Annotated in this window: 48 protein-coding genes, 8 pseudogenes and 1 riboswitch (1 of these 57 running past the window's edge); of the genes and pseudogenes, 26 read left to right on the top strand and 30 right to left on the bottom strand. The window is 64.7% G+C overall.

Annotated elements, in window-relative coordinates; genetic code table 11:
- Positions 1–3,903: PAS domain S-box protein (locus G3N94_RS08460; protein ID WP_205791880.1), on the bottom strand; the 3,903-nt coding region annotated here is incomplete at its 3' end.
- 355 nt (positions 3,904–4,258) lie between these two features.
- On the opposite strand from G3N94_RS08460, the gene G3N94_RS08455 reads away from it, so the two are divergent.
- Genes G3N94_RS08455 through glgA form a run of 3 tightly spaced genes read left to right on the top strand, consistent with a single transcriptional unit; the run spans position 4,259 to position 9,359 of the window.
- Positions 4,259–5,902: an alpha-glucosidase gene (locus G3N94_RS08455; protein ID WP_205791878.1), complete on the top strand. Its 1,644-nt coding sequence runs from the start codon at positions 4,259–4,261 to the stop codon at positions 5,900–5,902.
- Entirely contained in the window at positions 5,892–7,853 is a 1,962-nt protein-coding gene (gene glgB, locus G3N94_RS08450; RefSeq protein ID WP_241021691.1) for a 1,4-alpha-glucan branching protein GlgB, read from the top strand. The genes G3N94_RS08455 and glgB overlap by 11 nt, the downstream gene beginning before the upstream one ends.
- Before the next feature lie 9 nt (positions 7,854–7,862).
- Entirely contained in the window at positions 7,863–9,359 is a 1,497-nt protein-coding gene (gene glgA, locus G3N94_RS08445) for a glycogen synthase GlgA (RefSeq protein WP_205791876.1), read from the top strand.
- 107 nt (positions 9,360–9,466) lie between these two features.
- On the opposite strand, the gene G3N94_RS08440 is transcribed toward glgA, so the two are convergent.
- Positions 9,467–9,697: a GDCCVxC domain-containing (seleno)protein gene (locus tag G3N94_RS08440; RefSeq protein ID WP_205791875.1), complete on the bottom strand. Its 231-nt coding sequence runs from the start codon at positions 9,695–9,697 to the stop codon at positions 9,467–9,469.
- A 58-nt stretch (positions 9,698–9,755) separates the two neighbouring features.
- Positions 9,756–10,727 (bottom strand): LysR family transcriptional regulator, encoded by a 972-nt coding sequence (locus tag G3N94_RS08435; RefSeq protein ID WP_205791874.1) that lies wholly within the window; start codon positions 10,725–10,727, stop codon positions 9,756–9,758.
- Positions 10,728–10,848: 121 nt separating this feature from the next.
- On the opposite strand from G3N94_RS08435, the gene cydC reads away from it, so the two are divergent.
- Complete coding sequence (cydC, locus tag G3N94_RS08430; protein ID WP_205791873.1) at positions 10,849–14,385, top strand: thiol reductant ABC exporter subunit CydC; 3,537 nt, start codon at positions 10,849–10,851, stop codon at positions 14,383–14,385.
- Between the two features lie 39 nt (positions 14,386–14,424).
- Here the strand turns inward: cydC and G3N94_RS08425 are convergent, their stop codons facing one another.
- Genes G3N94_RS08425 through G3N94_RS08410 form a run of 4 tightly spaced genes read right to left on the bottom strand, consistent with a single transcriptional unit; the run spans position 14,425 to position 16,249 of the window.
- The gene (locus G3N94_RS08425; protein ID WP_205791871.1) at positions 14,425–14,646 is read right to left on the bottom strand and encodes a hypothetical protein; all 222 of its coding nucleotides are present in this window, start codon (positions 14,644–14,646) and stop codon (positions 14,425–14,427) included.
- A gap of 49 nt (positions 14,647–14,695) precedes the next feature.
- A complete protein-coding gene (locus G3N94_RS08420; RefSeq protein WP_205791869.1) occupies positions 14,696–15,508 on the bottom strand; it encodes a fused MFS/spermidine synthase in 813 nt (270 codons plus the stop codon).
- A 5-nt stretch (positions 15,509–15,513) separates the two neighbouring features.
- Positions 15,514–15,765: an HPr family phosphocarrier protein gene (locus G3N94_RS08415; RefSeq protein WP_346778668.1), complete on the bottom strand. Its 252-nt coding sequence runs from the start codon at positions 15,763–15,765 to the stop codon at positions 15,514–15,516.
- Between the two features lie 37 nt (positions 15,766–15,802).
- Complete coding sequence (locus tag G3N94_RS08410) at positions 15,803–16,249, bottom strand: hypothetical protein (protein WP_241021701.1); 447 nt, start codon at positions 16,247–16,249, stop codon at positions 15,803–15,805.
- Positions 16,250–16,482: 233 nt separating this feature from the next.
- Between G3N94_RS08410 and G3N94_RS08405 the strand changes: the two genes are divergently transcribed.
- Both G3N94_RS08405 and G3N94_RS08400 read left to right on the top strand, forming a co-directional pair.
- Positions 16,483–16,827, top strand: coding sequence for a zinc ribbon domain-containing protein YjdM (locus G3N94_RS08405; RefSeq protein ID WP_205791866.1), 345 nt, complete (start codon positions 16,483–16,485; stop codon positions 16,825–16,827).
- Positions 16,828–16,916: 89 nt separating this feature from the next.
- Positions 16,917–17,753 (top strand): spermidine synthase, encoded by an 837-nt coding sequence (locus tag G3N94_RS08400; RefSeq protein ID WP_205791865.1) that lies wholly within the window; start codon positions 16,917–16,919, stop codon positions 17,751–17,753.
- Positions 17,754–17,789: 36 nt separating this feature from the next.
- Here the strand turns inward: G3N94_RS08400 and G3N94_RS08395 are convergent, their stop codons facing one another.
- Entirely contained in the window at positions 17,790–17,975 is a 186-nt protein-coding gene (locus tag G3N94_RS08395; RefSeq protein WP_010097212.1) for a CopG family transcriptional regulator, read from the bottom strand.
- Between the two features lie 217 nt (positions 17,976–18,192).
- A complete protein-coding gene (locus G3N94_RS08390; protein ID WP_205791864.1) occupies positions 18,193–18,987 on the bottom strand; it encodes a YoaK family protein in 795 nt (264 codons plus the stop codon).
- Between the two features lie 249 nt (positions 18,988–19,236).
- Between G3N94_RS08390 and hyfB the strand changes: the two genes are divergently transcribed.
- The 12 genes from hyfB (at position 19,237) to phnE (ending at position 31,286) form a co-directional block, all read left to right on the top strand.
- A complete protein-coding gene (gene hyfB, locus G3N94_RS08385) occupies positions 19,237–21,243 on the top strand; it encodes a hydrogenase 4 subunit B (protein ID WP_205791863.1) in 2,007 nt (668 codons plus the stop codon).
- On the top strand, positions 21,237–22,187 hold the full coding sequence (locus tag G3N94_RS08380) for an NADH-quinone oxidoreductase subunit H (RefSeq protein ID WP_205791861.1): 951 nt from the start codon (positions 21,237–21,239) through the stop codon (positions 22,185–22,187). Before hyfB ends, G3N94_RS08380 begins: the two co-directional genes overlap by 7 nt.
- The gene (locus tag G3N94_RS08375; protein WP_124599528.1) at positions 22,188–22,847 is read left to right on the top strand and encodes a formate hydrogenlyase; all 660 of its coding nucleotides are present in this window, start codon (positions 22,188–22,190) and stop codon (positions 22,845–22,847) included.
- Positions 22,840–24,303 (top strand): hydrogenase 4 subunit F, encoded by a 1,464-nt coding sequence (locus G3N94_RS08370; protein ID WP_205791858.1) that lies wholly within the window; start codon positions 22,840–22,842, stop codon positions 24,301–24,303. Before G3N94_RS08375 ends, G3N94_RS08370 begins: the two co-directional genes overlap by 8 nt.
- A gap of 3 nt (positions 24,304–24,306) precedes the next feature.
- Positions 24,307–25,866 (top strand): NADH-quinone oxidoreductase subunit C, encoded by a 1,560-nt coding sequence (locus tag G3N94_RS08365; RefSeq protein ID WP_205791856.1) that lies wholly within the window; start codon positions 24,307–24,309, stop codon positions 25,864–25,866.
- The gene (locus tag G3N94_RS08360) at positions 25,866–26,375 is read left to right on the top strand and encodes a formate hydrogenlyase (RefSeq protein ID WP_205791854.1); all 510 of its coding nucleotides are present in this window, start codon (positions 25,866–25,868) and stop codon (positions 26,373–26,375) included. The genes G3N94_RS08365 and G3N94_RS08360 overlap by 1 nt, the downstream gene beginning before the upstream one ends.
- 134 nt (positions 26,376–26,509) lie before the next feature.
- Positions 26,510–26,854 carry a hypothetical protein gene (locus G3N94_RS08355; RefSeq protein ID WP_205791899.1) on the top strand — a complete coding sequence of 115 codons (345 nt, stop codon included), beginning with the start codon at positions 26,510–26,512 and terminating at the stop codon, positions 26,852–26,854.
- 3 nt (positions 26,855–26,857) lie between these two features.
- Entirely contained in the window at positions 26,858–27,070 is a 213-nt protein-coding gene (locus G3N94_RS08350; protein ID WP_205791852.1) for a twin transmembrane helix small protein, read from the top strand.
- 903 nt (positions 27,071–27,973) lie between these two features.
- Positions 27,974–28,849 (top strand): putative selenate ABC transporter substrate-binding protein, encoded by an 876-nt coding sequence (locus G3N94_RS08345; protein ID WP_205791850.1) that lies wholly within the window; start codon positions 27,974–27,976, stop codon positions 28,847–28,849.
- Entirely contained in the window at positions 28,846–29,670 is an 825-nt protein-coding gene (locus G3N94_RS08340; RefSeq protein WP_205791848.1) for an ATP-binding cassette domain-containing protein, read from the top strand. Before G3N94_RS08345 ends, G3N94_RS08340 begins: the two co-directional genes overlap by 4 nt.
- Positions 29,667–30,488 carry an ABC transporter permease subunit gene (locus G3N94_RS42295; protein WP_241021690.1) on the top strand — a complete coding sequence of 274 codons (822 nt, stop codon included), beginning with the start codon at positions 29,667–29,669 and terminating at the stop codon, positions 30,486–30,488. The genes G3N94_RS08340 and G3N94_RS42295 overlap by 4 nt, the downstream gene beginning before the upstream one ends.
- Positions 30,489–30,491: 3 nt before the next feature.
- The gene (gene phnE, locus G3N94_RS42290; RefSeq protein WP_241021689.1) at positions 30,492–31,286 is read left to right on the top strand and encodes a phosphonate ABC transporter, permease protein PhnE; all 795 of its coding nucleotides are present in this window, start codon (positions 30,492–30,494) and stop codon (positions 31,284–31,286) included.
- 218 nt (positions 31,287–31,504) lie between these two features.
- Here phnE and G3N94_RS08330 read toward each other — a convergent pair whose 3' ends face one another.
- From G3N94_RS08330 to G3N94_RS08300, 7 genes are all read right to left on the bottom strand, one after another.
- Positions 31,505–32,545, bottom strand: a complete 1,041-nt coding sequence (locus G3N94_RS08330) for a YncE family protein (protein ID WP_205791897.1) — start codon at positions 32,543–32,545, stop codon at positions 31,505–31,507.
- Between the two features lie 59 nt (positions 32,546–32,604).
- Complete coding sequence (locus G3N94_RS08325; protein WP_205791847.1) at positions 32,605–33,873, bottom strand: MFS transporter; 1,269 nt, start codon at positions 33,871–33,873, stop codon at positions 32,605–32,607.
- The gene (locus tag G3N94_RS08320; RefSeq protein ID WP_205791846.1) at positions 33,860–34,288 is read right to left on the bottom strand and encodes a chromate resistance protein ChrB domain-containing protein; all 429 of its coding nucleotides are present in this window, start codon (positions 34,286–34,288) and stop codon (positions 33,860–33,862) included. The genes G3N94_RS08325 and G3N94_RS08320 overlap by 14 nt, the downstream gene beginning before the upstream one ends.
- A gap of 109 nt (positions 34,289–34,397) precedes the next feature.
- Positions 34,398–34,721, bottom strand: coding sequence for a hypothetical protein (locus G3N94_RS08315; RefSeq protein WP_205791845.1), 324 nt, complete (start codon positions 34,719–34,721; stop codon positions 34,398–34,400).
- A gap of 7 nt (positions 34,722–34,728) precedes the next feature.
- Positions 34,729–35,319, bottom strand: coding sequence for a Fe-Mn family superoxide dismutase (locus G3N94_RS08310; RefSeq protein ID WP_205791844.1), 591 nt, complete (start codon positions 35,317–35,319; stop codon positions 34,729–34,731).
- Positions 35,320–35,341: 22 nt separating this feature from the next.
- Complete coding sequence (locus G3N94_RS08305) at positions 35,342–36,520, bottom strand: chromate transporter (protein WP_205791843.1); 1,179 nt, start codon at positions 36,518–36,520, stop codon at positions 35,342–35,344.
- Positions 36,517–37,494 carry a chromate resistance protein ChrB domain-containing protein gene (locus G3N94_RS08300; RefSeq protein WP_205791895.1) on the bottom strand — a complete coding sequence of 326 codons (978 nt, stop codon included), beginning with the start codon at positions 37,492–37,494 and terminating at the stop codon, positions 36,517–36,519. The genes G3N94_RS08305 and G3N94_RS08300 overlap by 4 nt, the downstream gene beginning before the upstream one ends.
- 16 nt (positions 37,495–37,510) lie before the next feature.
- On the opposite strand from G3N94_RS08300, the pseudogene G3N94_RS08295 reads away from it, so the two are divergent.
- Both G3N94_RS08295 and G3N94_RS08290 read left to right on the top strand, forming a co-directional pair.
- A pseudogene (locus G3N94_RS08295) lies at positions 37,511–38,193 on the top strand (EamA family transporter).
- A gap of 186 nt (positions 38,194–38,379) precedes the next feature.
- Positions 38,380–38,622: pseudogene (locus G3N94_RS08290) on the top strand (DUF4158 domain-containing protein); the annotation flags it as partial.
- Positions 38,623–38,838: 216 nt separating this feature from the next.
- Here G3N94_RS08290 and G3N94_RS08285 read toward each other — a convergent pair.
- Both G3N94_RS08285 and G3N94_RS08280 read right to left on the bottom strand, forming a co-directional pair.
- Positions 38,839–39,195 carry a hypothetical protein gene (locus G3N94_RS08285; RefSeq protein ID WP_205791841.1) on the bottom strand — a complete coding sequence of 119 codons (357 nt, stop codon included), beginning with the start codon at positions 39,193–39,195 and terminating at the stop codon, positions 38,839–38,841.
- A gap of 343 nt (positions 39,196–39,538) precedes the next feature.
- Positions 39,539–39,952, bottom strand: coding sequence for a cupredoxin domain-containing protein (locus G3N94_RS08280; RefSeq protein WP_205791893.1), 414 nt, complete (start codon positions 39,950–39,952; stop codon positions 39,539–39,541).
- Between the two features lie 342 nt (positions 39,953–40,294).
- Positions 40,295–40,477, top strand: a riboswitch (yybP-ykoY riboswitch).
- A 49-nt stretch (positions 40,478–40,526) separates the two neighbouring features.
- Between G3N94_RS08280 and G3N94_RS08275 the strand changes: the two genes are divergently transcribed.
- Positions 40,527–41,525, top strand: a complete 999-nt coding sequence (locus tag G3N94_RS08275; protein ID WP_205791840.1) for a sodium:calcium antiporter — start codon at positions 40,527–40,529, stop codon at positions 41,523–41,525.
- Between the two features lie 281 nt (positions 41,526–41,806).
- Here G3N94_RS08275 and G3N94_RS08270 read toward each other — a convergent pair.
- The 4 genes and pseudogenes from G3N94_RS08270 to G3N94_RS08255 form a co-directional block, all read right to left on the bottom strand.
- Positions 41,807–42,474, bottom strand: a pseudogene (locus G3N94_RS08270) (tyrosine-type recombinase/integrase); the annotation flags it as partial.
- A gap of 455 nt (positions 42,475–42,929) precedes the next feature.
- On the bottom strand, positions 42,930–43,208 hold the full coding sequence (locus G3N94_RS08265; protein ID WP_205791839.1) for a DUF4148 domain-containing protein: 279 nt from the start codon (positions 43,206–43,208) through the stop codon (positions 42,930–42,932).
- Between the two features lie 59 nt (positions 43,209–43,267).
- Positions 43,268–43,621: a DUF4148 domain-containing protein gene (locus tag G3N94_RS08260; protein WP_205791838.1), complete on the bottom strand. Its 354-nt coding sequence runs from the start codon at positions 43,619–43,621 to the stop codon at positions 43,268–43,270.
- A 211-nt stretch (positions 43,622–43,832) separates the two neighbouring features.
- On the bottom strand, positions 43,833–44,696 hold the full coding sequence (locus G3N94_RS08255) for a hypothetical protein (protein ID WP_241021688.1): 864 nt from the start codon (positions 44,694–44,696) through the stop codon (positions 43,833–43,835).
- 138 nt (positions 44,697–44,834) lie between these two features.
- Here G3N94_RS08255 and G3N94_RS08250 point away from each other — a divergent pair, with 138 nt between their 5' ends.
- Both G3N94_RS08250 and G3N94_RS08245 read left to right on the top strand, forming a co-directional pair.
- Positions 44,835–45,371, top strand: coding sequence for a sigma-70 family RNA polymerase sigma factor (locus G3N94_RS08250; protein WP_205791837.1), 537 nt, complete (start codon positions 44,835–44,837; stop codon positions 45,369–45,371).
- Positions 45,371–46,156, top strand: coding sequence for an anti-sigma factor (locus G3N94_RS08245; RefSeq protein WP_205791836.1), 786 nt, complete (start codon positions 45,371–45,373; stop codon positions 46,154–46,156). Before G3N94_RS08250 ends, G3N94_RS08245 begins: the two co-directional genes overlap by 1 nt.
- 177 nt (positions 46,157–46,333) lie before the next feature.
- On the opposite strand, the gene G3N94_RS08240 is transcribed toward G3N94_RS08245, so the two are convergent.
- From G3N94_RS08240 to G3N94_RS42285, 3 genes and pseudogenes are all read right to left on the bottom strand, one after another.
- Positions 46,334–46,675 (bottom strand): cupredoxin family copper-binding protein, encoded by a 342-nt coding sequence (locus G3N94_RS08240; protein WP_205791835.1) that lies wholly within the window; start codon positions 46,673–46,675, stop codon positions 46,334–46,336.
- Between the two features lie 17 nt (positions 46,676–46,692).
- Positions 46,693–47,637, bottom strand: a complete 945-nt coding sequence (locus G3N94_RS08235; protein WP_205791833.1) for a metallophosphoesterase — start codon at positions 47,635–47,637, stop codon at positions 46,693–46,695.
- A 283-nt stretch (positions 47,638–47,920) separates the two neighbouring features.
- Positions 47,921–48,241, bottom strand: a pseudogene (locus G3N94_RS42285) (alpha/beta hydrolase); the annotation flags it as partial.
- Between the two features lie 361 nt (positions 48,242–48,602).
- Between G3N94_RS42285 and G3N94_RS08225 the strand changes: the two are divergent.
- The 3 genes and pseudogenes from G3N94_RS08225 to G3N94_RS08215 form a co-directional block, all read left to right on the top strand.
- Entirely contained in the window at positions 48,603–48,875 is a 273-nt protein-coding gene (locus tag G3N94_RS08225; RefSeq protein WP_205791830.1) for a DUF4148 domain-containing protein, read from the top strand.
- A gap of 123 nt (positions 48,876–48,998) precedes the next feature.
- Complete coding sequence (locus G3N94_RS43170; protein ID WP_205791889.1) at positions 48,999–49,166, top strand: DUF4148 domain-containing protein; 168 nt, start codon at positions 48,999–49,001, stop codon at positions 49,164–49,166.
- Between the two features lie 339 nt (positions 49,167–49,505).
- Positions 49,506–50,292: pseudogene (locus G3N94_RS08215) on the top strand (IS5 family transposase); the annotation flags it as partial.
- Positions 50,293–50,350: 58 nt separating this feature from the next.
- Here G3N94_RS08215 and G3N94_RS08210 read toward each other — a convergent pair.
- The 5 genes and pseudogenes from G3N94_RS08210 to G3N94_RS43160 all read right to left on the bottom strand — a co-directional run.
- Complete coding sequence (locus G3N94_RS08210) at positions 50,351–50,890, bottom strand: cytochrome b/b6 domain-containing protein (protein ID WP_277398527.1); 540 nt, start codon at positions 50,888–50,890, stop codon at positions 50,351–50,353.
- 250 nt (positions 50,891–51,140) lie between these two features.
- Positions 51,141–52,838 carry an adenylate/guanylate cyclase domain-containing protein gene (locus G3N94_RS08205; RefSeq protein ID WP_205791828.1) on the bottom strand — a complete coding sequence of 566 codons (1,698 nt, stop codon included), beginning with the start codon at positions 52,836–52,838 and terminating at the stop codon, positions 51,141–51,143.
- 384 nt (positions 52,839–53,222) lie between these two features.
- Positions 53,223–53,354, bottom strand: a pseudogene (locus G3N94_RS08200) (IS3 family transposase); the annotation flags it as partial.
- Positions 53,355–53,409: 55 nt separating this feature from the next.
- Positions 53,410–53,465, bottom strand: a pseudogene (locus G3N94_RS43165) (hypothetical protein); the annotation flags it as partial.
- Positions 53,466–53,468: 3 nt separating this feature from the next.
- Positions 53,469–55,117, bottom strand: a pseudogene (locus tag G3N94_RS43160) (DUF4158 domain-containing protein); its annotated part runs 296 nt beyond the window's last position; the annotation flags it as partial.

Raw genomic sequence — 55,117 nt, 5'->3', positions numbered from 1 at the left:
CACGCGGCCGGCGGCGCGCTCGGCTGCCGCCGGCCGCGCCGCGACCCGCTCGATCTCCCGTACCAGCGCGCCGGTTTCGATCGGCTTCGACACATAGCCGTCCATGCCCGCTGCATAGCACTTCTCGCGATCGCCTTGCATCGCGTGCGCGGTCATCGCGATCACCGGCACATGCGCTTTCGCGGCGCGGCGCTCGCGCTCGCGCAGCTCGCGCGTCGCTTCGAGGCCGTCCATCACCGGCATCTGGATGTCCATCAGCACGACGTCGAACGGCTGCGTGTCGATCCAGTCGAGCGCCTCGACACCGTTCGACGCGAGACGCACGTCGTGACCGAGCTTTTCGAGCAAGCGCAGTGCGAGCCGCTGATTGATCGGATTGTCTTCGACCAGTAGCACCGTGTATCGGCGCGACGGCGACTGCGCGGCATCGTGGTCGCGTCGGTCCGGCGCGATCTCCGGCGCGTGCGGTGCGAAGAACGATTCGCCCAGCAGCTTCACGAGCAGATTGAAGATCTCCGATTGATCGACCGGTTTCGTCATGAAGCCGGCGATGCCGGCCTGCCGGAGCGTCGACGCGTCCAGCCGGCTCGACAGCGAACTGATCACGACCACCATCGTGCCGCGCAATGCCGGATCCGCCGCGATTTCCAGCGCGAGCGAGTAATCGTCGCAATCGGGAAGCTGTCCGTCGACGAGTGCGACGATATAGGGCTCGCGCCGTTTCGCCTGCGCGTACAACGTCTGCATCGCGCTTTGCGTGTCGCTCACGCAGGTCGGCTGTGCGCCGAAATTGCACAGCATGTCGTGCATCAGCCGCAAATTGGTGTGATTGTCGTCGACGACGAGAATCCGTACGCCGTTCAGCGCGCGCGGCAGCGCGGGATGCGGCAGGTCCGGGTAACGGCCCAGCGCGAGCGGCAGCGTGAAGCTGAACACGCTGCCGGCGCCGAGCGCGCTGCGGACGTCCAGCCGTCCACCCAGCATCGCGACCAGGCGCGTCGAGATCGCGAGACCGAGACCGGTTCCGCCGTAGCGGCGCGTGGTCGAGCTGTCGGCCTGAGAGAACGCATCGAAGATCCGTTCGAGATGCTCTGGCGCGATGCCGACGCCGGTGTCGGCGACCGCGAAGCGCAATGACGCGCTGGACGAATCGAGCGTGACGACGTGAATCGACAGCGTGACTTCGCCGGCCGCCGTGAACTTCAGCGCGTTGCCGACGAGATTCGTGAGCACCTGGCGCAAGCGCCCGGCATCGCCGACGAGCGAATCCGGGACGTCGTGCCCGATGTCGCTCAGAATCTCGACCGTCGTCTTGCCGGTCTTGAACGTCGTCGCACGCAGCATTTCCGTGATCATCGTGCGCAGGCTGAAATCCACCGGGTCGAGCAGCATTTTGCCGGCTTCGATCTTCGAGAAATCGAGGATGTCGTTGATGATCGTCAGCAGCGATTGCGCGGACGACAGCACCATGGTCAGATATTCGCGTTGCTCCTCGTTCAGCGGCGTATCGAGGCACAGCCGCGTCATCCCGATGATGCCGTTCATCGGCGTGCGGATTTCGTGGCTCATGTTCGCGAGAAACGCCGATTTCGCCGCGCTCGCCGCATCGGCCTGTTCCTTCGCGCGGCGCAGATCGTGCTCGAGTGCGTATTGCACCGAGATGTCGCGGTTGGTGCCGGCCACGCGCACGGTCGAGCCATGCGCGTCGCGCTCCGCGAGTGCGTTCGCCTGGATGTGGCGGATCTCGCCGTCGGGCCGGACGATCCGGAACGAGCCGAGGCTCGCATCGCGGTTACGCGAAATCGCGTCGAGCGCGCCGAATGTCGCGTCGCGATCGTCCGGATGCAGCAGTCGCTGCCATGCCTGATACGACAGCGTGTCGCCGTCCAGCGCGGCCGGATTGCCGTAGATTTCCACCATCCGCGCGTTCCATCGAACCGTGCCGCTCGCGACCTCCCACGTCCAGATGCCGAGCTCCGCCGCCTCGGCCGCGAGCAGCACCTGATCGCGGGCCGCCGCGACCTCGCGTTCGGCGGCCTTGCGCTTCGCGATGTCGATCGCGATGCCGAGATAGCCGGCCACGTCGCCGCTGTCGTCTCGCATCGCGGTGACAGCGAGCGACACGGGCACGTACGACCCGTCCTTGCGCACGTAGGTCCATTCGCGCGACTCCGCGCCGTCGCGCTCGGGCTTGAGCGTGAAGACGCGAAAGCCGCGCACGCTCTCGCCGCACTCAGCGCTCAGCTCGGCTTCGCGCGCCGCGATCTCGTCGGCGTCGTGCAGCGCCAGCAGCGTCGCCCGGCCGACGACCTCGCTCGCGGCGTAGCCGAGCAGGCGCTCGGCGCCGGGATTGAACAGATCGATCGTGCCGTTGCAGTCGGTCGCGATGACCGAGACTTCGGACGCGGAGCGCAGCACGTTCTCGAACAGCATGTTGAGATCGCGCAATTGCGCGGTGCGTTGCGCGACCTGATCCTCCAGGCTCGTATTGAGCTCGACGATCCGGGCTTCCGCCGCCTTTTGCGACGAGATGTCGCGCATCGTGTTCGACGCACCTGCTACACGTGCGCCCGCGCCGAAGATCGGCGACACGGTCACCGACACGTCGATCCGCGCGCCGTCCTTGCCGCGCCGCGTGGTGGCGAGCGCCGGCACGCGCTGGCCGTTGCCGATCGACGCGAGTATGTCGCGCTGCTCGTCGATCAGCGTGTCCGGCACGATCAGGTCCGCGAGCGGCCGGCCGAGCGCTTCGTCGGCCGTATAACCGAACAGCATCGCGGCACCGTCATTCCAGCTCGTAACGACGCCGTCCAGCGTCTGGCCGACGATCGCGTCCGCCGACCCTTCGACGATCGCGGCCAGTTTCGCGCGAGCGGCGTCGGCTTGCCGGCGGCGGCGCACGCCGATCGCAGCCGCGTGCGCGATGGCGGCCGTCAGCGCGCTGATGACCGTCCCCATCAGCATCACCGTCTCCGGCGACGTTTGATGCAGATTCGCGATGAACTCCGGCGAAGCGGCATAGGTGAAGCGCCATGTGCGCCCGTAGACGACGCGCTCGATTTGCAGCGGGAAATGCCGCGTCGGGTCGCGCGAGTCGGCGTGCAGCGTGTAAAAGGGCAATACGCGATCGGGCACCGTGACATCGTCGAGTTGCAGGTGCAACCCCTTCTGCGCGATGTCGAGCCCGTCGAGCACGCGCTCGACCATCAGCCGCGCATAGGTCCAGCCGTACGCGGCGGCTTCGCGTTCCGTGACGGTCGACGGCAGCGACGCCGTGCGGTAGACAGGCAGCATGAACAGCACGGCCTGGCGCGTATCGCCTGCGCGCTGCGCGAGCTCGACCGGCGCGCTCAGCGTCGCTTTGCCGGTTTGCATCGCGGATTTCGCCGCCTGCCGGCGATCCTCGTCGGACGCGATGTCGCGCCCGATCGCGACGCGATTGTCCTCTTCCGGCTCGATGTACATGACGACGTCGAGATCGCCGTCGTGACGCACAAATTGATGAATCTTGAACTCGGGGCCGATGTCCTCATTCGCGCGCGCGACGAACGCCTGCTCGCTGCCTTTCGGCACGCGGCGGATAAACCCGAAGCCGATCGCGCCGGGGAATTCGGTATGGATATCGCGAGTCAGGCTGTAACGGTGGAAGCGCTCGCGACTGATACCGGTTTCGCCAGCCACGACGATCGCGCCACGCGCACCGCGAAGCCCGTATTCGTAATGGCGGACGCGCTCGACGATCTCGTCGGTCGCATCGTTCGCGGCCTCCGTCAATGCGGTTTGCGCTTCGCGCGCGTTGGCGCGGTGGAGCGCGTAGCTCGCGGCGGCGCTGCTGATCACGCCGATCGCGAGGATCAGCGCGGCCCAGCCGGTCACGCGAGGCAGGTCAGGCGTACGGTCCAATTTGCAACCCCTTTTCGATCGCCGGAGCGGATAGGGAGAGCACTTGCACTGCGTTGTCCGGTTTGGAGGCGATCCGCCGGGAATGCCCGCTGGCCGATATTAAATGGCATTGCGCAACGCGCAGGGAATTGAGCTCGTATCGTAATGGACAATGCAAAACATTTGAATAAGGGTGGGGCAGATCCCGATCAGGAAATTTTGATTTCGGCCGGCTAACCCTATAAAGTAAGTTCGCAATGAAGCGACCCCGATATACGCACATCGCGCATCGCATCCGGAGTCGTCGGAAACGGGCTGATCGATCGTGAACGCAGGCCGGCGCGCTCGTGCCGCCGGCCCAACTGGAGCGCACCAGATGTCCGATACGTGGTGGCGGGGTGGCGTGATCTACCAGATTTATCCGCGCAGCTTCGCGGACGGCAACGGCGATGGCGTCGGCGATTTGCCCGGATTGATCGGCAAGCTCGACTACATCCATGCGCTCGGCGTCGACGCGATCTGGATTTCCCCGTTCTTCAAGTCGCCGATGAAGGACTTCGGCTACGACGTGTCGGACTATCGGGATGTCGATCCGCAGTTCGGCACGCTCGACGATTTCGACCGGTTGATCGCGAAGGCGCACGCGCTCGGCCTGAAGGTCATCGTCGATCAGGTGCTGAGTCACTCGTCGGATCAGCATGCATGGTTCGCCGAAAGCCGCTCCGACCGCGACAACCCGCGCGCGGACTGGTACGTGTGGGCGGACCCGCGCGCCGACGGCACGCCGCCGACGAACTGGCTGTCGGTGTTCGGCGGCCCGGCGTGGCAGTGGGACACGCGGCGGCGCCAGTTCTATCTGCACAACTTTCTCGCGAGCCAGCCGGATCTGAACTTCCATCATCCGGACGTGCAGCGGCAAATGATCGACGAAGTGCGTTTCTGGCTCGAGCGCGGCGTGGACGGCTTGCGTTTCGATGCGTGCAATTTTCATTTCCACGACAAGCGCCTGCGCAACAATCCGCCCGTGGTGGCAGCGCCGCCGTTGCCCACGGCGGTCGACAATCCGTATGCGATGCAGCGGCATCGCTACGACAAGACCCGACCGGAGAACCTCACGTTCCTGAAACGGCTCAGGCGTCATCTCGACGATTACCGTGCGGTCGGTCTCGGCGAGGTCGGCGACGACGACGCGCTCGCCACGATGGCGCGGTACACGGCGGATGGCGACAAATTGCACATGACCTACAGCTTCGATCTGCTGACGCCCGAATTCTCGGCGGCGCACGTGCGCGGCACCGTCGAACGCATGGAGGCCAGGCTGGCCGAGCATGGCGGGAAAGGTTGGGTGTGCTGGTCGGCGAGCAATCACGACGTGCCGCGCGTCGTGTCCCGCTGGGGCGACGGCCGTGACGCCGGACCGGGCTTCGCGAAGCTCGTCCTCGCGCTGATCGCGACGCTGCGCGGCACGCCGTGCGTCTATCAAGGAGAGGAGCTCGGCCTTACCGAAGCCCGGATTCCGTACGAACAGCTGCGCGATCCGGTCGGCATCGAGTTCTGGCCAAGAAACAAAGGGCGCGACGGTTGCCGCACGCCGTTGCCGTGGCGCTCGGCCGAGCCGCATTGCGGCTTTTCGTCGTCCGATACGTGGCTGCCGATTCCTGACGAGCACGCGTCGAAGGCGGTCGACTTGCAGCACGCGGATCCGGCGTCGCCGCTGAATTTTTTCCGGCGCTTCCTCGCATGGCGCCGCCTTCAGCAACCGCTTCGCGACGGCAGTATCCGCTTCCTCGATGCGCCCGAGCCGATCCTCGCGTTCGAGCGCGCAGCCGGTGCCGACCGGCGGCTGCTCGTCTTCAATCTCGGTGGTACCGCGCAGCGCTGGCCGCTGCCGGACGGCCTGAGCGCACGGCCTTGCGACGGACATGGGCTTGCCGGCGCGTCGCTCGCGGGCAGGGGCCTGACGCTCGCGCCCCACACCGCCTGGATCGGTCATGTCACGGATGCGCAAGATGCACGCTGATCGTCTGGCGCGCGGCGACGACGTGCGCGACGAGACGTCCGCTGGCCGTTCCGGGTGTCCGCCGGCGTCGTCGAGCCCGACGATGCTTGGCGAACTCGATGCGTGGCTGCTGGCCGAGGGCACGCATCTTCGTCCTTATGAAAAGCTTGGCGCGCATCCGGTAGCGCAGGACGGGATCGACGGCGTCAGGTTTGCGGTCTGGGCGCCGAACGCACGCGGGGTCTCCGTGGTCGGCGACTTCAACGGCTGGGACGGCCATCGCCACATGATGCAGCGATACCGCAACCGCGGCGTGTGGGAGATCTTCGTGCCGGATGTCGCGAAAGGGGCGCTCTACAAGTTCGAGGTCCAGGCGCGCAATGGCGATCGGCTGCTCAAGGCCGATCCTTACGCATTTCGTGCGGAACTGCGTCCCGGCACCGCGTCGATCGTGCACGGCCTGCCGCCGGTTTGCCGGCCGGATCCGGTGCGCGCGCATGCGAATGCGCCGGGCGCGCCGATGAGCATCTACGAAGTGCATCCGGGCTCGTGGCGGCGCCAGCCGTCGGATGGCGGCGGCTGGCTCACGTATCGGGAACTCGCCACGACGCTGATTCCGTACGTGAAGGAACTCGGCTTCACGCATATCGAATTGTTGCCCATGAGCGAGCATCCGTTCGACGGGTCGTGGGGCTACCAGCCGACTGCGCTCTACGCGCCGACCGCCCGCTTCGGCACGCCGGACGATTTTCGCTATCTGGTCGAAGCGGCGCACGCGCACGGTATCGGCGTGCTGCTGGATTGGGTGCCCGGGCATTTCCCGGACGACCCGCATGGGCTCGCACGGTTCGACGGCACCAGCCTGTACGAGTACGCGGACCGGCGCGAGGGCTTCCATCGGGACTGGAACACGCTGATCTACGACTACGGCCGGCCCGAGGTGGCCAACTACCTGGCCGGCAACGCGCTGTACTGGATCGAGCGGTACGGTGTCGACGGGCTGCGCTTCGATGCGGTCGCATCGATGCTGTACCGCGACTACAGCCGCCCGGCGCACGAATGGATTCCGAATCGCCACGGCGGCCGCGAAAACCTCGAGGCGATCGCGTTCCTGCGGCGCACGAACCGGACGATCCGTGCGGAGCGTCGCGAAGCCGTGACGATCGCCGAGGAATCGACGAGCTTCCCGGGCGTGACGCGCGCCGTCGACGAAGGCGGGCTCGGCTTCCATTACAAATGGAACCTCGGCTGGATGCACGACACACTGCGCTATCTGAGCGAGGATCCGCTGTTTCGCCAGCACCACCACGACAAAATGACGTTCGGCATGCTGTACGCGTTCGACGAACGCTTCGTGCTCGCGCTGTCGCACGACGAAGTCGTGCACGGCAAGGGCTCGTTGCTGTCGCGGATGCCCGGCGACGAATGGCGGCGCTTCGCGAACCTGCGCGCGTATTACGGTTTCATGTGGGGGTATCCCGGCGCGAAGCTGCTGTTCATGGGCAACGAATTCGCGCAGGTGCGCGAATGGAACGCCGATGCGAGCCTCGACTGGGAACGGCTGACGCACCCGCTGCATCGAGGCGTGCAACGGCTCGTGCGCGACCTCAACGACGCGATGCGGTGTCACCCGGCGCTGTATCAGACCGATTTCGAGCCGCGCGGCTTCACGTGGATCGCGGTCGACGATCGCGACCGTTCGGTGTTTTCGTTCGTGCGCACGGCCGACGACGGCCGTTTCGTGCTGGTGGTGTCCAACTTCACGCCGGTGCCGCGCGATGACTTTCGGATCGGGGTGCCATGTGCGGGCCGGTATCGCGAGATCGTCAATACTGACGACCCCGCGTACGGCGGCAGCGGTGTCGCGAACGGCACGCTGCATACGGACCCGATCGCGTCGCACGGGCGGTCCATGTCGTTGGCGCTCGCCGTGCCGCCGCTCGCGACGGTCATGCTGGTGCTCGACTCCTGACAAAGAGGAATGCTCATGCGCGTGCTACACGTTTGCGCCGAAGTCTATCCGTTGCTCAAGACCGGTGGTCTCGCCGACGTTACCGCGGCACTGCCGAGCGCGCTGAACGCGTTGGGATGCGACGCGCGTCTGCTGGTGCCGGGATTCCCGGCGATCCGCGACGGCGTCGCCGACAGCCGCATCGTCGCGAAGCCGGGGCCGCGCTTCGGTGCCGACGCGCTCGCGCTGCATCGCGGCGTGTTGCCGGGCACCGGTGTCGTCGTGTACTTCGTCGATGCGCAGACGCTGTATGACCGGCCCGGCGGCCCGTACAGCGATCCGCACGAGCATCCGTATCTCGACAATCATCGCCGCTTCGCATTGCTGGGATGGCTCGCTGCACGCATCGCGAGCGGGCTGGATCCGAGCTGGCGTCCGGACATCGTGCACAGCCACGACTGGCACGCGGGGCTCGCGCCCGCGTATCTGTGCTCGGGCGAAGCTCAGACAGGGACGCTCGCCGCGCGCAGCGTGTTCACGATTCACAATCTTGCGTATCAAGGCGTGTTCCCCGCACACCTGTTCGACGAAACGGAATTGCCGCGCGCATTTTTCAATATCAACGGCGCCGAGTTCTTCGGCCAGTTTTCGTTCCTCAAGGCCGGACTGTACTACGCCGACAAGATCACGACCGTCAGCCCGACTTACGCGCGCGAGATCCAGGGCGCCGAGCAGGGCTGCGGGCTGGACGGCCTGCTGCATCATCGCGCCGCCGATCTGCACGGGATTCTGAACGGCGTCGACGAGACGATCTGGTCTCCCGCGTTGGATCCGCATCTGGCCGCGCATTACGACGTGGACGCGTTGACCGGAAAGGCCGCGTGCAAGGCGGCGTTGCAGCGGCTCGCCGGGCTGAGCGTGCGTCCGGCGGCGCCGCTGTTCGGCGTGGTCAGCCGGCTCACCGAGCAAAAAGGGTTGCAGCTCGTGCTGCAGGCCCTTCCGGAAATCGTCCGCAGAGGCGGCCAGTTCGTGCTGCTCGGCAGCGGCGACCCGGACCTCGAACGCGCGTTCAAAGCGGCCGCGGCGGCGCAGCCGGATGCGGTCGCGGTCGTGATCGGTTACGACGAAGCGATGTCGCACCGCGTGATCGCCGGCAGCGACGTGATCATGGTGCCGTCGCGCTTCGAACCCTGCGGGCTGACGCAGATGTTCGGCCTGCGCTATGGCACGCTGCCGCTCGTTCGACGGGTAGGCGGGCTGTCCGACACCGTCGTCGATTGTTCGCTCGAAAACCTCGCGGACGGCTCGGCGACGGGGTTCGTGTTCGATGCATTCGACGGCGTGGCGCTCGACGCTGCGCTGCGCCGCGCGTTTGCGCTGTATGAACGCGACGAGGATTGGGCGCGCGTCCAGCAAGGCGCAATGCGCGCGCGCTTCGGCTGGAACGATTCGGCGATGAAGCTGATGTCCGTGTACCGGCAGCTCGTCCCCGCCGATCGGCAGGTCCGCACCAGGCAGGCAGCCTGACAGACCGCGCGAGAGGCCGGCGCGGTGCGCACGATGCATGCCGCGCCGATGCCTTCTTGGATGCCCTTACATAGGATGTAAAACGCACCGAAACCAAGAAGACCCAGTCAACCGCTGTTACCCCCGACCGGCGGCGCATGTCCGGAACGCTGCTTCGACGGACAGCAAACCGAGCCGTACGAACAGAACACGCAGCAATCGCCCGGCCTTGGCCGCAGCAAGGCCTTGCAGCCCTGGCACTCGTAAAAGAACTGGCATGCATCGACCGGCATGGTTTCCTGCCGGCTGAACCCGCAGTGCGGACAGGTCAATACGGATTCAAACTGGAGCTCGGTCATTTCGGTCTCCCGCAGTTACGCATGAACGCCCGCGCCGACGCATTGCCGGGCGACAGGCTCATGCCGCGTCGCCGATCTCGCGGTTCGCGTGTCGCGCAGCATGACGCGTTGCAGGGTCGGACGCATCAGACTCGCCACCTGCCATAGTCTTCGCGGCTTCCTCATGCAGGAACGCAACCAACGGATCGAGCAGCCGATGCCGCCGCGACGGATTGCGGCGCAACACGAAGCGCCAGGACGCGGGACGCGACAGGCCCGGAATCAGCGGAACGAGCCGCCCGCTACGCAACTCGGGCTCGATCAGCGGCGTGCGGCCGAGGGCAATCCCCGCGCCGCCGACCGCGGCGCCGATCACCTGGCTGAAACTGCTGTAGCGGATGATCTTGGTTTCGAAATCGTCCGGCAGCCCGAACTCGGAAGCCCAGTTGCGCCAGTCGATTTCCGGGCTGTTCTCGTGCATCTCCTGCAGCAGCCGGCTGCGGCACACGGCGCCGTACGCGACCGGATGCAGCTCGGGGCTGCATACCGGGAATACGGTTTCCTGCAGCAGCACGTCGTCGTCGGGTTTCAGCTTGCGCGCCGGCACATGGACGATCGCCAGGTCGATGCCGTCGCGCGCGAAATCGGGCTCGTCGTCGAGGACGACGGCGTTCAACGGCGTGGTCGGATGCAGCGCCGAGAATTCGGCGAGGCGGCGGGCGAGCCACATCGACGAAAACGGCGCGTTCGCCGATACCGTGAGCCGCTGTGCGTTGCCGGTGCCGCGGATTTCCGCGCATGCGTCCCCGAGCAGCGACAGCGCGTCGCTGACGGCTGGCAGCAAACGCGCGCCGGCCGACGTCACGCGAATGCCGCCGAGCCCGGTGCTGCGTTCGAGCAGGCGCGCGCCGAGCGTTTCCTCGAGTGCGCGAATCTGGTGACTGACCGCGCTTGTCGACACGTTCAGCTCGGCCGCCGCGCGCGCGAATCCGCCGAGCCGGACAGCCGCTTCGAAAGCGCGCAATGCGCTCAGGGGAGGGAGATGTGACATGCGGGGTATTGTAGGAGACTCAACACCCGTTGAAAAATCATCTTTTGCCGCACGACAACGGCGCGCGTAGCCTCTGATCCGCTATCGACACTATTTAGAACAAGCGAATCGGAGGGCATTCATGTATTTCGACAGGCGGCTATGGGCGATGATGACGGGCCAGCGCGGGCGGCTTTGCGGCGCGGTCGCGCTCGGGTTGCTCGCGATGGGCGTCGGCATCCTGCGTTTCGTGTTCCTCGGCCGGGTGCTGGTGCTCGTATTCGACGGCGCGCCGGCGCGACAGATCGCGGCGGCAGCCGCGGCGACCGCCGTGTGCGTGGTGCTGCGCGCATGGCTCGATCACTGCCGCACCGTGCTGGCACAGCGCACGGCGGGACGCGTGCAGGCCGCACTGCGCGCCCGGCTGTTCGACCGGATCGCGGCGCTCGGCCCCGCGTGGTTCAGCGGCGAGCGCACGGGCGGCGTGATGCTCGCCGTCGTCGACGGCGTCGAGCAACTGCAAACCTTCTTCGGCGTCTACCTGCCGCAGCTCGTGATCGCCGCCTGTGCTCCGGTGATGATCTTCGCGGTGCTCGCGTGGTGGGACGTGCCGACCGCCGCCGTGCTGCTCGGCGCGGCGCTCGTGACGCTCGCGCTGCCGCAGCTGATTCACCGGTCCGATCGGCGCGCGGCGCTCGCGCGTTCGGCCGCGTTCAAGGCGTTCGGCGAAGAGTTCCTCGATGCGGTGCAGGGGCTGCCGACGCTGAAGGCGTTCGGGCAGAGCGCGGCCTTCGGCGAGAAGCTCGCGCACCGGGCCCGCGCGCTGTCCGACAGCACGTTCTGGGTGCTCGCGCTCGGGCTGTTGACACGGCTCTTCACGGACCTCGGCACGGGGCTCGGCGCGGCCGCCGCGATCGCGGTCGGCGCGTGGCGGGTGCGTCATGGTGACATGAGCCTCGAGGCGCTGCTGATCATCCTGATGGCGGGTACCGAGATCTTCCGGCCGCTGCGCGACCTGCGCGCGGTGCTGCACCAGGGGATGATGGGCCAGTCCGCGGCGAGTGCGATCCATGCGCTGCTCGATGCGCACAGCGACGCGCCGGCCGGCGGCGCACCGCGCGTGAGCGGGCTGCGTCCGGACATCGCATTCGAAGGCGTGCGCTTCGCGTATCCCGGACGAGGCGCGGACGCCCACGCGGCGTTGGGTTTCACGATTCGCGACGGTGAGACGGTCGCGGTGGTCGGGCCGAGCGGCGCCGGCAAGTCGACGATCGTCCGCCTGCTGCTGCGGCAGCACGACGTGCAGGCCGGCACGATCCGCATCGGCGGGCACGACGTCCGCACGCTGGATCCCGACCAGGTGCGCGGGATGATCGCGGTCGTCGCGCAGGATGCGACGCTGTTCGACGGCAGCATCGCCGACAACCTGCGGCTCGGCCGCCCCGGCGCGAGCGACGAGGACATGATCGCCGCCGCGCGTGCGGCTAACGCGCACGATTTCATCGTCGCGTTGCCCGACGGCTATGCGACGCACATCGGCGAGCGCGGGCTGATGTTGTCGGGCGGCCAGCGCCAGCGCATCGCGATCGCCCGCGCGCTGCTGCGCAACGCGCCGATTCTCGTGCTCGACGAGGCGCTGTCGTCGGTCGACGCGGAAAACGAGGCGCTGATCCAGCAGGCGCTCGACCGGCTGACGCGCGGCCGTACGACGATGATCCTCGCGCACCGGCTGTCGAGCGTGATCGGCGCGGATCGCATCCTCGTGCTCGACCAGGGGCGCGTGGTCGACGACGGAACGCACGTCGAGCTGATTGCGCGCGACGGGCCGTATCGCCGCCTGATGGGGCCGCAGCTCGACGCGGCCGCCGAGTCCGCGGCCGTCGCGCCGGCCGCCGGCACGGCGATGCGGGCGCCGTCCGGTCCGCAAGTCCGGCCGTTGAGCGACGATGCCGCCGCGATTGGCTGGGCGGAAACGCTGCAGACGCTGCTGCGCTTCGTGCGTCCGTGGAAGGGCAAGATCACGCTGACCGTGCTGTTCGGGATCGGCAGGGTGCTCGGCTTCATCGGCGTCGGCGTGCTCAGCGCGCTCTTGGTCGGCGCGGTGACGGCCGGTCGCCCGTTCGGCGGATGGCTGGTGGCGCTGCTGTGCGCGGCGCCGCTCGCCGCGGTGCTGCACTGGCTCGAATCGTGGCTCGCGCACGATGTCGCGTACCGGCTGCTAGCGGAGATGCGGATCGCGCTGTTCGACACGCTCGAACGCCTCGCGCCGGCGGGCCTGCAGCGCAGGCGCTCCGGCGATCTGGTCGCGCTCGCGACGCAGGACGTGGAAACCGTCGAGTACTTCTACGCGCATACGCTCGCGCCCGCGTTCGTCGCGCTGCTCGTGCCGGCCGGCGTGCTCGCGTTGCTCGGATGGGTGGCGTGGCCGCTTGCGCTTGTGCTGCTGCCGTTCCTGATGTGGGCGGGGCTCGCGCCCGTCGTCGCGCGACGCGGGATCGACCAGCTCGGCATCGATGCGCGCGACGCGCTCGGCCGGCTCGGCGCGCATCTGACCGAAACCATCCAGGGGCTCGCGGAGCTGACCGCGCTGCAGGCGCTCACGCGCCGGCGCGCCGCGTTTCTTGAAGACGTCGAAGCGTGCCGGCAGCAGCGCGCGCAACTGCTCGGCGACCTGTCGAGGCAGGGCGCCGCGCTCGAGATCGCGAGCGGGCTGGGCGGTCTCGCAGTCGCCGCGCTCGGTGCGCTGCTGTGCGCGCGGGGCTGGTTCGCGCATGAATCGCTGCCGCTGCTGGTGCTCGTCGCGGTGGCGGCGTTCATGCCGGTCGCGGAGATCGGCCAGGTCGCGCGCGAACTCGCCGACACGATCGGCTCGACGCGGCGGCTGCGCGCGGTGGAAAAGGAACCGGGGCCGGTCGAGGACGGCGCGTGCGCGGTGCCCGCGAATTCCGCGGTGCGCTTCGAGCAGGCAAGCTTCACCTATCCGGGCCGTGGCGCGCCCGCGATCGACCGCGTGAGTTTCGACGTCCGGCCCGGCAGCACGATCGCGCTGGTGGGCGCGTCGGGGGCCGGCAAGTCGACCGTCGCGAGCCTGCTGCTGCGCTTTTGGGATCCGCAGCACGGACGCATCACGCTGGGCGGCGTCGACCTGCGGAGCCTGCGGCTCGACGATCTGCGGCAGCACATCGCGCTGGTTGCGCAGGATACCTACCTGTTCAACGACACGCTGGAAGCGAACATCCGTCTTGCTGCCGGCGATGCGTCCGACGCGGACGTCCAGCGTGCGATCGAACGGGCGGCGCTCGCCGAATTCGTCGCGCGGCTGCCGGACGGGCTCGCGACACGCGTCGGCGAGCGCGGCGTGCAGTTGTCGGGCGGGCAGCGCCAGCGGATCGCGATCGCGCGCGCGTTCCTGAAGGACGCACCGATCCTGATTCTCGACGAGGCGACGTCCCATCTCGACACGATCAGCGAGCAGCAGATCCGCGATGCGCTGGACGATCTGATGGTCCGGCGCACGTCGATCGTCATTGCACACCGGCTGTCGACGATCCGGAACGCGGATGCGATCCTCGTGTTCGAGCACGGCCGGGTGATCGAGGCCGGCACGCATGCCGAGCTGCTCGCGCGGCAGGGCGCGTATGCGCGACTCGTCGCGCACCAGTCCGGCGTGCTGGCCTGACTGCGCCCGATCAGGCGGCCCCGACGCGATTGGCAGGCTTTATTTCCGGTTCTTCAGGAATGCCCGGCCTGCCGTTGTAATTGAAATACCTGGGCGGCGGGTCATCGGATAGTCGATGAATCCCGCGCTGATGAGCTCCCGCGTGACCGACCAACCCAGCGCGGGCGTCTCTCGCCCATAGCGGATCTCGGCAAGGCGTTCCAGTGCCCAGATTGCGGATGCCGAAATGGTTCGGGCGTCTGACGTATCGTTGTCGCTCATCGCTTCTCCAAAAATTGATCGTGACCGGTGGGCACAAGGTGTTGCGCGATCAAGGCGCAACGCACGCGCCCAGGTGCGTCCAGTCGTAGCTGGCGCCGACCTCGATGCGTACGGCGGCTTCGACGAGATCGGCGCGGTGCGGGCCGGCGTGTTGCTCGGCGCGCGCCATCAATGCCTCGAGCGACGGTAGCGGGGCATCACTCTTCCAAGCGAACGCAATGATATTTGCCGCACTGTTCTCGGCCGGGGCAAGTGCGACCGACGGGCCGAACGCATCGTGAAGCCGGGTGAGACAGTCGCCAAGACGCGGGTCGTCTCTCAACAGGTTGGCAACCAGCACGCCATCGTCATTCAACCGCGCGTGGCAGGCTTCATAGAACGCCTCGCTGACGAGTTCGGCGGGAACGCCGCCCGCATTGAAGCCGTCCAGCAGCAGCGCGTCGAAGGTTTCCGAGGTCGTCGACATGTAGTGCGCCGCGTCCGCGCAGACGACCGCCAGACGCTCGTCGTCGGGCGGAATGCAGAAGCGGTCACGCAGCGCGATCACGTCCGGACTGATCTCGATTGCAGTGATGCGTGCGTCCGGCAGGTGCCGATGGCAATACTTCGTCAGCGAGCCGCCGCCGAGCCCGATCATCGCGATGCGCGTGGGAGCGGGCTGCAGCAGCAGGAATCCCATCATCGTGCGCGTGTACCCCAGCGCAAGCGCATCGGGGGCTGCGCGCAGCATCGTGCTTTGCATGCCGCGGCCGTCAAAGCACAGCGTGACGAGGTGCTCGGATTCCACGATAACCGGGACGTCCGCGGCAGCGTTTGACGGAAACGCGCGCGTACTCAGGAAGGGCAGGTCGTCGGGCGCCATGCGGGTCAGCCTTCCTGCAGCAACGGCAACAGCGCCCGAAGCGCTGCCTCTTCATCGGGGCCGGCGGCCAGCACTTGAGCCGACGTGCCGCCACGCACCTGCAACGACGCGACGGCCATCCCGTCCTTCGCACTGCCGCGGCGCCCGTTTGCGATCAGCAGGATGTCGCTTTCGAAGCGGCGTGCCATGTCGACGAGCGCATCCTGGGCAGCGCACGCGCGATTCCGGTTCCAGCCGGAACCGATTTGAAGGTACACAACGGTTGCCACGTTTTTGCGAAAGCCTTTAGATAGGTCATTGGGCGCTGTGCGCAGCGTCGGTCAGGCAGCTTGTCAGAAACGCCCGAAACTCGGTCTCCCACGTGGCGTACTGCAAATCGACGTCGATGTCGGCGAGTGGCTTCATTTCGCCGCTCAGGAACACTGCGTGCAGCGATCGAGGCGGCACGCGCTGCTTGAAACAACGGTCGTCGACGTCGAGCAGCAGGCACGGATGGCGCCTGAACCGCGCGCTGGCGACCGAGATCGGATCCATCACGTGCCGGGCCGACTCCCTCGGATAGACGAAGGCCAGATGGATCCCGGCCGCCGCGAGCTGTTCTCCCGCGTCATGGAAGCGGTGCACCAGCTGGAAGCCGCGTTCGCCGCCACGCCCGACGCCCACGACGACGAGCCCTCGGCTTCCCGCGGTATCCCGCAACGTCACCGCACGCCGATCGGGCAACAGCAGCACATCATCCATCTCGAACATGTCGACATCCTCAGCGAAACCGCCTGCAAGTCCGCTGAAAGGCGGCCAAGGCGAGATTATAATCGACCAGTAAGGTTATGTGAATTGCATTATAATGCCGTGTGCGCTGTCACGTGCCCGCCGACCAGTCGGCGCAGGCCGACACGGCGCGCCGACTCTGGCGACGCGGCTTGCTCGCCTGTTTTTTTTACTGACTGATCGAAACCGCCCTGATGGAAACCGCAATGAACGCCGTCCCCTCATGCCCGCAATGCGGGATGGAAAATACGTACCCGGACGGCACGCTGTACGTGTGCCCGGACTGCGGTCACGAATGGTCCGCGAGCGCAAGCGCCGATGCGGGCGACGACGCTGCAGGCAACGTCGTCAAGGACGCGAACGGCAACGTGCTGTCGGATGGGGATTCGGTCGTGCTGATCAAGGACCTGCGCGTGAAGGGCTCGTCGATCACGTTGAAGATGGGCACCAAGGTGAAGAGCATCCGGATCGTCGGCGGCGATCACGAGATCGATTGCAAGACGGACGCCGGCAGCTTCATGCTCAAGGCCTGCTTTCTGAAGAAGGTCTGACCGGCCGCTCGCGGTTGGCGGCACGACTTCCCCGCGCGGTGCGTCGCGGATGATTCAATCGACTGTTTGATTGCCCGGGCATACCGAGAATGGATGAGGATCGAACCTCCTATGACGCGTTCGTCAAGTTCCTGGCGACGCCGATACGTGATGGGCAGCCCGTCGTGCTGGAGACGCAGCACGCCGTGTCGCTGCACTTCGATCACCTCGCCACCCAGAGCTTCATGTCCATCAGGAATCCAGAAAGGCTCGCGCTCGGCTATACGCGCGTGATGATGGGATTTCTGCTGCTGCAGCCCGCTCCCGCGCACATCTGCATGATCGGGCTCGGCGGGGGATCGCTGGCGAAGTACTGCTATCGGCATCTTCCCGAGGTCGCGATCGACGCGGTCGAGATCAGCCCCGAGGTGATCGCGCTGCGTGACGTGTTCAGGATTCCGGCGGACGACGCGCGGTTCAACGTGATCTGCGCCGATGGCGCGGACTACGTGACGAACGAGGGCGTCAGCACGGATGTGATCCTGCTTGACGCGTTTGTCGCGGATGGAATGCCGGACCGGTGCGCGGACGTCGCATTCTTCGCCGCATGTCGCGAGCGCTTGTCCGGCGCGGGTGTCCTGGTGATCAACTTTACCGACGACGATCCGGCGCTGCCGATGCACGTCGAGCGATTGCAATCGGTGTTCGGCTCGTCGTGTGCGATCGTTCGGTGTGGCGACGACAGCAACTATGTCGCGTTCGCATGGAAGAGTGGCGGCCGCTTGCCATCCACGCAAACCCTGCTCGAGCGCGCGCAGTCATTTTCCTTTGCCGGCGAGCTCAAGCTGTCCGACACCGCTCGGTACCTGACAGAAGGGGATTGCTTCGATCCGAAGCGGCTGAAGTGGCACGCGCAAGGGCACGCGCACTGGAAAATCGGCGCTTGATTGGTGCTTGAGCGGCGCCCGGGCTCGGCCTGCGCTTTACTTTACCCGCTTGCCGAGCGGGCTCTTGGTCTTGTAAGTTACGCCGTGATGCTCGAGATACTCGCGGATCAGTTGCCGTACGACTTGTGACGGCGTCAGATCTTGCGCAGAGCAAAGCATTTCAAATGCTTCTTTCTTGGCGGGGTCGATCAGGACGGTCAGGCGTGCGGTTTTCGTTTCCATTTCCATTGCGATGGGCGGGTCGGCAAATATGCTAATCGAATTATAATGCATTTGCCTTCAACGGCGCGGCAGGAAGATGTCGCCTGGCCAATTCAATTGCCGTGTGCCGCCCGGCTGCAACCGGTGGCTGCAACCCGCGGCGGCGGCCCGAGCGGGGTCGGCGGCCATCAGCGCGCCCGCCAATGCCCGAGCGATGAGCATTCACCGGTTTTTCGGGTCAGAAATCGTCCTGCCTTGCGCCAGCTCGACGCCCGCGGTCGGGCCGAAAGAAATAGGCCAGCACATCATCGACCACGGGCACGATCGCGAGCGTGACGAGTACGCCGGCGAGCGGCACGGTCGATACGTAGCCGACGTGCTTGAAGCCGATCGCGCCGGTCAGGCCGCCGACGAAGAACGACGCGAGCATCGTGCCATGGATCCTCAGCTTCGCGCGGTTCGCGATGACTGCATGCGCATCCGCGACGACGGGCGCCCTGTTCCAGTAAAAGAGCTTGCCCAGTTCGATCCCGAAGTCGGTCACGATGCCGGTCATGTGCGTCGTGCGGATCTCCGCACCCGACAGCTTCGTGATCATCGCATTCTGCAGCCCCATGATGAAGCACAGCAGGATGACGGTCACCGGGACGAAAAACGCCTCCCATAGCGCGAGGTGGCTGCCGAGCAGGCCGAACAGCAGGAGCAGCGCCGCTTCGACCAGCAACGGCAGCACATACTGGCTTTGCAGGCTGCGCCGCCGCCCCCAGTTGACGAGCACCGCCGAGCACGCCGCTCCGACCAGAAACGACACCAGCGAACCGATGCCCGCGAGCGCGAGCCGGATGTCCCCGAGCGCCGCCTGATCGGCGATCGCCGACATGATGCCGCTCATGTGCGACGTGTATTGCCTGACCGCCAGGAACCCGCCCGCATTGGTTGCGCCCGCGACGAACGCGAGCGAAAACCCGAGCTGACGGTTCGCGGTCGCGGTGCGGTGTTTTCCCGTCAGGCTTCGAAAGTACTGCGCAGGCATAGGATCTTCACTCAATCGCTCGGAACAGCGGCAACGACATGACGGATGAGGCGTTCGGGCGGCGCAAGCGGGCGGGCAGTGCGCCGGGTTGCCCGGTTTCGTCAAACATGTGGCTTACATGATAACGCGATTATCATATCCTGTTATCCGGATGGACCTTTCGATGTCATAATACGGACGGCCCGAGCCCGGGGTTCCACGCTCGGGCCGAGCTCCTCGTCCAATCCGAGCGTACTGGAGACATTCCGGATGGCACCCGTGCCGGTCGTCCATTTCGTCCTGCTGGTCGCAGCCGCGTGGCTCGCGATCGGCGCGCTCGGTCTCGGGGTGCTGCATCGCACGCGCTTCGTTGCGCACGGGCTGTTTCCGCTCGGCGCGCTCGGTGGGCTGCTGCTGGGGGCGGCGGGACTCGCCGGCGTGTTCGCCGATCCATCCGCCGCGGTGTTGCCGATCGGGCTGCCCGGGTTGCCATTCCATCTGCGCGTCGACGGGCTTTCCGGCTATTTCCTGTTCGTGCTCGGCGTCGTCAGCACGGGGATCGGCGCGTTTTCCGCCGGCTATTTCCGCAAGGGCGAGGGGGCGGCGCCCGGCCTCATCTGCTTCGAATACCACGTTTGCATCGCGAGCATCGCGCTCGTGCTCGTCGCGGACGATGCGTACGTGTTCATGGTCGCCTGGGAAACGCTGACCTTGTCCGCGACATTCCTCGTGATGACCAACCACCGGATCGGGGAGATCCGTCGCGCGGGCTATGTGTATTTCCTGATCTCGCACGTCGGCGCACTTGCGCTGCTGCTCTGCTTCGGCATGCTGCAGGCGGGCACCGGCGACTATACGTTTGCCAACATGCGTGCGCAGTCGCCCGACGCGTTCCGCGCGTCGCTCGCGTTCCTGTTCGCGCTGGTCGGATTCGGCGCCAAGGCCGGCGTGTTCCCGCTGCACGTGTGGCTGCCGGACGCCCATCCCGCGGCGCCGTCCCCCGTCTCGGCGCTGCTCAGCGGATTCGTGCTGAAAGTCGGCCTGTACGGCCTGCTGCGCACGCTGTTCGACCTGCTGCACGTGCAGATCGCATGGTGGGGGGTGCTGCTGCTCGTGCTCGGCGTCGGCACCGCGCTGCTGGGCGTTGTTTTCAGCACGATCCAGGTCGACATGAAGCGCCTGCTCGCGTATTCGTCGATTGACAACGTCGGCCTGATGATCGTCGCGCTCGGCGTCGCGGTGCTGTTTCGCGCGTACGGGATGACGAGCCTGTCCGCGCTTGCGTTGACCGCGATGCTCTACCAGATCGTCGCGCATGCGGCGTTCAAGAGTTTGCTGTTCCTTGGCACGGGCGCCGTGCTGCACGCGACCGGGGAGCGCAACCTTGGCAAGCTGGGCGGCCTGATCCGCTTCATGCCGTGGACCGCGTGGGCCGTGCTCGCCGGTGTCGGCGCCAGCGCGGGCTTGCCGCCGCTGAGCGGTTTCGTTGCAGAGTGGCTTCTGCTGCAGAGCTTCCTGTTCACGCCCGGCTTGCCGAATTCGGTGCTCGCGATGACCGTGCCGATCGCGGCCGCGCTGATCGCAATGTCGGCCGCGCTCGCCGGCTATACGATGGTCAAGTTCTTCGGCATCGTGTTCCTAGGGCAACCGAGGGAAACGAAACTCGCACGCGCACGCGATGCGAATCCGTGGGAACGGCTCGCGTTCTGCTGGTTCGCAGCCGCATGCGTGCTGCTCGGGTTGATGCCCGCGCAGTTCGTCAAGGTGCTGGATCGGGTCACGCACGCGCTCGTCGGGGCCGGCATCGGCGCGGACAACCACGGCTGGCTGCTGTTCGTGCCCGTGTCGACCGCGCGCGCGAGTTACATGCCCGCCGTGTTCATGCTGTTTTTCGTCGCCTGTTGCGGACTCGCGTGGGTGCTCGTGCGGCGCTTCTATCACGGCCGCTTGCGCCGGGCCGCGCCGTGGAGCTGCGGATTCCCGTTCACGACCGCGCGAATGCAGGACACGGCGGAGGGGTTCGGGCAGCCGATCCGGGAGATTTTCGCGCCGCTGCTGCATGTCGAGCGGCAATTGCCATCGCCGTTCGATGCGCAGCCGGTGTACAGGGTCTCGGTCACCGATCGGACATGGTCCGCGCTTTACGACCGCGTCGTCGCGCTGACGCAACGCCTGGCGGAATGGGCGGGCCGGCTGCAGACGGGCAAGATTGCCGTTTACCTGACCTACAGCTTCGCGGTGCTGATCCTGCTCCTGATGCTGGTGAGACGATGGTAACCGTATCCGGCGTGATATCGCAGACCCTCGAGATCGTCGTGGCGCTTGCCGCCGCGCCGTTGCTCACGGGCTGGGTCAACCAGTGCCGCGCGTGGCTGCAGAACCGGCGCGCGCCGAGCATCTGGCAGCCGTACCGGATGCTCCACAAGCTGTTCAACAAGGAGTCGGTCGTCGCGTACGGTGCCAGCCCGGTGTTCCGTGGCGCGCCCTACGTCGTGTGGGCCGCGATGACGCTTGCCTGTGCGATCGTGCCGACGCTGTCGACCGAGTTGCCGATGTCGCCCGCCGCGGACGCGATCGCGCTCGTCGGCCTGTTCGCGCTCGCGCGCGTTGCGCTGTCGCTCGCCGCGATGGACATCGGCACTGCGTTCGGCACGCTCGGCGCGCGCCGCGAGATGCTGATCGGCTTCCTCGCGGAGCCGGCCTTGCTGATGGTGCTGCTGTCGGCGTCGCTGATCACGCAGTCGACGCTGCTGACGAGCATCGTCGCGACGCTCGGGCGCGGCGAGCTCACGATCTATCCGAGCCTCGCTTTCGCGGGCATCGCATTCACGCTCGTATCGCTCGCCGAAAACGGGCGGCTGCCCGTCGACAACCCGTCCACCCACCTCGAGCTGACGATGATCCACGAGGCGCTGATCCTCGAATACTCGGGGCGGCACCTCGCGCTGATGGAATGGGCGGCCAGCCTCAAGCTGTTTGCGTACTCGTGCATCGGCCTTGCACTCTTCATGCCGTGGGGTATCGCCGAGGCCGGCAATCCGCTCGCGCTGCTGCTCGCGGTGCCGGCGCTGTTCGTCAAGCTGATCGCGGGCGGCGCCGCGCTCGCCGCGGTCGAGACCGCCAACGCGAAGATGCGGATTTTCCGCGCGCCGGAGTTCCTCGCGACCGCGTTCCTGCTCGCGGTGATCGGCATGCTCGTCCATCTGCTGCTGGGGGCGTGAATGCACGGCTACGCAACCCAACTGATCAATTTTCTCGCGGCCGTGCTGCTGATGCTGTCGTTCGCGATGCTGAGCCAGCGCCGGATCCTGGCGCTGATCCACCTCTATACGCTGCAGGGCGTCGTGCTCGTGTCGGCGAACCTGATCCTCGGTTTCGTAACCGGCGATGCACACCTGTACGTGTCCGCCGCGATGACGCTCGTGCTGAAGGTCGGCCTGATTCCATGGATCCTGTATCGGCTCGTGCGCAGGCTCGACGTCCAGGCCGACGTCGAATCGCTGATCAACGTTCCGACGACGCTGCTGATCGGCATCGTGCTCGTGATCATCGCATTCAACGTGGCGGCGCCGATCAGCCAGCTCGCGACGTCGGTCGCGCGCGGCACGCTCGGGATCGCGCTCGCGTGCGTGCTGTTGTCGTTCATGGCGATGATCACCCGCGCGAAGGCGATTCCGCAGGTGATCGGTTTCCTGTCGATGGAGAACGGGCTGTTCTTCGCCGCAACGGCCGCCACCAACGGCATGCCGATGATCGTCGAGCTCGGCATCGGGCTCGACGTGCTGGTGGGGATCCTGATTCTGGGCGTGTTCATGTTCCAGATCCGCGAGCAGTTCGACAGCCTCGACATCCATCACCTCGAGAAACTCAAGGATGAATGACGCCCACGTCGTGCTCGCCGTGCTCGGCATTCCGCTCGTGGCCGCCGCGAGTCTTGCGTGCGTGCGGCCCAGCCATGTCGCGCGCACGCTGAATGCCGGCTTCAGCTTCGTGACGTTCGCGGCGACGCTCGTGCTTGCCGCACGCACCGTCGAACACGGTCCGTCGTTCGCGTTCGGACGGGCATTTTTCGTCGATCCGCTGAACGTCTATCTGGTGTCGCTGACCGCGTTCGTCGGCTGGACGACGTCGCTGTTTTCCCAACCGTACATGCAGGTCGAGGAAGCCCGCGGCCGGATGACTGCCGCGCGAATGCGGCTGTATCACAGCATGTACCAGCTGTTCATGTTCGCGATGCTCCTCGCGCTGCTGACCAACAACCTCGGCGTGCTGTGGGTCGCGATGGAGGCCGCCACGCTCGCTACCGTGCTGCTCGTCAGCGTGTATCGGACAGCCGCGAGCCTCGAGGCCGCGTGGAAGTACTTCATCCTGTGCGGTGTCGGCATCGCGCAGGCCTTGTTCGGCACGATCCTGCTGTACCTCGCCGCGAGCCGCCAGCTGACCGACGGCGATGCGCTGCTATGGACGAGCCTGGCCGCAGTCAGGACGCACCTCGATCCGACCATCATGTCGATCGCGTTCGTGTTCCTGCTCGTCGGCTACGGCACGAAAGTCGGGCTCGTGCCCATGCACAGCTGGCTGCCGGATGCGCACGCGGAAGGCCCGACGCCGATCTCGGCGGTGCTGTCCGGGTTGCTGCTGAACGTCGCGCTGTATGCGGTGCTGCGCTGCAAGGTGCTCGCCGACGGCGCCCTCGGCAATGGCCTGCCGGGCCGGTTGCTGGTCGGGTTCGGGCTCGTGTCGGTGTTGATTGCGTCGTTCTCGCTGTTCCGGCAGAAGGACGTCAAGCGGCTGTTCTCGTATTCGTCGATCGAGCACATGGGGCTGATGACGTTCGCCTTCGGGCTTGGCGGCCCCGTCGCGACGTTTGCCGGGCTGCTTCACATGACCGTCCACTCGCTCGTCAAGTCGGCGATCTTCTTCGCGGTCGGCCACGCGGCACAGAAGGCCGGCACGCAGGCGATCGACGGCATTCGCGGGCTGCTGCAAGTCAGCCCGACGGTCGGCTGGGGAATGATGCTCGGCACGATCGCGATTCTCGGCCTGCCGCCGTTCGGTGTGTTTGCGAGCGAGTTTCTGATCCTGACGACCGCGATGAACACGATGCCGTGGACGGCGCCATTGCTGCTGCTCGGTCTCGCTGCCGCATTCGCGGCGATCTTCGCGCGCGTGCAGCGCATGGTGTTCGGTGGAACGACGACAGCAAAACCGCTCGAGCATCGCCCCGCGCTGCTGCCGGTATTCGTGCATCTGGGGCTGGGGCTGATGCTCGGGCTCTATGTCCCGCCGTACCTGGCGATGTGGTATCGGCAGGCCGCGACGATGTTGGCGGGGTGACGCATGCGACTCGAATCGATGCAAATTGCAGCCGCCCGCGTGATGCGCGGGGTGGGCCAGATTTCGGCGGGCGTCGTTGACGCCGATGAAGCGGGGTGGCTCGAGATTGCGCGCACGGCGCGGTCGGAGCGGAACCGGCTCGTGGCGATGTGGGGCAGCGAAGCAGTCGAAGGCCGGTTTTCGGTGAATGCCGCGTACGAATGCGACGACGGCCTGCTGTGGGTGCGCGTCGCGACCGGGTTCGGGCAGGATGCCAGTGGCGATTATCCCGATCTCTCTGCCGTTTTTCCGTATGCGACCCGCATGCAGCGGGCAATCTTCGACCTGACCGGCTTGCGGGCGCGGGGCGCCCAGGATACCCGGCCGTGGCTCAATCATGGCAACTGGCCCGACGACTATTTCCCGCTGCAAAAGCAGGCGACGGGCGTCGAATCGTTCGAGTCGAGCGAGGCTGACTACCCGTTCGTACAGGTCGCGGGCGAGGGCGTGCACGAGATCGCTGTCGGGCCGATCCACGCCGGCATCATCGAGCCCGGGCATTTCCGCTTCTCGGTCGTCGGCGAGAAGGTGCTGCGCCTCGAAGAGCGATTCGGCTACGTCCACCGCGGCGTCGAACGGCTGTTCGAACGAACCCCGGCGTCGGGCGGCCATCGGGTGGCCGCGAGGATTGCGGGCGACTCGACCGTCGCATTCTCGTGGGCCTTTTGCATGGCGCTCGAGCAGGCCAGTGGCGCGGTAGTGTCGAAGCGCGCGCTCCATTTGCGCGCGATCCTGCTGGAACGCGAGCGCATTGCGAACCACCTCGGCGACCTTGGCGCGCTCGGCAACGATGGCGGGTTCGGGTTCGGACTCGCGCAGTTCTCGCGACTCAAGGAAGACTGGATACGCGTGAACGCCCGCACATTCGGGCATCGATACCTGATGGACCGGATCGTGCCGGGAGGCGTGGCGGTCGATGTTCGCGCCGAGGACGCGGCTGTCCTGGCAGATCAATGCGAACGCATCGAACGCGAAGTCCACGCGATGCGGAAAATCTACGACGACCAGTCCGGGCTGCAGGATCGATTCCTCGGCACGGGGCAATTGACCGCCGCGGTGGCCGAGCATTTCGGCGTGCGTGGGCTGGCAGCCCGCGCCAGCGGCCAGACATTCGATGTGCGCGCGAACTTGCGGCCGGCTCCGTATGACGTCATCGCGGTCAACGCGGCCAGTGACGCGCGTGGCGACGTTGCCGCACGTGTTGCGATGCGCTTCGCCGAAGTCGATGAATCACTGCGCCTGATCCGCGCGCTGCTGGCCGATCTTCCGGACGGCCCCGTCGCCGTCGGCCTCACGCCTGCGACGACGCGTGCCCAAGGGGTAGGCTGGGTGGAGGGCTGGCGAGGCGACGTGTTCGTCGCGCTCGATATCGCACCGGGCGACGTCATCGCCCGCTGCCATTGCCACGACCCGTCGTGGCAGAACTGGCCGGCGCTCGAGCACGCGATCATCGGCAACATCGTTGCGGATTTCCCGCTGATCAACAAGTCGTTCAACCTGAACTACGCGGGGCACGATCTCTGATGTGGCAACTCATCCGACAATTCTGGCGCACGGATATTCCCGCCGAACCCGTGCCGATCGCAGAAGACGCGTGGCATCACGAGGAGCGGCGGATTCGCCAGGACATACTCGACCTGCTCGGGCGCGCGCTGTGCATCCGGCAGATCGACGCGGGCTCCTGCAATGGGTGCGAGCTGGAGCTTCACGCGCTGAACAACCCGTACTACAACATCGAGGGGCTCGGCATCAAGTTCGTTGCAAGCCCCCGGCATGCCGACCTGCTGCTCGTCACCGGGCCCGTGACCCTGAACATGCGCGCGGCCATGCTCGCCGCATACGACGCGACACCGAGCCCGAAACTCGTGGTCGCCGCGGGCGAATGCGCGTGCACCGGCGGCATCTTCGTCGACAGTTATGCCGTGTGCGGCCCAGTGTCGTCGATCCTGCCGGTCGACGTGATGATCCCCGGATGTCCGCCGCCGCCGGTCGATTTGCTGCGTGGCATCCTGGCAGCGTGCCGGTCACGCTGAGTGGGAGGTCGATTTCAGCGAAAATACGGCTTTCACGCGTGCGCGCGACGTGCGCCGCCGCGTTTGACCGGGATTCGGCTCATGCACCTGTTCTCAACCCAACCATTGTCCGCAAGGTTGCAAATTATCGCTTCATGACCCCGTTAAAATTCATTCTCCGTTACACCGCCATCCCGTTCACGGCCATTGTGGCGGTCGTCATCTGGGCTGCGATGCCGTCCACAAAGGAAATCGATGCAAGGCAGTATGCCGCGTTGTCACACTCGTACACGAGTTTTCCCGGCGCATTCCGACGCGAGATCGCGAATGCGATGAAGGGTGGCCAGATTCGCGATTGGGACTATCAGACGCTCGTCCGCAATTCGCTCTCCAACGGCGTCGCATTGGACTGGCCGACGACAGGCGTCAGCGATGTCGCAGTCGAGCGACACAAGCTGGCCGCAGCAATTCGAGCCGATTCTGATCTCGCAGGGTACTGAAATATGAAAACACTATTGGTTGCTGTCGCATTCGTTCTGATTATCGGCAGTCTGATTTCCGCGTTGTACTTCATGAATCGCGACCGCGGGACGACCAAGCGCATGGTGTGGTCGCTTGCGGCGCGCGTCGGGTTGTCGATCACGCTGTTTCTGGCGCTCCTGCTCGCATACTGGCTCGGCTGGATCGAGCCGACCGGACTTCCGATCGGACGGTGATGGATGCGCGCTGGTTGGTCAGCCCGGATGGTCGCCAGCGGTTCCGTGCCCGGCAACCGCCACAGCACAGTAGGGGTCTTCTTGATTTCGCTGCGATTTACCCGGGTAGACCGTTCTAGGCGTGACAAGGCTTAGCGCTCAGCCCCTTAAATAATAGTCAATCAAATCAGCCACTTCCTGACTGGTCGTTCCATCGTTCCCCAACCCCCTTTGCCGAGCCCCGGCCAGCGACGGATGCGCTGAGGCCTTGGAGCCGGGTTAGACGTGGCAAGCAATTTCGCGCGTGCGCCTGCCCCACATCGGCAGCGCGCTGGACGACACATATCTGCAGGGGCGCACGCCTTGCAGGCGCAAGCGTGGCCGGGCGTACCGCACGATGTCTGGCGCGAAAATCTGCCACGTGGCGGCGCATCGGACAGGCTCAGGCGATGGTCGTTTCGAGCGTGATGGATGGCGGGGCCAACATCATCTCGAGACCATCACGAGCGGCATGCCCGGGCTGGCGAGCCGCATCCCATCCCCGGCAACGTGGGCATGCTCGGCCGCGACTACGACGGCTATTTCCCGGCGACGCCGAGCAACTCACGCTGATGCTGGAGCGCGCGAGCCGCGACACCGATTTCGTGGCGCAGCTGCGGCAGCAGTGCGCGCCCCGTGTGCCGCTGTTTGCCCCGGCACGGGAGCGCGCAGAAGTGATTAAACTTGTCGCCGGAGCCCTTCAATCGGCATAACCGGGAGCCTCTGCCGTGGCGCAACCAGACAGCACAAGAATCCACCTCTCTGACGACGCCGGCGTATGCGGATGCCAACCGGCGCCATGCCTGCTCGCCCCGCCAAGCGCGCCGTAGCGCGCTTATTGATTCAACCCACCTCTCACGCTTCCAGCATCGGACACTTCCAGACATGCTCCCGAACTCCATCCCGCGTTTCCTGAAGCGCTTCGCCGCGATCGCCCTGCTGGGTCTTGCCTGTCTCCCGTCCGTACGGGCGGAGCAAGGCGTACTGAGGGTCTCCGCCATCCCCGACGAGGCGCCAACCGAGTTGCAGCGCAAGTTCGCGCCGCTCGGCAAGTATCTGGAAAAGGAAACCGGGATGAAGGTGGAGTTCGTGCCCGTCACGGACTACGCTGCGGTCGTCGAGTCGCTGGCGACTGGCAAGATCGATATGGCCTGGCTGGGCGGCTTCACCTACATCCAGAGCAAGATCCGGACGAACGGCGCCACCATTCCGATCGTCCAGCGGCAGGAAGACGCGACGTTCACCAGCAAGTTCATCACCGCTGACCCGAAGATCAAATCGCTCTCGGATCTCAAGGGCCACACATTCGTGTTCGGTGCGCCGTCCTCGACGTCCGGTCACCTGATGCCGCGCTACTTCCTGCTGCAGGCCGGCATCGATCCGGACAAGGACTTCAAGACGGTCGCCTTTTCGGGCGCGCACGACGCGACGGCTGCCTTCGTCCAGTCCGGCCGGGCCGACGCCGGCGTGCTCAACGCATCGGTGTGGGACAAGCTGGTCGAGCAACACAAGATCGACCCCGAAAAGGTCCGGGTGTTTGCGGTCACCCCGCCATACTACGACTACAACTGGACCGTGCGCGGCGGGCTCGATCCGGCGTTGCGCAAGACCTTGACCGACGCGTTCCTCCGACTCGACCCGCGCAATCCGGAACAGCGGGAAATCATGTCATTGCAGCGGACGGTCAAATATATCCCCACCAAGCCGGAGAACTATGCCGGCATCGAGGCCGCGGCGCGCACCGCGGGCCTGATCAAGTGAGCTTCCTGCTCGACGCCGCCAGCGTCAGCTATCCGAACGGGCAGCGCGCACTCAGCCAGATTGCGTTGTCCGCCGACAGCGGCGAACGCATCGCGCTGATCGGTCCGTCGGGCGCCGGCAAGACTTCGATGCTGCGCCTGCTGGCGACGTCGCTGCGTCCGACCGAGGGTCGCGTCGAGGTGCTCGGGCTCAGCCCGTGGGCATTGTCCGCCGCGCGCCTGCGGCGGCTGCGCTGTCGCATCGGCATGGTGCACCAGGCGCCGCCGATGCCGCCGCGCCAGCGTGTAGTGACCGCCGTCTTGGCCGGCCGCGTCGGCGTCTGGCCAGCATGGAAGTCCCTGCTGTCGCTGATCTACCCGGCGGACATCACCGGCGCCGGCGAGCAGCTCGCTCGGCTCGAGCTCGCCGACCGCCTGTTCGACCGCTGCGACCAGCTTTCGGGGGGCCAGCTGCAGCGCGTGAGCATCGCACGCGTCCTGTACCAGGACCCGGAGCTGATTCTGGCCGACGAGCCCGTCTCGGCGATGGATCCCGCGCTGGCCAACCTTGCGCTGGGCGAACTGTGCCGGCAAGCCGGCACGCGCTCCGTGACGATGATCGCCAGCCTGCACGCGGTGGATCTCGCATTGCGCTGGTTTCCCCGCATCGTCGGCCTGAAGGCCGGCGAGGTTGCCTTCGATCTGCCGGCCGAGCGCGTCACCGACTCGCTGCTGCGCGAGCTCTACGCGTCCGAAAGCGAGTCGCCGCCGGTGCAGGGCAAGGACGACTTTCCCTTTACGGCGGTGGGCAGGGCCCCGACCAAGCGGGCCGCCTGCCGATGATCGTCCACCCTCGCGATCCGCACGCGCTTCGGCGGGCCAGCGGCCTGCTCGTGGCACTGCTCGTGCTGTGGCCGCTGCTGAGGCTGTCCCGGTTCAGCCCTTCGACCCTGTTCGAGGCAGGCAACCTGAAAGTCATCGGCGGCTTTCTGCGCACGTTCTTGCCTCCGGAGGTGTCGGCGGAGTTTCTCGGCTACGTCGCGAAGGCGACGCTGGAGACGCTTGCGATCGCCACCGCCGGCATCACCCTCGCGTTTGTCATTGCCGCGCCGCTGGCGGCGGCGATGACCAGCAGCCTCTCGATTTCGCGCATCGGTCCGGGCCCAGGGCACAGGCCACGTGCGGGATTGCGCGTCGGCGTGCGCGGCCTCGTGCTCCTGCTCCGCGGCATACCGGAGCTCGTGTGGGCGCTGGTCTTCGTGCGTGCGCTGGGCCTCGGCGCGACGGCGGGCGTGTTGGCGCTCGCGGTCACCTACGGCGGCATGCTGGCGAAGGTCTACGCCGAGATTCTCGAATCCAGCGACAAGCGCGCGGTGGACGCATTGCTCAGCGGCGGCAGCGGACGCCTCGCGGCGCTGGCCTACGGGCTGCTGCCGAACGCGGCGCAGGAGCTGGTCTCGTATACGGTCTATCGCTGGGAGTGCGCGATTCGCGCGTCGGTGGTCATGGGCTTCGTCGGCGCCGGCGGGCTCGGCCAGCTGATGGACCAGGCGATGAAGATGCTCGATGGCGGCGAGACCGCGACGATTCTGCTGGTCTTCCTGTTGCTGGTCCTGCTGGCGGACACGCTCAGCGCCCGGCTGCGCAAGCTGATGGCCTGAACCATGACGAACAAGGCCAAAGCCCTCCAGATCTGCCTGAGCTGCGTGCTCACGATGATCGCCATCGCGATTGCGATCTCGCTCAGTTTTGCCTATCTGTCGCTCGATCTCGGTCAACTCGTTTCCCGCGACGCGGCCCGCCAGATGCTGCGCTTCCTGCTGTCGTTCTTCCCGCCCGAGCTGTCGGCCGGGTTCCTCGCCAGGACGGCCGGCAGCATGCTTGAAACCTTCGCGGTCTCCGCCATCGGCACGCTATGCGCGGCGGTGCTGGGCTTTGTGCTGGCGCTGCCGGCTTCCGGCATGTACGGCGCTGCGCCGCGCGCGGTGTCGCGTTTCCTGCTGAACCTGTTGCGCTCAATTCCAGAGCTCGTGTGGGCGACCGTCACCGTGCTCGCTGCCGGTCTCGGACCATTCGCCGGCACGCTTGCCCTGGCGCTGCACACCGCCGGCGTGCTGGGCCGCCTGTTCGCGGAATCGCTGGAGAATGCGCCGCCCACGCCCGCGCGCGCCCTGGCGGAAGCCGGGACCTCCTCGGCGCTGGCCTTTGTGTACGGGACGCTGCCCTGCGTGTGGGAGCAGTTCGTCGCCTACATCATGTATCGCTGGGAAACGAACATCCGCATGGCGGCAATCCTGGGCTTCGTCGGCGCCGGCGGACTCGGGCAAATGCTGTACTACGAGCTCTCCCTTTTCCGTCTGCCCGAGGCATGCACGGTCGTCTTCGCGATGCTCGTGCTGGCCGCCTGCGTCGATACCGCCAGCGCGATCGTGCGCCGCGGGAGCACGGTGACCCAATGAGGGCGTGTCGCGTCGCCGACAAAAAACGAGCCGACGATCCGTGTCGGATGGCAACGGCGCGTCGGCCTTGAACGCGGCGGTATTCTTCAAGACTTTCACGAACGACGCATCGCTGCGCCCATCCCCCACTGTTGGGGCAGTTTCCGGGCATCATCTGCCGTGCATCGTGTGCCGACGAGTAATCGTCTAGTACAAAAGTGCGGGGCGGGCCACCGGGTTTATCTGGGCTCCATCACACGCAGCACCGGCCGACCGCCGACATCCTTCAGTGGGAAGTACGACCGGTGTGCGGTCGAATCGACTGCAACGACATGGGCATTCGGCCCGAGGCGGCCCTCGCCGATTTTGGTGACAGTCGAGCCTCTGACGCTGAACATCGAACTGATTCCTGCTTCGCCTGCAACATAGAGGGTGCCCGCCGACGCATCGAACGCAAGCACATCTGGGTCGCTGCCGATATCGAACGATTGGACGACGCGCTGGGCGCGCATATCAAAGACGAGAAGCTTGTCGTTGCCCTCGCACGCGATGAAGGCGAGACGATCCTTCGAATCAATCCACAGGCCGTGATTGCCTTTGGCGCCCGGTAGATCGAAGCGGCCGACGACTCGGTCCGTTGCCGGGTCGACCTCGACGAGCTGACGGCGCGTCTGGACGTTCACGAAAACGTGTCGCGACACCGGGTCGTATTGCGTATTGCCGGCCTCTCCGTCGAGTGGAATCGTCGCGATTCGTCGATTGGTCTGTACATCGATGACCGTTTCCGTTTTGCCGTATTCATCGGAGACGTACAGTTTGCGCACGTCGGGCGCGTAGGACATCCCGTCCGGGTAATGCCCACCCGGCATGCGCGCGACGATTTTCAGCGTCGCTGCGTCGAGCGCGACGATCTCGTCGGTACCGGTCGCCGATGCATACACGCGCGACAACTCCGGAACGGCGAGCACGCCGTGCACCGAAGACACGTCCGCGATCCGCGCGGTCACGTGTGACGCACGCGTATCGAAAACGATCACTTCCCCGTCGCCGAGGTGCGCGATAAAGAGCAGGTTGCGGCTCGTGTCCAGACTTGCGTAGTCGAGTCGCGTCGCGCGTCCGGGCAGCGGAATGTCCGCGACGTGCTTCAGCGGCAGGCTGCCGAACGAGAGATCGTCCCCAACGGCGTCAGCCCGATGGACGACAAGGCTCGCTACCGCAACCACGATCGAAAGCGCGACAAGCACGAGAAGGCGGAAGCGCCCGTTTCGGAGGTGTCCCATGAATCCATCCTCGGTGGACCGTTGCTGCCGCACTGGCTGCGAGCCCAGTGCGGATTCGCTTATGGCTTGGCCGCTTCGTCCGGTTTGAGGTGGCGGAATGCGACCAGCAGCGAAAGGTCATACGCGATCTTCAGCGCGCCGCATGCGACCAGCGGCGCGCCGAGCCACCCAAGACTGAACAAGCCGCCGGCCAATGTCGGTGCAATCGCGGCTGCCAGGCTGCGCGGCACGGACGTGAAGCTGGCCGCGGCCGGGCGCTCCGCTGGCGTGACGACAGCCATGACGTATGCGGTTCGAGTCGGCACATCCATCTGCGACATGGCGCTGCGCATGAGCAGGAGCGTCAATGTCACCGGCAGCGACGGCGCCAGGGCCGCGCCGATCAGGCAGACGCTCGACGGGATGTGTGTGAAGACCATTGTGTTGAGCAGACCGATCTTGCGTGAGAGCGGCGCCGCCACAAGTTGAGAGCCTGCTGCAAGCAGTCCGGTGCAGAAAAAGAACTGGCCCGCCGCGCTGACGGAGAACCCGAACCGCTGCATCAGCCAGAGCGACAGCAGCGAGTTGACGACGAGGCCGCCCGCGAACGCGTCGACGCTGAACAGCAGCGCAAGCCGCGTGACGATGCGCCTCGATGGCCCGAGCGGAGGCGCGACTGTCGCCACGTGCGATCGTGAACGCGGCAATCTGGTGTACAGCATGCAAACCGCGAGGCCTGACGCCGCATAAACGAAAAACATCACGCGCATTGCGGCCAGCAGCGAAATCCCGGTGCGCGATGCAAGCCAAAGTGGCAGGCCCGCGGCGAGCGAGCCCAATGCGGCCGACACGGCGCCGACCAGGCTGTAGCGGGCAAACAGCGCGGTTCGCGCGTCGCCGGTCGCCGCTTCGGCAAGACGCGCCTGCTCGAGCGGCAGGAACAGGCTGACGTCGCCGGAACTCGGGTTGAGCGTGCCGACGAAGGCCACGACAAGCAACGGCCATAGTGCCGACAGGCTGGCGAAGCCAATGCCGGTAGCAGCCATCAGGACGGCTGCGAGCGTCAGCATCCGGCGGTGCGGGAAACGACTGGCGACTACGCCGACCGCGATTGTCGCGACAGCCGAACCCATCAGCGTCGCGGTGCTGATCAGTCCCACATCGATTTGCGCGAACCCGAGCGAGACCAGGTACGCGGGAAGCAGCACCGCGATGAAGCCGTCACAGAACCCGCGCAGACCGCGGCTCACGAGGATGAGCCACGCGGCAGGCCCGACGCCGGCCGGAAGGAGCCGGCGCGAGAGACGGATCGCGAACGAGACGGCCACGCGGCCGCTAGGCACGTGCATCGCGCTGGCACCACGCAAAGAGCGCGTCGTACATCACCATCCCGTGCCGAAGTTGCTCGTGATCGTCGGCGAAGGTTTTGGACAGGCCGATCGAGATCGCATACAGGCCGGTTGCTTCGGGCGCGAGATCGAGCCGCCCGGTATCCGCGCCGCGCACGATCTCGGCGAGTTTGAGCAAGGCCGGGTCATGCAGCTGGTACTTTTCGAGAAACGCATCGAAGCTGCAGCGGTCGTCGTGGTGTCCCAGTTCAACGTCGGGCACGTCGTAAGGTATTGCGCCGGTTTCCTCTGCCAGTCGCAATACTTCAGCACCCGAAACGTAGAGGAACTCGGGGGTCTCGTCGATAAACCGGGCGATCAGCCACGGGCACGCAATGCGATCGATCTTCGGCCGTTCACGCGTAATCCATTTCATGGCGCTTCTCCTGTCTGAATGTACGCAAGATCCAGTGCAATCGATCATCAGGCGTTCACGCGTAATCCATTGCACGGCATTTCTCCCGTCTGGCGATGCGCCCGAACGGTCAGTCATCCTCTTCGTCCTCGTCACCGGCCGGGCGACTGACAATCAGCCTGCCGTCGTCGGCCACGAGCAATCTCTGCACCTGACCGTTCATCGCCACAGAAACGGTATAGAGCGACTTGCCGTCTTTCGTGCGTCGCTGGATTTTCTCGACGCTTCCGCCTTGCAGCTCTCGCTCGATCGTCGATTTCACCGGTGCGGGCACTTGCTCCAGCGTGACGGCTTCACCGGCAGCGCGGTCCGGTGCATTTTTTTCGCACCCGGATGTCACGAAACACAGAGTGATCACGGTGATGGCGGGTACGGATCTGCAGAATTTCCACATGGCTTGCTCAGGAGGTGACAGTCGCAAACCGTGTCGCGACGCTGGTCCAGTTGATGTTCTGCATGAACGCGTCGACATAGGCGGCAGCCTTGGCCCCGAAATCGATGTGATACGCGTGCTCGTACATGTCGAGCGCCAGCAGCGGCGTGCCGTCGGCCAGCGAATGCGCATGGTCCGACGCCCACTGGTTGGTCAACCGCTCAAGTCGTGGCGACCAGCTCAACAGCACCCAACCGGAGCCGCCACCGAGCGCCTTGCCCATCGCAACGAATTCGTCGCGCCACCGGTCAACGCTGCCGAAGTCACGTTCAATTGCGGCCTGGAGTACGCCGCCCATCGGCCCGCTCGCGCCAAGGCTGTCGAAGTAGATCTCATGCAGGATCATCGAATTCGCGGCGATTAACTCCTCGCGCTTCAGGCCGTTCAGCACGAACACCGGTACGCTCGCCGGGTCGATTCCGGCCAACTGGTCGGTGATCGCGTTCAGGCGTTTGACGGCCCCGCCGTAGTTGTTCTCGTAGTGGCTACGAATCAGCCATTCGGACAGGCCCGGCAGCCCGGTCGGATCGCAGGACAACGCTTTCATCTCGTACGTCATGGCCGTCACCTGGAGATACGCGTCAATGGTGGAGCAGCGGGTATGCCACCAGCCCGAAGAGTGCCGCGGCGGTCACGATCATCGGTTCCTGCAGCTTCTTGAAGCGCCACAGCAGCAGAACGGTTGCAACGGCGATCACGGCGGTGGGCAAATCGACGATCGAGCGCTTCGCGATCACGAGCACGGAGCCCGTGATTGCGCCGACGGCCGCCGCCGTGATGCCGTTGACGAACGCCTTGACGTCGGGCCGGTGGCCGTACTTCTTCACGTAAGGCGCGGGAATGATGGTGAACAGATAGCAAGGCAGGAACGTGCCCAGCGCGGCGACGCACGCGCCGGGCAGGCCCGCCACGAGATACCCGATGAAGCCGACGGTGATCACGACCGGGCCCGGCGTGATCATCGCGACCGCGACGGCGTCGACGAACTGCTTGTCGTTTAGCCAGTGATGCTCTGTGACGACGCCGCCATACAGGAACGGCACGATTGCGAGTCCCGAACCGAACACGAACGCCCCCGCTTTCATGAAGAACCCGCCGATCTGCACGAGTTGTGGCAGATCGATGCCGCTCAGCACGCCGCTTGCCGCCGGCAGGTTGGCGCCGATGAGTGCATTCAACCCGCTCTTGTGCAGCCATTTGGGTGGGGCGCGCCAGAACCAGCCGATCAGGCCCGCGACGATGAAGAGCCACGCGATTTCCGATTCCGTGATGAAGGTCACGGCAGCGAGCGTCAGGAAGATCGCCCAGAGCAACTTGTCGTCACCGACGGTCTTGGTGGTGAGCTTGTACGCGCTCATCGCGATGATGCCGACCACCGCGGCCCCGACACCGTAGAAGACGGCCTGCATCCACGATAGTCCGCCGAAGTGCGCATAAGCGAAGCCGAGCCCGAGGACCATCAGGAACGACGGCAGCACGAACGCAAAACCGACGAGCGTCGCGCCGAGGATCCGGTAATGGACGAAGCCGAGATAGATCGCGAGCTGGGCAGCCATCGGCCCCGGCGCGAGCTGCGCGAGCGTCAGCCCTTCCTTGTAGTCCGCTTCCGTGATCCAGCCGTGCCGTTCGACGAGATCGCGGCGCATGTAGCCGGCGAGCGCGACCGGGCCGCCAAAGCCGAAGGTGCCGAGCCGCAGCATGTAGCCGACCAGTTGGCCCAGCGAGTAGGTCGGCTTGTTCGTGGCGATGGTCGCGGTCATGAACGTCCCCCGGTCTCGCTTTTGCCATTCGAGGCAAAGTGCGCGTACAGCGCGTCGAGCACCGCGCCCATCTGTTCCAGCAACTGATCGTCGTTTTCCGCACGTTGTCGCGTGCCGGCCATCACCGCCTCGAAGCCGACCGTTTCGGGCGCGGCGGGCCCGCCCACGTCGAGCGCATGCACGATTTCGCCGAGCCGCATCAACGCAGGATCCTTGTCGAGCCCGAAACTCGCGAGCAGCACCTCGAACGTCACGCGCTCGCCGACATGGGTGAACGCGGCGCCGTCGAAATCGAAGCCGAGCGCGTCACGCGGACAATCCGCCGGCGACGCGAGCCAGATGAAGCGGGCTCGCGCGTCGATGAAACGGCGAATCAGCCATGCGCTGGCAACGCGATCGACCCACATACGCTGACGCGTCGCCCAGGTGCGGCCTTGATATTCGTCGATCGCAAGCAGGCGGATCGCGCGCTCCGCGGCGTGCGGCTCGCCCGGTGACAGCACGGTGTCGACGAGCGCGATGAAGTCCTGCAACGCGACTTCTGCGCGAGTTGCCGAGTCCCCCGGGAAGTAGTCGATCGCCCGGATGGTGTCGAAATCCTTGCGCAGGCGGCGCAGCAGGCGTGTCAGTTCCGTGGCGGACTGACCAGCCAGTGTCTTGCGGGCGTCCGCGAGCGCCCGTGTGAAGGTGGCGTATTCCTCGTCGCGATCAAAGAGTGCGCGAAATTCCAGCTCCTGCGAGGCGTCGAGGCTTGGCGCACGTAGCAGGTGGGCGGTGCCGCCGCTTTCCGCGATCGCGCCCGCCAGCTCGCGCAGCATGCTCTCGCGCTCATCCGTGTATGGCAGCAGGTAAATGCCGTCGCGCAGCACCGCGCAGCCCTTCGCCTTGAGCGCGCGCCAGTAACGCATGCGGGCGGTTGCGTTTTCCGTTGGCAGGGTCAGAACAAGGAGTGACCAGGTCGAGATAGCATCCATGTAGCGAATACTACTCATGCGTTATTACATCTACAAGTTAACTTTTAAGGGATGGCCGTGTGGTGCTGCTGCCGCCTTGTTCGGCGCCGCCACGCCTCTGGCCAAGGCGTTGCTCGGCTCGATGTCGCCATTCATGGTGGCCGGCCTGTTCTATCTCGGGAGTGGCGTTGGCCTAGGCCTCGGCATCTTCGTTCGCCGACTGCGGCAGCCGGCTGCGCAATCCGACGCAGGCCATCAACTGAAAAAGGCGGAAATTCCCTGGCTCGCCGGCGCGATCGCGGCAGGCGGCATCGCCGGGCCCGCGCTGCTGATGCTCGGTCTGTCGAGCACGCCAGCTGCCACGAGCGCACTGCTGCTCAATCTCGAGGGCGTGCTGACCGCCGTCATCGCGTGGATCGTCTTCCGTGAGAACGTCGATCTGCAGGTGTTCCTCGGGATGGTCGCGATCGTCGCCGGCGGTGTCCTGCTGTCGTGTTGATGGCACTGGGGATCTGGCTGCACATGCGGGAGCGGCACGTGCACGAGCATACGCATGAGCGGCTGGAGCACACGCATCGGCACCGGCACGACGAGCATCATCAGCATACCCACGACTTTCCGTACGAAGGCGACGAGCCGCACACACATCCGCACGTACACCTGCGCATCACGCATTCGCACGCGCATTTCCCGGATATCCATCATCGGCACCGGCATTAATTTTCTATCCTCGTCAGCCGTCGGTACCGCCGCCGGCGATCAGGTGCCTCGCGAGCATGATTTCCGCGGCTATTTCGCGGGTCGATACGCGACACCGCACCGAAATTGTCATATTCGGCTTGCGATCGTCCGCCGACAAATTTCTCGCTACGCTGCACAGTCCATTTTCGCGGGGGAGTGCGACCGATGGACCACTGGCGGCTACCGTACCTTGGCCTGCGGCACTTTCCGCATGAGCTGACCGAGTTCGAACTCAACACCTTCTTCACGTTCTCGGCCCGGGAGCGTGCACTGATCGACGGTCGCCGCTCGCACCTGTACCGCTTGGCCGTCGGCCTCCATCTCGGTTTCGTGCGGATGACCGGGTGTACGCTGGACGCCTACAAGCAGGTGCTCAAACGCCTTTGGCACCACCTGGGCGAACAACTCGGCAGCGTCGCGATGACGAGGACGGAGCCCCACGGCGTACCGTTGACCAACGTATGCGCATCGTCGGTCGCCGCCGTGTTGCACATGCAATTTGCGTCATGGGATCCGGGAACGACTGAGCATCAGCGCGCTTTGCTGCGGCGACGTGCTGGGAGCGTAGTCCACCGCTGCCTCGTGGTGCCCAGCGCGTCCCGGCGGGCAAATTGCGGGACACCTTCAAGGCTTCACGGTATGCCACATGCCGCTAATGCCATCGCCGTTCCGCTGGCCAGGCTGTTTGTCCTTTGCGAAGCGATACAGCGGGTGTCCCTTATAGGTCCACTGCTGTTTCCCGCCCACAGAAATGAGACCCCAGTCGCCAGTTGCCTTGTCATAGGGATCGGCGAGCGCTGCGGGCCAATTGGTCGCACAGCCGCCGGTGCAGGTACTCTTTCCGGGCGCAGTATCCTTATCAAACATGTAGAGCGTCATCCCATCGTCGTCGACCACCATGCCGTTTGAAATCTTCGGTGGCTCAGCAAAGGTGGCAACAGGCACGGCGCATGCAATCGCGCACAGCAAGATCCTGATCATGGTTTCCGTCCTTGTAGAGATTACAGAGGCAGCGATGCGCGAACGCGATAGCCGTCCGAATCCACAATGCCTCGGGAATCGCGGTCTCGGGCACGACGACGCGCAGCGTCGCCGGTGGCCCGCGCCTTGCGTTACGGCAACCAGTAAACGATCCGGTGGCGTGTTTTATTCCGCGCAGATGACGTGCACGCGTCAACTTGCACGGCATATGCGGCCGTCCGGAGTGTCCGCTTGGGTACACAACGTAGCGGGTACCGGACGGTCGCCTGATGCCGATCGTCTGAAGCAGACGCGTTCCTGTGTTGATCATGGGTCGATCGGAGCCGCCAGGCGATATCGGTAATCATGGCGCAACGACAAGCGCCACATGCATGCCCGCTTCATAGTGGCCCGGCTTGTTGCAGATCAGCGCATAGCGGCCGGGCGCGAGCTTGAACGACACGCGCTTGCTCTTGCCCGGCGCGACGTCTTCGACTTCCCCGATTTTTCTCAGCTTGTGCTCCAGCACCTGTCCTTTGCTGACAGGGAGTGCGTCGTCAGGGAGATCCGTCTTGAGCACGACAAGTTCGTGTTCCATATTGTTGTCGGCAGCATTTTTGACATCAAGTGTGACGCGCCCCGCCTTCACGCTGTGCTTCTCGAGCTGGATCGAGTTCGATAGCAATGTCGCATTGACAGTTTGCTGCGCCCAGCTTGGGTGTGGTGACATGCCCAGCGCGGTCACACCGGCGACGACGATTCCGTAAGTGGCATACATGGCTGCCTCCATTTGCATCGAAGCATCGCGCCTGCCGAGAGAGTCGAGCGATTGCCGTTCGCGATTTGTCGCGCACGCAAACGCCCCTGCCTGTGCGACGGCATGATCATTTTCCATGGCGCGCGATACGTGCTGTAAACGTACGCATTTGGAGGCTTATTCCTGGAGTCCGACGCCGTGTGTATTTGCGCACGGAAGCGCATCGAATCGATGCGGGCAGACCCGGTACCGGATCTGCGAATGCTGACGCCGTCCGCGACGGATGTGCCCGCACACGCTTGCGTGGCGATCTACCTTTGTCACCGCGATGACATCCTATCGGCGCGATAGCGCGTTATAATCGAAGCCGTCTTAGGGGAGTAGTCTGCTTTGCCATCCTCGGCAGAGCGCCGCCGTCAACATAATTGGCATCCCATGCCATGGCGTCGGCAGCCTTTCCACGGCCTGACGAGACCTTTGACGTTTCCCTTCCACCCGAGCCGGGCGAAGGGCGACGTCATTGGTTCATTGGCCCGGCTCGTGGAGAACGACAAGTGCTGCTCGCACCCCACATCATCATTCCGGGGCGACCGTCATGATCCTGACCTTCGCTCTGCTCGTCGCCGCTGCCGGCATCATCTATTTCTCGTGCGAAACGTTCGTCAATGGCGTCGAATGGCTCGGCCAGAAGCTCAATCTGACGCAGACAGCGACCGGCACCATTCTGGCCGCGTTCGGCACGGCACTTCCTGAAAGCGTCGTTACGCTGGTGGCCGTTGCATTCGGCAGTTCGCCGGCCCAGAAGGAAATCGGCGTCGGTGCTGCAATCGGCGGACCGCTCGCGCTAAGCACGGTCGCTTATGCGGTCGTCGGCGTCGCGTTGCTGGCCACCGCACATCGCGTCGGCAAAGTGCGGGGCGGCGCGATCGACGCCAACACGAAACGCCTTCGTCGCGACCAACTCTGGTTTCTTTCAATCTTTGTCGTCAAGATCGGGCTCGGCCTCGTCCTGTTCAGCTTCAAGCCCGTGCTCGGTCTGGCGTTTCTCGCGGCCTACGCGGTGTATTGCTGGAAGGAGTTGAGCGCTTCAGGCGACGGCGACGAACACGGAGACCTCGAACCGCTGAAACTGCGCCCGCGCGATGCGAATCCGGCCATGTTCTGGGTCACCTTGCAGGTGATCGGCGCGGTCGTGGTGATCTTCGCCGCGTCTCATCTGTTCGTCCGCCAGATCGAAGCCGTCGGCCCGTGGCTCGGCCTGAGCCCGCAGCTCACCGCCTTGCTGTTCAGCCCGATCGCAACTGAGTTGCCCGAAATCATGAACGCGGTGATCTGGGTGCGACAAGGCAAGGAGCGGCTGGCCCTGGCCAACATCAGCGGCGCGATGATGATCCAGGCGACGATCCCCACGGCGTTCGGCCTGTTCTTCACCCCGTGGCATCTGGCGACGCCGTCCATTCTTGCCGCGTGCATCACGGCACTGGCCATCATCTTTCTGCAGTGGTCGTTCCGCGCAACGCGGGTGCGCAGCCGGCAGCTCACGCATGTCGGGTGGCTCTATGCAGTCTTTGCCGCACTGCTATTCGTAATCTGACGAAATAGGCGGCGGCATCGAATCCTGACGACCGATGCCGCCGCACTATCGTTGCCGCGCGATCGCGCCCGGCCGTCAGAGCGAGCGGGCGCGTCCTTCGACCCAACGCGCCAGCATTGGCTTGTGACGCCGGCCATTTCCGCTCGAAGCTTTCGCCTTGCAGTGATCTGATAGATACCCCTCCTCCCTATATGGTGGGCGAACAAGGTAAGCGTAAATTCCTATCATAAGCCGCGAAGTTATGAAAATTCGCGGCTTATGCGGAGGTCGGTATAAACGGCCTACCGCTTGAAGTCCCGTGCGGCAAACGCCTGGTCGAACTGCCGCGCTCGCTGCACTTCGTCGCTGTGCAGATAGGTCGACGTTGTCGAGATCGACGCATGGCGCAGATTGTCGCGCACCATGATCAGCTCGGCGCCCCGCGCCAGCGCGTGCGAGGCGTGCGTGTGCCGCATCCAGTGCGGACTCGCGCGGCGCAGCTTCTCGGCCGTCGCGGGCCGCTGGTCCTCGAGCGCGTCGGCAACGCAACCTTACCGCGCTTGCCGCCCTTGCCGAGCACGTGCCGCCAGTGATCGCCGTGCTCATCCCGACGGATATCGGCGAGCGTCGCGCCGACAAGTTCACCGGCGCGCAGGCCCGTCGCATAGCCAAAGTCCAGCAGAAACCGCACGCGCTGGGCGGCCGGCACGCTCCAGCCGTAGGACCATTCGAGGCCGTCGGCAAGTGTGCGGATCAGCAGCCACTCGCCCTCGGAGAAACCGCGCGACACGTCCAATCCGGAGCGCGGCGCGTGGCCCTTGACCTTGACGCCGGCGAACGGATTCGCCAGCACGTAGCGCTGCTCGACCAGCCAGCGAAATAGCGCCGACAGGACATTCAGTGCGTACGCCGCTGATCGGGGCGAGAGCGCGCCGATGAACGGTCGCCATTCGACACTGTGTCGTGGCCGCTTGTTTATCAGTCTATCCCGCTTCTCGCACCGTACGACTTGCTCTAGCGGCCCCGGTCTTACCTCCGGTCGACCCGTGGGGCGCATCCGCCAGGTGGCGGCAGACGACCCACTTGGGCCGTTCGAACGCGTGAGAGGCGAACGGCAGTTGGCGAAGCAAAGCAGCCTTCGAATGCCACAGTTAGTGGCAACATCAGCCCCACAGGCTCAAACTCGCCGGTGCCCGCTGCGACGCTCGCGCCGTTCTTCGGCGCGCATCTGTAAGCACATGTGTCGCTCCGATCGGTTCGGCGCCTGCCTTGGCGTGACGAGTCGCGTGGAAACGAGCGGGGCACCACGCGACGCACGTTGTTCGGTCTGTGTGTCGATACAGTGGCACGGACGGCCATCTTGGCGCGTCCGTGCCACATTCGTCGCGTGATGCGGCGTCTCCTCCGTCGCGGCGACACACACCCTCACTTGACAGTCGGTTCGGGCAGGCCGGGCCGCGGCGCACGCGCGACGGTGGCGGGCGTCGATTGATTGGCTTGCTGCGCGGCGACCTTGGCTTCCGCTGCCTGAATGTCGTCGGGATACGTACCCTGATCGCCGGCGGAGGGGTTGTAGCCGGCCGCTTCCAGCCGATAGAGTTCCGCCAGTACTTGTGCGTGAGTCAGTGGCGTGGAAGTCTGCGCAATTGCGGTCTGGCCGGAAAACACGGCTGCACAAACCAGAAGTGCGATGTGATATTTCATGATGATGCTCCCGGAAGGACAGGGCGAACGGAAAGTGAAACGAGAAAGACGCGATCACGTCAGCTACCGAAATACGTCGAGCAGAAGCTGACGGGGCCGACACATGTGGCGGGCGCGCCCGTCGACGGTGCGATCGCACGCTTACCTGCATCGGCCGACGCAGCGGCGTCGCGGCCCATTCCGGCGGATTCTGTGGATTCGGCGTGATCCCTCATCTGGTCGGCCTGCTGCCTGAAGAGCGGGCTCACGTCGGGATACGAAGTGTCGGTCACGAAGCGCAAGCCTTGGCTTTCGGCCTCGATCAATTCCTGACGTACTTCGGCGCGTGTCCTTTCTTGTGCCGATGCATGCACAGCAAAGCCGGCAAGACTGAAAGCCGCAACGGAAACGCCGATCATCAGGTGCTTGTTCATGTCGATCTCCTTGACAGAAATGATGAGTGCTACACCTGCTGAACTCCGCATCGCGCATGTTTATTCCGTTTGTGTGAACGCGATGAAGAATCAAAAAACACGAGCGCGAACGGTCGCAACGTCACGCGCGAATCGTCGAACGCGTGCGTTGATTGCCGTGATAGACGGGATGTCTGCGAGGCGATACCGGCGTGCTTCGTGCGGGCGAGCTTCAGCCAGCCGGCCGATGAGTCGCGCGTCTTGCTTCCAGCACGTTTCTCGTGTGGCCGACGGCGATTGAGAGAATGACGAGACCCACATAGCCGAGGTTGAGCCCGTGCCGCCATGACTCAAGCGACTGCCGATGCAGGGCTAGCGCGGGATCGAGCGCGGGCAGCGCGCCGAACATGTGCTTCTCGACGTACAGCATCTTCAGGAACCCCGCGGCGGAAAGCATCGGGACGGCGATCCAGATCGCGACGAGCACGGATTTCGCGCGTTGCGCGACCGGGTATTGCCTGAGCCGGAACCACAAGCCGAGGCCGCCGTGCACCCAGCCGGGCGCCAGCAACGCGATCTGCAAACCCTGCGTACCGGCGGTCAGCAGCGAGACGACCACGCGGTCGTAGTTGGGATCAAACGCATAGAGCGATGCCGCCAGCCTCGTCGCGACGGCATGGCGAATCAGCAGGAGCGGGAGGCTCAAGCCAGCGAACAGCCGCACCCATTCGATCGGCGTCATCGCCCACGAGCGTCGCAGATAGAGCGAGCGCAACGCGAGCCAGAAGTGCGTCGCGGCCGACCCGTACAGCGCGGCGGTGCCGGGCGGACTGTACAGCACCCATTTGATGGCTGATAGGTAAACACCGGCCGCATGCAGCGACCATAGAGCGATGGCGTGATTGAAAAGATGGGCCGCGAGGTAGGTCAACATCACGATGCCGGAACTGAATTGCAGGCGGCGAAGCATGGGCACGCTCCTTGAGGATTCAGTGTGTTTACCGGCGCCGCGCGAATTTATTCCACTCGTTTTCATGATATTGCCGTCCCGTCCGGCCGCTACGGAATCCGTATGTCGGCACAACTTCCGAAGCATCGACCGGCATTGCCGCGGCACCTGAAGCCGGTCGCACATTTCGCACGCAATTCCCGCACGGACGGGAATAGAAATCGTGCGTCGACGGTTACCTCATATGCAGGTGCGGTTTCGATCAAGCGACGATCCAGGTTCAGCATGAACGAGCAAACGACGGCCAGGCGTTTCGAGGTACTGATGGTTCCCCACATGCGTTCCGCATACAACCTTGCCCGCTGGCTCGCCCGTAACGACCAGGACGCGCAGGACATCGTGCAAGAGGCGTACATCAGGGCGTTTCGCTTCATCGACCGGTTCGACGGCGATGATGCGCGCGCGTGGCTGCTGTGCATCGTGCGCAACACGTTCTACACGTTGTATCGGCAGCACAAGCGGCTCGCGGCGGAATCGCTGTCGTGCGACGACGATGCGTATGCGCCGGAACTGAGCGACGAGGGCCTGTTCAGCCCCGAGACGCTGATGATGCGCGACCAGGATCGCGAGCATGTCGTCAGCGCGCTCGACAGCCTGAGCGTCGAACACCGGGAGGTCATCGTGCTGAGGGAGCTCGAGGAACTCTCGTACAAGGAAATCGCGAGCATCGTCGGCGTGCCGATCGGGACGGTGATGTCCCGTCTCGGACGCGGGCGCCGACAGCTCGCCGCGATACTCGTGCATGCGGGTCAGGAGGCGTGATGGATCATCGGGAAGCGCACGACATGCTGGCAGGCTATCTCGACAACGAGCTTAGTCTCTCCGAGAGCCTCGCGTTCGAGCGGCATCTGGCGGCGTGCGACGCATGCCGGCTGATGCTTCAGGCGCAGCAGCGCGTGAGCGTGCTGCTGAAATCGTCGGACCTGCGCTTCGTCGCGCCCGACACGCTGCACGCGCGGATCAGGTTCGGCATCGGGCTGCGCAGGACGTTACTCCAGCGTGCCGCGGAATGGCTGACGGCGCGCAAGCCGCGCGGCGCGTCGCTCTGGGCGCCGGCCGGCGCGGTGGTCGTGAGCACGGTTGCGCTCGCGTGGAGCGGCGCGCTGTACCTGTCGATCCCGTCGACCGATGTACGGCTCGGTACCGAACTCGTTGACAGCCACGTGCGCTCGCTCCAGGTCAATCATCTCGTGGATGTCGTTTCGACCGATCGGCACACGGTCAAGCCGTGGTTCGACGGCAAGCTAGACTATGCGCCACCTGTGCTGGATCTGGCACGGGTCGGCTATCCGCTCATCGGCGGACGGCTCGACTATCTGGACGGACGGGCCGTCGCGGTGATGGTCTATCGCTACAAGCTGCATCCGATTAACCTCTACGTTTGGCCCGGCGCTGATGCGGGCGAGGCGCCTCGCGTGTACGAGCGGCTGGGTTACCACCTCGCGCACTGGAGCGACGGGCGCATGAACTACTGGGCCGTGACGGATGCGGGTGCCGGCGCGCTCGATGGGTTCGTCATGAACCTGCGCGCCGGTGCCGGCTCCTGACGTGGTTGCGTTTCGGCGAAACGAGCAAGAATCCGTTGATGGCGAATCAGGCGGGCACGCGATCGAATCGATAGCCAAACCCGCGGCGGGTGCGAAAAACCGGGCGCCAGATGTGCAATCGGGCGACGCTTCGCACTTGCGCAGAGCGTCGCCCGACACGAACCTCCTCGATTCACGTCATTCGACGGTGATCGTCTCCTTCATGTAAGGATGAATTCCGCAAAGGACCTTGTAGACCCCCGGCTTGTCGAACTTGTAGGAGAACGTGTCGTTCTGGTCCAGCGCGCTCGAATGAAAGACGCCCGCATCGTTGACGACGGTGTGCGGTTCCCCGTCGAGGTTCTTCCACGTGATTGTTTGTCCGACCTTGATCGTAGTGGACATCGGCATGAACATGAAATTCTTGATCGTAACAAGCGAGTTGCCTGGGCCTTGCGCGAACGCGGTGACGCTTGCCCCGGACGCAGCGAGGCAAAACAGCATGCCGGCGATCAATTTTGAAGACGAGATCATTTTCATAACTGGCTCCTCTTGGGTTATACGATGGTCGTTTCGTGCAGGGCCGAGGACATGGGATGTCCGGCGAACTCGACGGTGGTCACGCCCAGCATCTTGGGCAACTGGTCGCGGGCAACCGTTAGCGGCACCGGGCCGGGGCCGTTGCCGGCCGTCGGTTGCGGGAACGCGGTGGAGCGAGCGGTATGGAACGTGATGTTGCCCTCGACCTTGGACACGATCTGGTGGATATGGCCGTTCAGCACGGTGACCGAGCCGAAGCGCTTCAGATATTCCATCGCCTGCGGTGCGTCGCCGGTGCCCCAGCCCCAGGGCTCGTAGATCGTCCACATCGGCATGTGCGAGAAGACCACGACAGGCGTGCTTGCCGACTTGCCCTTAAGATCCTTCTCCAGCCACGCGAGCTGATCCTCGCCGAAGCTGCCGAGCCCGTTCGGCTTGAAGTGCATCACGTTGACGAGGCTGACGAAATGGACGCCTTCATGGTCGAAGCTGTAATAGCCGCGATTGCTCGACGCCTTGCCGAACCGGCTGAAATACTCGGCGCCCGAGCCGTCTGTGACATCGTGCTCGCCAGGGACAGTGTGAAGTTCCGGCACGTTCAAGCCAGACAGGAGCTGCGACGCGAGGTCGAACTCGGCCGGCTTGGACAGATGCGTGATGTCGCCGGTGTGAATGGCGAGCGCCGGCTTCGCGGGCATGTCGTTGACGAGATCGATGGTCTGTTTGAGCGTGCTCGCGACATCGGGATTCGCTTCCTTGTTGAACCCGATATGCGTATCGCTGATCTGCAGGAACAGCGGTTTGCCCATGTCCGTGGGCTTCGCGTTGGTTTCCTGTGCGAATGTGAGGTCGATCGGAATGAGCACGCCGCCCGACAGCGTGAACAGCGTCCCGAGCCCGCCATAGGCCATGCACTTCAAGGCTCTCCGGCGTGACGGATTGGATGGGTTCTGAGTCGACATTGTGTCCTCGCAAGCGAGAGAGGGATCTGGACGGCCGGATCGCCCAGTAATAAGCCGGCGCCTTCACGACGGTTTACTGGTCGGGCCGGAGATTTATTCCCGGTTTGTTTGCCGCAGACACGCGTTCGGTACGCGAGTCGTCAGATCGTTACATCCGCGTGCTGTCGACGAGGTTCAGCGGTCGTTGCGTCACGCGATCGTCATGTGGCTTGCGTGTGTAGCACGTCGACTTCGGCGACGTGCGGCGCGCCGGTTCGGTGGTTCGAGGATGGTCGGCCCGCACTCAGAGCCGCTCGACGTCGGCGATCGCGTCCGCAATGCCTTCGGCGCATCCTGCAGTAGGTTGCGGCCGATCTCGCCCGTGATGTTGCGATGCGCATACTTCCCGGTGAACTTCTTCGCGTACGCGGCCGGCATCCGGATGCGGCGCGCCGTCGGCATTGACCTCGCGCGTGATCGTCGGGACATCTATCGCCGCCGCAGCCGCGAGGCGCTGCTCCAGCACATCGAACTTCGCTTCGCTGCGCACGAGACCGAGGCGCCAGCGATAGCTGTCTATGGTGATCGCGACGTGGTCGACGCTCTGCCGCGACTGCGCGGAGCGCTCGACCTTTATCTCAAGGTGACCCAGGTCGAGCGGAAAGGCCAGATACCCCTCGCTCTGGCGGGCATCGCTTCCGCAGAGGGTGCGCGCTGACGGGGCGGCGACACTGGACGTCGCGAACGAGGTGCCGATGGGGGAATACCGAGGTCCGGACCGACCTATTCCCACTTGTTTGCGGTGAAGGCAAGCGTGAGTAGGTGGGAATAAGACACCGGCTCTGCAGGTTTAACAGGTACACGTCCAGCTGATTCATAGGCGTCAGGCACCTGCGATTGGCGTGGCGTGGCGGTCCCGCGCGGAACGACCCGATCACGACGGGCAGGACGTTGCGGGGTCCCCGGTAGACCAAGCGGAGATTTTCATGAAACACCTTACGTGGATCGCGTTTGCCGCCCTGGCGGTTGGCGTGTCGCACCTCAACGCAGCAGAGCAGAGCGTTGCACCGGGCGCGTCGGGCAACGACGCGACGATCATGTCGCAAGCGGGCTTGCCATCAGCGCCGCAATCGGTGGTGACGACAAGTCGTGTCGCGCCGGTCGGAAAAACACGCGCAGAGGTCCGTCAGGAATTGATACAGGCGGAGAAGGACGGCTCGTTGGAGCGCTTAAACTCGCTTGTGTATACGGGGAGGTGATGCAGGAACGCATTGGAAGGGGGCGAGTGGTCGCCCCCGAATCTTCCTCGCCATCCCTCATAGAAGTAATCAGGAATACATATTATAAACCGTATTACGCGTTGCCTCGCCACGATCACGTGACTGGCTGCCGGTGCAGGTACCGGCGTATTCGCCGCGCCTACCTTGACACTGCAACAGTGCAGCGATTATCCGTTCGTGAGGACGCAGGGACCGGTCACGCACCGGCAACTCATCAACGAACTGAGGGAATTGGAAGCGGTTGGCTATGACCCATCAGCTGGATTTTAATCGCCCGTGTTTCGCGAGCCGAATCTCGGACAAACACTAGGTCCCGGCAATATCGGTGTCGGGAAACGGCCCGTCAATCAACATCGGCGGGCGGTTGGCGACAGTCAACTGCTGGCCGGACTCTGCTGGATGCACTAAATGGAGGTTTGCTGTCTGCGAACACGATACATCGGGCAGGAACCAACCGGTTGCTGCCCTTCAGCCTGTTGCTCCGACCGTCAGCAAGCTGTTCTGGAGCAGCCGCTTGGCTTAAAAACGATTTCAAAAAGACTTCGTCGGGGCTGCTAGCCCGCAACGCAACTTGCTAACCTCGATCGACGTAACAACAGGATCGAGGAGATGGGCAAGCCAATCTTCGACGACAAACTGTTGGCGCTGATCGATCCGTTACTGTTGCCATCCAAGCCGCGGCGCGAGAAGAACCCGGGCCCCTTGCCTGTTTCGAATCGCGCCGCGCTGACCGGCATCTTGTTCGTTCTCACGACCGGACTGCGGTGGCTCGACCTGCCTGCCGAGATGGGGGCAGCTCGGGCGTGACGTGTTGGCGACGGCCACGCGACTGGCAGGCCGCCGGCGTGTGGGACCGCTTGCACGAGCTGCTATTCGCGAAGCTGCGAATAGCAGGCCAGATCGGCTTCTCGCGAACGGCCGTCGAGTCATCATCGATCCGCGCCATTGGGGCGGGCCAACAACTGGGCCAAATCCTACTGATCGTGCGCGCCCCGATTCCAAGCACCACATCGTCACCGACGCCAACGGCCTCCCGCTCGCCGCGATCCTGACCAGAGCGAACGTCAACGACGTCACGCAATTGCTGCCGCTGATCGACGCGATTCCGCCGGTTCGCTGATTGCGCGATCACCCAATACAGAGACCGCGTGTGGTCTACGCCGATCGCGGTTACGACTCCGAGCGACATCGACGAGCGTTGCGCAGTCGCGGTATCGAGCCGGTGAACGTCAAGCGCCGTACCGAGCACGACAGCGGCCTGGGAAATTATCGCTGGGTCGTTGAACGCACGCATGCCTGACTGCATCACCTCCGTCGGCTCCGTATTCGTTTCGAGCGCCGTGCTGACAGTCACGGCGCGTTCCTCAAACTCGGTTGCTGCCTGATTTGCTGGAATACCCTTGGCGCGCCGCGCAGTCTTTATGAAACCGTCTCTAACGGTTGCCTCGTGCCGCTCAGATCCCCATCCGCTCGGCCACGCCGTCGCGATTGACGAACTTGTGCCTCAGTGCGGCGACGACGTGCCCAACTAGCAGCAATCCAAGCGTAAGCACTAGCGCGCGGTGCAGGGTGTCGGTCAGCAGCCGCAACGGCTCGTCGCGGCCAATGAACACCGGTAGCTCCGTGAGGCCAAAGAAGCTTACCGGGTGTGCGCCCGCAAGACGATGCACGTAACCGGTCAGTGGCACCAGGAACAGTAGCAAGTACAGCACGCCATGCAGCGCGCCCGCGATTTGCGCCTGCCACTTTGGAACGCTGTCCGGCAGCGCCGCTGGCGTGTGCGTCGCACGCCACACGAGGCGTGGCACAGTTAGCATGAAGATCAGGCTGCCGATCGAGGCGTGATAGAACAGGATGCCGTTGAAGCTCGGTGAGTTGTGAGGAAACCTATCCATGTAGATTCCGATCGACAGGTTTACAAGGATCAGGATCGCCACTGACCAATGCATGACGATCGCGAATCGTGTGTAGGTGGTATGACTAGGCTGTGGCATGATCAATCTAGCTTTTCAGAATGTGGACGTTGGCCGCCCGCCCGTTCGATGCGATGAATGGTTTGGCGACAGCCTTGATACTGGCGCGCCCCCGAATTTATTCCCGATGCTCGCATCGCCGGTGCGCAGATTGTCGATCGTTTACGCGCTGGCAATGAATGGCTCACGTTCCGCAGCCAATCAGGGGCCATCGACTAGGGTATGTCAAGCAACACGACGTGGGGTCGTGAACGTGGCCCGGAGGGCGTGGTCAGGTCCGGGGCATCTGGGCTGCCTTGGACAGTACGCGCACGGGCTCCAGGTCATCGCGGCCTCGCACGCGTGCGGCAAGCCGTGGCAGGGCTGCGGCTGAAACGCCGGCAAGCTGGAAGACCTGTTCTGAGACGATCGCCTCGCAACCGATCTCCTTTGTCAACTGTTCAAGTCTCGAGGCCACGTTCAATGGGTCACCAATTGCAGTGAATGTGACATGCTCGCGAAAACCAATCTCACCCATTACCGCCCGGCCACAATGCAATCCGATACCAAACCGGATTTTCGCTTTCAGATGCTGCTCGAGTGCAGCGTTGAGTTCGTCAATATTTGCTGCCACCAGCGGCACCGCGCCGAGCGCCTGACGACAGGCGGTGGACGGCTCGCTGTTTAAGCCAAATATCGCGAGCACGGCGTCCCCCATGAACTGGTTTGGCAGGCCGCCCGCTTCGACGACCGCAGCGCTGACCGCACTCAGGAAGCGACTCACCACGAACAGGCTGTCGAACGGGAGTTGTGCCGCCGCAATCCTTGTGGAATCCCGCATATCCACGAACATGAACGCAGCGAACCGCTCTTGTGGGATGACGTCCCGCTGGCTCCGCTGCAAGAAGGCCGTTGATGCCGCCGGTGGCACGAGCGGCCACACGGAGAGATCATGGGTCGGCCGCAACTGGCAGGCAAGGCGCACGGTCTGCGAATCGACTCCCAGCCGCTCTAGAACGCGTCGCTCCGCCTCGGCAGGCGCAGGCAGCGGCATATCGCTGAGCACACGTACCCGGCACAAGGTGCATCGGGCCCGGCCACCACAGCTGCTGGCGTGGGGAATGCCCGCGATGCGGCTAACCTCCAGCACCGAAAATCCGAGCGGTGCGATGACCTTTCGCCCGTCTGGATACCGAACGCAGAGCCGACCGACCCAGCGTTCCCGCGCCGTGCGCACCAGTCGTGCGGCGAGCACCAGCAGCACCGCACCACCATCGAAGAGCAAAAAGTCGTTACGCAGCTTTGCGAGCCAAAGATTTTGCGATCCCGTTCCGATGATCGTCGGCCGAGTCGCCGCGGCGCGCCAGGCTGGATCTTGCGCGAGCGCAATCACTTCGCGTCCGCCTTGCAAGAAGCCTAGCAACGCGAGCACGGGGAGCAGGACGGCAGCACTCAGCAGTACACTCCGCCACGCCGCGAACCAGGGTTTCAATCGTAGCCAGAACCAGATGCCGTAACACCCGTGCAGCCAGGCGACCACCAACAGTATCAGCTGAATACGACTGAAGAACGGTGAATCGATCCAGAACGAGTACAGCAATTGCGCGTAACCCTTGTTCAGGCCGAATTCAGCAAAGGCGACTCGTGTGTTCACAACATGGTTGGCGAGCAGCGGCGGTATGCACAAGCCGAGAACGAGTTGCGCGACCTCACCCGGCGTCCAGTGCAATGAACGCCGTTCGTACAGAGCCCACAGGCCCAGGAAGAAATGCGTCACCAGCGCGCTGTATAGCACGACCGTTCCAAGCCATCCCTGCCAGATGAACTTCTGCACGAGCAGATCACGCTCCAGCCATGCGAGCGAGATATTCCCCAGCGAGTGATTCAGGAGGTGCGTGCCCACGTAGGTGAACAGTACCAGTCCGGAGGTCAAGCGGACCGACCGCACACCAGCCGGGCGCAACCGTTGAAGAAAGGGAAAGTTCGACATGCTCTACTCCCCACGCATCTCGATGCACAAGATTTTGCCCATCTGGCGCTCATACTACTGAAACGCACGCTTTCCGTTCCGCAATGCAGGCCGCAGCGTGAGTGCCTAGCAGTGCACGGCTGAATGGTCGGTCGCGACGCTGCGACCGACCGCTAGCTCAAGGTGACTCGGCTGAACGGAAAGGCCAAATACCAGTCACACAGTCTGCCGTCACTTCCGTAGATGATGCGCGGTTGATTCCAGCACATCGCGTGCCGCTGTCACAGCGTCACCGCCTGCGCGCGCAAAGTATCTGGTCAGCGACACCGGACATCGCGAATGAGGTCCCGATGGGGGAATACCGAGGCTATGACTGGACTTGCCCCCGCATGACCGGACACGCCGTCACGCATGGGTTGGAGAATTTCCTTGCCGGCGAAACTCGCGTGGCGAACGGTACTTCAGGGCACTGTGCGGATGCGAATCGTTGTAGTGGTGGAACGCGGTTGCCACCCTGGCAGTTGGCGCGTCGCACCTCAGCTCGCGCGCGGCGAGGTACAGCCGGTTCTTGCGGCTTTCGGAGCCGAGCCGACGCAGCAGCAGCGGCGACGAAATCGTGCCCGCCTGAATCGACAGCGCGACTTGCATCAAGTTGACGAACGACAGCATGTGCGCGGTTACATCGGAGTCGAGATGGCGGGCCGCCTGAGTCGGGCCGAGATTGCAGCCCATCGCGAAAATAGTCAGCAGGTAGCGCTCGGCGGCTTTCCGAATCTGCGGGTCGCTCCCAGACAACGGCCCGAAGTGCCGCGTGAAATGGGTCCAATGCTCGATGTTCGCAAGGATGTCCAGCATGTTCCGCGTCGGCAGACGGGCGTTTAGCCGCTCCTGCAAAGCGATCGCGCTCGCAGGGATCTCCTTCGCGACGGTTTTGCGCAGGATCGGCTCGCCGTGACGGTCGATCACGACGTGCTCGCGCTTGCGCGGTAATTCGGCATCGAGCTTGCTGGAGGCGTCTGTCAGCCATTGACGAAGATGACGCACGAAGTGGCTGCCGGTCGTTGGCATGCCGAGCTTGTCGCAGTAGTCCGGCAACTGCTGCTCGCATTGCCGCCACGGCAGCAGGTGGTCGCGATAGTCGGCGTACGCATCGGAGCCCGATACGCACAGATCACCGACCCGCAGTTCCTCGGCCATGTACGAGAACACGCAGAGCTCGAGATACCGGCGATTGGTCGGCAATCAATCGCCGTGCGAGCGCCGCACGAGCTTACGCCACCGCGGCGCGTCGAAGCTCACATCGAGGTCCGCATCGATCCACTCCCGATGCAGCGATTCGTTCTCCAGCACCGCGTCGAGTGCGTTCAGCAGCGTGCGGACCGGGCTGGTCGAATCCCAATCGAGCGTACGGGCAACACGCGTCATGACCGAGCGGTGCGCCTTGAAGTGCTTCCAGAGCAGCGGCAGATAGTTGCGGCCGCTGAACGCGCGAATCGCCGCACAGCTCTCACGCAACGGCTCCAGATCGCCTTTCGGTGCGAGCAGCTTTCTGACCGCCTTGGCGATGGCTGTCTCGTCGGATTCGTCGGCGAGGATGTCGACTACGCCGTCAAGCAAGCCTACGAGATCTTCGACTTGATCACGTTGTTTGCGTTGAATTGCGTCCAACTCGTCGCTCGCGCGCTTGTGGATGGCGCCCATGCGCCGTACAAACATGTCGGAGAGATCGTCGCGAGCGCGCACGCGCATGCGGTTGAGCAGCGTGACGATCAGCGTGTAGCGCTTCTCCGGAGCGTATCGTTCTTGAGCGCGGATGCATCGAGCGCCATCGCCTGCTGCGCGAGCGAGCGCAGCTTCGACGCCGGGATTCCGGCGATGGCCAGTGAGAAGTCCCCGAGTTCGTCGAGCCAGGTGATCTGGTCAATCAGCATATCCAGATGCTGCCGGGATGGGCGTTTCGCGTGACGCTTGATGCGGTTGTAGGCAGTCTGCCGGCTCGACAGATCGCGCGCGAGCAACCGGTCGAGCGCGAGTTCCTGTTCATCGGTCAGGCGTCGCGTGACGCGCTTGAAGAGTCGGGACTGCGCCCGGGCATGGATCTGTTCGGTCAGCCGGTCGAGCGTCGAGAACGGCGGCAGCTCGATATCGCGCGCGATCAACTCGTCGATCGTTGCGTTGATGATGTCCACTGGCTGATCCATTGTCAGCGACGCCGTGTGCGCTGCTCGTGTCGCGATTGTGTTCGCGTCGGTGCCGTAATACGGCTTCACGTCAAGCCTCGTGCGTACCGCGGTGTAATG

Source organism: Burkholderia sp. Ac-20353, from assembly GCF_017104785.1.
Classification (GTDB): Bacteria; Pseudomonadota; Gammaproteobacteria; order Burkholderiales; family Burkholderiaceae; genus Burkholderia.
This window is presented reverse-complemented; position numbering and strand designations above follow the sequence as displayed.

Coding starts and splice junctions, on each gene's coding strand:
- G3N94_RS08455 (WP_205791878.1), top strand. CDS start 4,259: ATGTCCGATACGTGGTGGCGGGGTGGCGTGATCTACCAGATTTATCCG.
- glgB (WP_241021691.1), top strand. CDS start 5,892: ATGCACGCTGATCGTCTGGCGCGCGGCGACGACGTGCGCGACGAGACG.
- glgA (WP_205791876.1), top strand. CDS start 7,863: ATGCTCATGCGCGTGCTACACGTTTGCGCCGAAGTCTATCCGTTGCTC.
- G3N94_RS08440 (WP_205791875.1), bottom strand. CDS start 9,697: ATGACCGAGCTCCAGTTTGAATCCGTATTGACCTGTCCGCACTGCGGG.
- G3N94_RS08435 (WP_205791874.1), bottom strand. CDS start 10,727: ATGTCACATCTCCCTCCCCTGAGCGCATTGCGCGCTTTCGAAGCGGCT.
- cydC (WP_205791873.1), top strand. CDS start 10,849: ATGTATTTCGACAGGCGGCTATGGGCGATGATGACGGGCCAGCGCGGG.
- G3N94_RS08425 (WP_205791871.1), bottom strand. CDS start 14,646: ATGAGCGACAACGATACGTCAGACGCCCGAACCATTTCGGCATCCGCA.
- G3N94_RS08420 (WP_205791869.1), bottom strand. CDS start 15,508: ATGGCGCCCGACGACCTGCCCTTCCTGAGTACGCGCGCGTTTCCGTCA.
- G3N94_RS08410 (WP_241021701.1), bottom strand. CDS start 16,249: ATGGATGATGTGCTGCTGTTGCCCGATCGGCGTGCGGTGACGTTGCGG.
- G3N94_RS08405 (WP_205791866.1), top strand. CDS start 16,483: ATGAACGCCGTCCCCTCATGCCCGCAATGCGGGATGGAAAATACGTAC.
- G3N94_RS08400 (WP_205791865.1), top strand. CDS start 16,917: ATGGATGAGGATCGAACCTCCTATGACGCGTTCGTCAAGTTCCTGGCG.
- G3N94_RS08395 (WP_010097212.1), bottom strand. CDS start 17,975: ATGGAAACGAAAACCGCACGCCTGACCGTCCTGATCGACCCCGCCAAG.
- G3N94_RS08390 (WP_205791864.1), bottom strand. CDS start 18,987: ATGCCTGCGCAGTACTTTCGAAGCCTGACGGGAAAACACCGCACCGCG.
- hyfB (WP_205791863.1), top strand. CDS start 19,237: ATGGCACCCGTGCCGGTCGTCCATTTCGTCCTGCTGGTCGCAGCCGCG.
- G3N94_RS08380 (WP_205791861.1), top strand. CDS start 21,237: ATGGTAACCGTATCCGGCGTGATATCGCAGACCCTCGAGATCGTCGTG.
- G3N94_RS08375 (WP_124599528.1), top strand. CDS start 22,188: ATGCACGGCTACGCAACCCAACTGATCAATTTTCTCGCGGCCGTGCTG.
- G3N94_RS08370 (WP_205791858.1), top strand. CDS start 22,840: ATGAATGACGCCCACGTCGTGCTCGCCGTGCTCGGCATTCCGCTCGTG.
- G3N94_RS08365 (WP_205791856.1), top strand. CDS start 24,307: ATGCGACTCGAATCGATGCAAATTGCAGCCGCCCGCGTGATGCGCGGG.
- G3N94_RS08360 (WP_205791854.1), top strand. CDS start 25,866: ATGTGGCAACTCATCCGACAATTCTGGCGCACGGATATTCCCGCCGAA.
- G3N94_RS08355 (WP_205791899.1), top strand. CDS start 26,510: ATGACCCCGTTAAAATTCATTCTCCGTTACACCGCCATCCCGTTCACG.
- G3N94_RS08350 (WP_205791852.1), top strand. CDS start 26,858: ATGAAAACACTATTGGTTGCTGTCGCATTCGTTCTGATTATCGGCAGT.
- G3N94_RS08345 (WP_205791850.1), top strand. CDS start 27,974: ATGCTCCCGAACTCCATCCCGCGTTTCCTGAAGCGCTTCGCCGCGATC.
- G3N94_RS42295 (WP_241021690.1), top strand. CDS start 29,667: ATGATCGTCCACCCTCGCGATCCGCACGCGCTTCGGCGGGCCAGCGGC.
- phnE (WP_241021689.1), top strand. CDS start 30,492: ATGACGAACAAGGCCAAAGCCCTCCAGATCTGCCTGAGCTGCGTGCTC.
- G3N94_RS08330 (WP_205791897.1), bottom strand. CDS start 32,545: ATGGGACACCTCCGAAACGGGCGCTTCCGCCTTCTCGTGCTTGTCGCG.
- G3N94_RS08325 (WP_205791847.1), bottom strand. CDS start 33,873: ATGCACGTGCCTAGCGGCCGCGTGGCCGTCTCGTTCGCGATCCGTCTC.
- G3N94_RS08320 (WP_205791846.1), bottom strand. CDS start 34,288: ATGAAATGGATTACGCGTGAACGGCCGAAGATCGATCGCATTGCGTGC.
- G3N94_RS08315 (WP_205791845.1), bottom strand. CDS start 34,721: ATGTGGAAATTCTGCAGATCCGTACCCGCCATCACCGTGATCACTCTG.
- G3N94_RS08310 (WP_205791844.1), bottom strand. CDS start 35,319: ATGACGTACGAGATGAAAGCGTTGTCCTGCGATCCGACCGGGCTGCCG.
- G3N94_RS08305 (WP_205791843.1), bottom strand. CDS start 36,520: ATGACCGCGACCATCGCCACGAACAAGCCGACCTACTCGCTGGGCCAA.
- G3N94_RS08300 (WP_205791895.1), bottom strand. CDS start 37,494: ATGGATGCTATCTCGACCTGGTCACTCCTTGTTCTGACCCTGCCAACG.
- G3N94_RS08285 (WP_205791841.1), bottom strand. CDS start 39,195: ATGATCAGGATCTTGCTGTGCGCGATTGCATGCGCCGTGCCTGTTGCC.
- G3N94_RS08280 (WP_205791893.1), bottom strand. CDS start 39,952: ATGTATGCCACTTACGGAATCGTCGTCGCCGGTGTGACCGCGCTGGGC.
- G3N94_RS08275 (WP_205791840.1), top strand. CDS start 40,527: ATGATCCTGACCTTCGCTCTGCTCGTCGCCGCTGCCGGCATCATCTAT.
- G3N94_RS08265 (WP_205791839.1), bottom strand. CDS start 43,208: ATGAAATATCACATCGCACTTCTGGTTTGTGCAGCCGTGTTTTCCGGC.
- G3N94_RS08260 (WP_205791838.1), bottom strand. CDS start 43,621: ATGAACAAGCACCTGATGATCGGCGTTTCCGTTGCGGCTTTCAGTCTT.
- G3N94_RS08255 (WP_241021688.1), bottom strand. CDS start 44,696: ATGCTTCGGAAGTTGTGCCGACATACGGATTCCGTAGCGGCCGGACGG.
- G3N94_RS08250 (WP_205791837.1), top strand. CDS start 44,835: ATGAACGAGCAAACGACGGCCAGGCGTTTCGAGGTACTGATGGTTCCC.
- G3N94_RS08245 (WP_205791836.1), top strand. CDS start 45,371: ATGGATCATCGGGAAGCGCACGACATGCTGGCAGGCTATCTCGACAAC.
- G3N94_RS08240 (WP_205791835.1), bottom strand. CDS start 46,675: ATGAAAATGATCTCGTCTTCAAAATTGATCGCCGGCATGCTGTTTTGC.
- G3N94_RS08235 (WP_205791833.1), bottom strand. CDS start 47,637: ATGTCGACTCAGAACCCATCCAATCCGTCACGCCGGAGAGCCTTGAAG.
- G3N94_RS08225 (WP_205791830.1), top strand. CDS start 48,603: ATGAAACACCTTACGTGGATCGCGTTTGCCGCCCTGGCGGTTGGCGTG.
- G3N94_RS08210 (WP_277398527.1), bottom strand. CDS start 50,890: ATGCCACAGCCTAGTCATACCACCTACACACGATTCGCGATCGTCATG.
- G3N94_RS08205 (WP_205791828.1), bottom strand. CDS start 52,838: ATGTCGAACTTTCCCTTTCTTCAACGGTTGCGCCCGGCTGGTGTGCGG.